The organism is Neisseria sp. HMSC70E02, assembly GCF_001838645.1.
GTDB lineage: Bacteria > Pseudomonadota > Gammaproteobacteria > Burkholderiales > Neisseriaceae > Neisseria > Neisseria macacae.
Window position 1 is genome coordinate 32,337 of the sequence record NZ_KV838082.1, and the last position, 52,754, is coordinate 85,090.

Genomic DNA, 52,754 nt, shown 5'->3' on the forward strand with positions numbered 1-52,754 from the left:
CGGCAAGGCGAGGCAACGCCGTACTGGTTTAAAGCTAATCCACTATAACTGTAAGGGCCATCATGACCGACAAAATCCATCTCTACCACCCGCTCCATACCCTTAAACCTTTTTCAGACGACATCTGGATTGCCGACGGAAAAGTCATCCGCATGAGTTTCCCGCTGGGCGTCAAAGTACCGTTCAGCACCCGCATGACCGTCGTGCGCCTGAGCGACGGCGGGTTGTGGTGCCATTCTCCGGTCGAACCCGTGCCCGAACTGCTGCGGCAAATCGACGCGCTCGGCGAAGTCCGCCATCTGGTTTCACCCAACAAAATCCACTACGCCCACATCGCCGCGTGGAAACGGCATTACCCGCAGGCGCTTGCGTGGGCAAGTTCGGGCGTGCGCGAACGGGCAGCGTCGCAGCATATTGCCGTTTGTTTTGATGCCGACCTCGGTGCCGCCGCGCCGCCGCAATGGGCGGACGATTTGACGCAAATGCCGTTTGCGGGCAGCGCAGCGATGGAGGAAACCGTGTTTTTCCACCGCGCGAGCCGAACCCTAATACTGGCCGATTTGATTGAAAACTTCGAAACCGCCAAATTTCCCAGCTGCTTTTGGGCGGGCGTGATGAAACTGACGGGTATCGCCGACCCCGACGGCAAAGCCCCTGCCGACTGGCGCGCCACCTTCAAAGACAAAACCGCCGCCCGCGCCTGCCTGAAGCAGATGCTGGACTGGCAGCCGGAAAAAATCATACTGGCGCACGGCCGCTGCTACGAAACCGGCGGCACGGACGAACTGCGCCGCGCGTTCAGATGGCTGGATTAGCCAAGCTGCGGCTGTTTTGTTGAAAAATATAGTGGATTAACTTTAAAAAGCCACAGCGGCGCGCAAAACCACTATGGCTTCTCATACAACCAAAGGTCGTCTGAAAACATATAGTGGATTAAATTTAAACCAGTACGGCGTTACCTCGCCTTGCCGTACTACCTGTACTGTCTGCGGCTTCGTCGCCTTGTCCTGATTTATGTTAATTCCACTATAATTCCGATAAGACGGAACGTTTTCAGACGACCTTTTCTGCTGCCAGCAACATTTCCACATTCCGCTCGGTCGCTTCGGCTATCTCTTCAACGGCAACGCCGCGAATTTCAGCGGCGATGGCGGCGATTTGGCGGATGTTGGCGGGCGTGTTGATTTCGTTTTTCAGCATAAACGGGCTGTCGGTTTCCAAGACGAAGTCGGTGTCATTTAAGGTTTTGAGGGTTTCGCGTATTTTTCGTGCGTTCGGGTTAAGCAACAGCGAACCGATGCCGATTTTGAAACCCAGTGTCGTCAACACGTGCGCTTCTTCCGCGCTGCCGGAGAAGGCGTGAACGATGCCGCCTTGGGCAAAGCCTGTCTGCTTGACGGCGGCGGCGATGTCGGCGGTGGCTTTAAGATTATGGATAATCACGCGGCGGCGCAGGGTTTGCGCGATTTCAAGCTGGCGGCTGAAGACTTGGATTTGCCGTTCGCGCTGCGGCGGCGTTTGGGTTTTGTCGTAAAAATCCAAGCCGATTTCGCCGACCCATGCCGTCGGACGCGCTTGCAATGTTTGTTCCAAATGCTGGAAATCCGGTTCGGAAACGTCGTCTGAAAACCAAGGATGGATGCCGAGCGCGATATGAATGTTGCCCCAAAGCGGGTTTTCAGACGACCTTTGCACCAAATCCGCCACGTCCTGCCAATCCTGCGGCCGGGTCGCGGGAACGATAAACCGCCCTACCCCCGCCTCCCACGCGGCGGTCAGGATGTGCGGCAGGTTTTCGCGCAAGGCGGGATCGGCGAGGTGGCAATGGGTGTCGGTAAGGCTCATCGATTTCACACTAATTTTAGTCTTACCAATTCTTTGTGAACATCTTCCACCCCCCAGCCTTGCGATACGGCGAGGGTCATGAGCGCGGTGGCGGTTTCGAGGTTGCATTTGCCGCCGTTGATAATGCCTGAGTTGCGGAACGCGTTGCCTTGCGCGTAAACGGCGGCGGTTCTGCCTTGTCGGACTTGGCTGATGTTGAGCAGCAGTTTTCCTTGCTGCGTAAAGTCTCGGATGGCGCGGATGAAGCCTTCGTCTGCGGGGGTGTTGCCGTGTCCGTAGCTTTGCAGGATAAGAGCGTGGGCGGGAAGCTGTGCGAGTCCGTCCGCGAGCTCTTGGACGGCAAAGCCGGGGATAAGCGTGCGGACGGTGATTTTTGCCTGCGGGTCGGGATAGCGGATTTTGAGGTCGTCTGAAACATCCGCCGCATCTTGGGACGGGATGTGGATATGGTGCCAGCCTTGGGTTTCGTCCCATTCGGCGATGGCGCCGAAATGCGGATTGTCGAAGCCTGCGGCGGTTTCGGTACTGACTTTGCTGCTGCCGACGGCGGGATAAAGTTTTCCGTCAAAGGCGATGACGGTTTGTTTGAGCTTGAGGCTGAAGGCGGCGACGGCGGTGGAGAGGTTGCGCGGGGCATCACTGTTTTCGGCAGCGTAAGGCCATTGGGAGCCGGTCAGGACAATCGGTTTGCCCAAACCTTGCAGGGCGAGTGCGAGGAGGTTGGCGGTGTACGCCATGCTGTCCGTGCCGTGCAGTATCAGGATGCCGTCGCAGGAAGGCAGTTTGGCGGCGATGATGTCCAGCCAGTCGCGCCAGTGTTGCAGGGTGACGGAGGAGGAATCAATCAACGGATTGCAGACGTGCCACTCGAAGTCGAGGTCGTCTGAAAAGGGGGAAAGGGCTTGGCTGACAAGCGCGGTATCGGGGCGCAGGCCTTCGCTGCTTTGGGTCATGCCTATGGTGCCGCCTGTGTAGAGGACGAAGATTTTTTGTTTCATGGACATCATCGGGTCGTCTGAAAATAATGATGCGGCTTATTTAACTATATTTCGGACAGGCTGGCAATTTGGCGGCGCAGACGGTTTTCAGACGACCTTGAAATGAAAAAGCACCCCGAGGCTGCCGATATTTGATTTTCCGAGTGGATTTTTATTCACGAAACAGGAAATTCAAAGCGGACGCCGCAACAAACTTGGACAATTTGTGAGGATTGCCAACGCAGAAGATACCACTTTGGGGATAAAAAGACACGGAAACTATTGAATATCGGCAACCTTGTCAGGATGCTTGATTTTATTGTTCGCTTTGCGCGGCTTTTTTGGCTGCCTTGGCGGCTTTGCGCTGCGCCCGCTTTTCGCTCAATTTGGTACGGTAGAACTGGAGGCGCTGGCGTTTTTTCCACCAAAACCAAGCCAGCACCACTGCCAATATACCCAAAACAGTAAAGATGCCGGATTGCAGGCTGTGCATTTTTGCCATCAGCCAATCGATGTTGTGCGCGCCGTATTCGCCCAAATAAATCCAAACCGGCACGGAAATCAACGCGGCAAGCCCGTCCATCAGAATGAAGCGGGTATAGGAAACTTTGCGGCTGATGCCTGCGGTCACGAAAACGGCGGTACGCAAACCGGGCAGGAAGCGGGCGACGAACAATACCCAGTTGCCGTATTTGTCGAATTTTTCCTGCACCTGCGCGTAACGCTTGGGCGTCATCACGCGGGCAATCGGTTTGAACTTAAGGATTTTCTGCCCCCACAAGCGTCCGGCGACAAACATAAATCCGTCGCCCGCCAACACGCCGAGCATACCGACGACAACCATCCAATGCGAATTGGTGTACCCCAAGCCGGAAATCACACCGCCTGTCACCAGCGTCAAATCTTCGGGAATCGGTACGCCAAAGCCGCAGATGACCAAAACGAAAAACACGGCTGCGTAGCCGTATTGGACAAAAAAGGCTTCTAAAAAGGCAAACATGGCGTATCCGTCGGTTGTAATGTGGAGGGGAAATTCATTTGAACTGAATGTTGTATTTTACCAAAGATAGGGTCGTCTGAAAGAAATAACAAGGCAGGTTATGAAAATAGGCGTGAACAATATGAATTAATGTGTTTCAGACGACCTTGAATCCTAAAAAACACAGTGGATTAACCTTAAACCGGCATGGCGTTCCCCGCCTTGCCCTGGTTCAAAATCAATCCACTGTACCGCCGTTCCCGCTTGCACGGAAATGACGGTAATTTCAAGGTTTGTTAAAAACCCGATTTATTGTCTGACAGCATTACTGCTTGCCGGTGATGGCTGCTGCGATGCGTTCCGCACCTTTTTTCGCCCAGTCCGCCTGACGCGCTTCGACCATGACGCGCACGACCGGCTCGGTACCCGATGCGCGCAACACGACGCGGCCTTTGCCTTCGAGTTCTTTTTCCACTTCAGCCAACACGTCTTTCGAGGCTTCCTGCCATTTCTGACCTTTTTGGATGCGCACGTTAATCATGGTTTGCGGATACGGCTGCCAGTCGGCGCAAACGGTGGCAAGATCTTGGTTCAGGATTTGCAGCGCCGCCAAAACTTGCAACGCGGAGATGATGCCGTCGCCAGTGTTGTGTTTGTCCATACACAAAATATGGCCGCTGGCTTCGCCGCCGATGAGCCAACCGCGTTGGTTCAGTTGTTCCAACACATAGCGGTCGCCGACTTTGGCGCGGCAGAAATCGACGCCCTGCTCTTTCAGGGCAATTTCCATCGCCATATTGGTCATGACCGTACCGACCACGCCGCCGATGTTGATGCCTTCGCGGGCGCGGGCTTTGGCAATGACGTAAATCAGGCTGTCGCCGTCGTACACTTTACCGTTGCGGTCGACCATCATCAGGCGGTCGCCGTCGCCGTCCAACGCGATGCCGTAGTCGGCTTCGTTTTGCAATACGGCGGCCTGCAAGGCTTTGGGATGGGTTGCGCCGCATTTTTCGTTGATGTTGTAGCCGTTCGGTTCGTCGCCGATGCTGACGACTTGCGCGCCGAGTTCGTGGAACACTTTGGGCGCAACGTCATAGCCTGCGCCATGCGCGGTATCGACCACCAATTTCAGACCGCGCAAATCCAAATGGCTGGGGAAGGTGGATTTGCAGAATTCGATGTAACGGTCGTCCGCACCGTTGATACGGCGGGCGCGTCCGAGGCGGGCGGACGGCTGGGTTTTCATTTCCTCATCAATTTTGGCTTCGATTTCCAACTCGATTTCATCGCTCAGTTTCACGCCGCCTTCGGCAAAGAATTTGATGCCGTTGTCGGAATACACATTGTGCGACGCAGAAATCATCACGCCGGCAGACAAACGCAGCGCACGGGTCAGATAAGCCACGCCCGGCGTAGGCAGCGGGCCGGTTTGGATGACGTTGACACCCGCGGCGGTAAAACCCGCCACCAGCGCGGCTTCAAGCATGTAGCCGGAAATACGCGTGTCTTTGCCGATAAGGACGGTCGGCTTCTGCCCGCCGTCATGCTGCACCAACACCTGCCCCGCCGCATAACCGAGTTTCAATACGAAATCGGGAGTAATCGGGAACTGACCGACTTCGCCGCGTACGCCGTCCGTGCCGAAATATTTTTTTGCCATGAGTTTGCTCCGTGAGGATGTTTTTAGAATGGGGTTACCCGTAAATGTCATAACGGGCAGTATAGGGGATTTTATGCAAAACTGTTGGGATTTATGTTTAGCGTCATTAGATTGCGCCTGAGCGGTATAGTTTCTTATTTTATCAAAATACGGAACAAGTTAACCGGATTAAACAAACAGGTCGTCTGAAACCGTCCAACTTGTTTTCAGACGACCTCTTTATCACCACTTCAGGGGCTGCCGACATTTCATTTTCCAAGTGGTTTTTTGCTTCCAAAACGAAAACTATCGGACGCCGGCAGGTCCTAAGGCATCCCACACCTTCAACGCATCCGCTGTCGCCTTCACATCATGCACGCGCACGATTTGCGCGCCGCGCGCCACGGAAGCCAGCGCCGCCGCCACGCTGCCGTGTACGCGTTCCGCCGCATCTGCCTCGCCGGTCAGCTCGCCTATCATGCGTTTGCGCGACACGCCGATCAGCAGCGGGAAACCTGTTTCCGCCATCAATTCGGGCAAGTGCCGCATCAGCGCGATATTGTGTTGCAGGTTTTTGCCGAAGCCGAACCCCGGATCAAGCGTGATGCGTTGCGGGGCGATGCCTGCCGCGATACATTCCGCCGCCCTCTCTTTCAAATACCGCGCCACTTCGCCGACAACATCTTGATATTTCGGATTAATCTGCATGTTTTCGGGCAAACCCTGCATGTGCATCAGGCAAATGCCCGTGTCCGCCTGACGCGCCAGCAATTCGACCGCGCCCTCGTCGGTCAACGCCGCTATATCATTAATAATATCGACGCTGCCGAGCGCCAACGCTTTTTCCATAATCACTGTGCGGCGCGTGTCCAAACTGACGGGAACGCCCCACCCCGCCACTTCCGCCAATACAGGCGCAACCCGCGCCCATTCTTCTTCAGACGAAACATAATCCGCACCCGGCCGCGTCGATTCGCCGCCGATGTCGAGAATGTCCGCGCCCTCCTTTAGAAGCCGTTCGGCGTGCGCCAAGGCTGTTTGGGCGTTTTGCGAATACACGCCGCCGTCGGAAAACGAATCGGGCGTCAAGTTGACGATACCCATGATTTTCGGCTTGTCCAAACCGATTTCAAACCTGCCTGCCTGCCAGATGCGCGTGGTCATGATGGTGTTCCGTAAAATAATGAAGACGAAATTATAGGTCGTCTGAAAACATCATGCAGCTTTCAGACGACCCCGTTTTACAAATCCTGCCGTTTAATGCAAAAATCAGGTTTTCCGCCACCATCCGTCTGACAAAGGAACCATCATGTACCGACACGTCGAATACTACCCCGGCGATCCGATTTTGAGTTTGGTCGAAACCTTCAAAAACGACCCGCGCCCTGAAAAAGTCAATTTGAGCATAGGCATTTATTTCGACGACGAAGGCAAAATGCCCGTGTTGGAATCCGTGAACCGTGCCGAAACCGCCCGCGCCGCCACGCCTGCGCCGTCGCCCTACCTGCCGATGGAAGGTTTGGATACTTACCGCGGCGCGGTGCAGCATTTGTTGTTCGGCAAAGACAACCTCGCGCTCGCGCAAGGACGCATCGTTACCGTACAAACCTTGGGCGGCTCGGGCGCGCTCAAAGTCGGGGCGGATTTCCTGCACCGCTGGTTCCCCGCAGCGCGCGCCTACATCAGCGACCCAACTTGGGACAACCACCGCGGTATTTTTGAAGGCGCAGGTTTCGAGGTCGGCACTTATCCTTATTACGACCCCGCCACCGTCGGCGTCAAATTCGATGAAATGACCGCGTTTTTCAACACCCTGCCCGAACACAGCGTCTTAATCCTGCACCCCTGCTGCCACAATCCGACCGGTGTGGATATGTCGGAACAGCAATGGGACGAAGTGTTGCAAATCATCAAAACGCGCAAACTGATTCCGTTTATGGACATCGCCTACCAAGGCTTCGGCGGCGATTTGGACAGCGATGCCTACGCCATCCGCAAAGCGGTGGAAATGGAATTGCCGTTGTTCGTCAGCAATTCATTCTCGAAAAACCTGTCGCTCTACGGCGAGCGCGTCGGCGGCCTGAGCGTGGTTTGCCCGAATAAAGAAGAAGCGGAATTGGTGTTCGGACAGCTCAAATTCACCGTCCGCCGCATCTACTCCAGCCCGCCCGCACACGGCGCCTATATCGCCGCCGATGTGATGAACAACCCCGAACTTTACGCCTTGTGGCAAAACGAAGTCTATGTCATGCGCGACCGCATCCGCGCCATGCGGCAGAAACTTTACGACGTATTGACCGTCCAAATCCCCAACCGCGATTTCACTTATTTCATCAAACAGCGCGGCATGTTCAGCTACACGGGATTGAGCGTGGAACAAGTCCATAGGTTGCGCGACGAATTTGCCGTTTACCTGCTGGATTCGGGCAGGATGTGCGTCGCCGGGCTGAACGCATCGAATATCGCCTATGTTGCCGATGCGTTTGCCGAAGTGTTGAAATAAAGCGCAAAAAGTAAAAGGTCGTCTGAAACCCGATGTAGTTTTATTTGAAGTAAGTCAAAAGGCCGCCCGAAAAATTTTCATCTTTCAGACGGCCTCTCTATAATTGGCGCACCCAACAGGGATCGAACCTGTGACCTCCAGCTTCGGAAACTGACACTCTTCCAACTGAGCTATGGGTGCGGGGAAGGCGTAAGATTAACGCAAATCCCGCCTGTTGGCAAAGCCTATTATGCAGGATGGCGCAAACAAGACAAATTTGAAGAAAAATCCCATAAAATAATCAACAACATACACAACCCACCCCTTAACAGGCGGCAAAAAACCGCCGCCTTTGCGTATATTTTCCACAAGAGCGATTGGAAAGCCCTTGTGAATTCAGTATAATCCAGCAAAATATTGTTAACTGCGTTTAACACACCAAACTATAACTCAAAGCACAACCTAACCTAACGGCGAGGCCTACCAAATGAAACAACTCCGCGACTCCAAAGCCCAAGGCTCTGCATTGTTTACCCTTGTGAGTGGTATCGTTATTGCCATTGCAGTCATTTACTTCCTCATCAAATTGGCGGGCAGCGGCTCGTATGCAGACGTTGCCCAATCTTCCGAAACTGCTACCCAAACCCGCATCCAGCCCGTAGGACAGCTTACCTTGGGAGACGGCATTCCGGTAGGCGAACGCAAAGGCGATCAGATTTTCAACAAAATCTGTATCCAGTGTCACGGCGCAGACAAATCCGTCCCCAACGCGCCGAAAATCGAAAACAACGGCGAATGGGCTCCCCGTATCGCGCAAGGTTTCGACACCCTTTTCCAACACGCTTTGAACGGCTTTAACGCCATGCCTGCAAAAGGCGGCGCAGCCGACTTGACCGACCAAGAACTCAAACGCGTCATCACTTACATGGCGAACAAGAGCGGCGGTACCTTCCCTGATCCGGATGCCGCAGCACCTGCCGATCAAGCCGCTTCAGGCAATGCAGCCGCCTCCGCACCGGCCGCCGCCGGCTCTGCCCCCGCAGCAGATGCACCTAAAGCCGAAGACAAAGGCGCAGCCGCTCCTGCAGCCTCCGGCGCAGACGGTAAAAAAGTTTTCGAAACAACCTGTCAGGCATGTCACGGCGGCGCAGTCCCCGGCATTCCAGGCATAGGCAAAAAAGACGAATGGGCTTCGCGTATCAAACAAGGTAAAGAAACCCTGCACAAACACGCTCTCGAAGGCTTCAACGCCATGCCTGCAAAAGGCGGCAACGCCGGCCTGAGCGACGATGAAGTCAAAGCAGCGGTCGACTACATGGCAAACCAATCAGGCGCTAAATTCTGATTTGTTCAAAAAACGCCATATATCCCATCAAAAACGCACCTTTAAACAAGGTGCGTTTTTTTGCAGCCGTTCGCCATCCTAAAAGATATAGTGGATTAAATTTAAATCAGGACAAGGCGCCGAAGCCGCAGACAGGACAGATAGTACGGAACCGATTCACTTGGTGCTTCAGCACCTTAGAGAATCGTTTTCTTTGAGCTAAGGCGAGGTAACGCCGTACCGGTTTAAAGTTAATCCACTATACAAATCGACCAGACCCATCGATTGATTTTGCCTTCTCCTTTCCCTCTTGATATTCAAAGCATTCTAAACAACAAAAATATTTTCAGACGACCTCCTACCCGCTTTGGTAAAATGCACCACACCATAACCCACCCCTTCCACACTCCCGACCAACTGCCCATGACCAACCAGCGCATCAACCACGAACCCGTCTTCCTGCTTGCCTCCTCCCCTTGGCGCGAGAGCAGTTTGTGGGTGGAGGTGTTCAGCCGCCGTTACGGGCGCGTGGCTTTGCTAGCGAGAAGTGCGCGCAAGCGGCAGAGCGAGTTGCGTGGCGTGTTGGTTCCGTTTGTACCGGTCAGCGCCTCTTGGTACGGTTCGCAAGAATTGAAAACGCTGCATCGTGCAGAGTGGATAGGCGGCTGGCCGCAGCCGCAAGGCAGGGCTTTATTCAGCGGCTTATATATCAACGAACTGATGCTCAAGCTGACTGCTCGCGAAGACCCGATACCCGAGCTTTACGACGCGCTGGAAGCGGTGATGCGGGCGGTGTGCGGCGAAAGCGGCCATACCGCCGCGCTGCGACGCTTTGAATGGACTTTACTCAACCGTTTGGGATTCGCGCCCGATTTGTTCCATGATGGCAACGGCGAAGCAATCCGCGCCGAAGAAACCTACTGGCTGACGCCTGAAAACGCGGTCGTCCCCATCGAAGAAGCCGAACGCTTCAATCCGCGCAACCATGGCGTGGCAGTCGGCGGCGACATCTTGATCCAGCTGCGCGAAGGCGATTTCACCCATCCCGAAAGCCTCGGACAATCTTTAAAAATCACGCGCCTGCTGATTGACAACCTCCTGCCCGAAGGCATTAAATCCAGACAGGTTTTGCAACAGCTCCAGCAATTCAGTTTCGGCGTTTAACTTTTTCAGACGACCTTTTCCATCGGCAGGTCGTCTGAAAATCCAAAGAAAGGACACATCATGCTCTTAGGTGTAAACATCGACCACATCGCCACCGTCCGCAACGCCCGCGGCACGACCTATCCCAGCCCCGTGGAAGCGGCATTGGTCGCGGAAACGCACGGTGCGGATTTGATTACCATGCACCTGCGCGAAGACCGCCGCCACATCAAAGACGCGGACGTATTCGCCGTCAAAAACGCCATCCGCACACGCCTGAACCTTGAAATGGCACTGACCGAAGAAATGCTGGAAAACGCGCTCAAAGTCATGCCGGAAGACGTGTGCATCGTTCCTGAAAAACGTCAGGAAATCACGACAGAAGGCGGTTTGGACGTATTGGCGCAACAGGAAAAAATCGCCGAGTTCACCAAAATCCTGACCAACGCGGGCATCCGCGTCTCGCTCTTTATCGATGCCGACAACGAGCAAATCCAAGCCGCCCATGATGTCGGCGCGCCCGTTATCGAGCTGCACACCGGCGCATACGCCGATGCACACAGCCACGCCGAACAAATCAAGCAATTCGAGCGTCTGCAAAACGGCGCGCATTTTGCCAGCGATTTGGGCTTGATCGTCAACGCCGGACACGGCCTGACCATACACAACGTTACCCCCATCGCCCAAATCCTCGCCATCCGCGAGCTGAACATCGGGCATTCGCTGATTGCCCAAGCCCTCTTCCTCGGCCTGCCCGAAGCCGTCCGCCAGATGAAGGAAACCATGTTCAGGGCAAGAATGCTGCCTTGATAGGCGACACCCACCTTTTCAGACGACCTTCTCTCAACAAGGAGACCACCGCATGATTTACGGCATAGGTACAGACATCGTTTCCCTCAAACGCATCATCCGCCTGAGCAAAAAATTCGGACAAGCGTTTGCCGAGCGCATCCTTACGCCCGAAGAGCTGCTCGAATTTCCGCAAGCGGGCAAGCCCGTCAACTACCTTGCCAAACGCTTTGCCGCCAAAGAAGCCTTTGCCAAAGCCGTCGGCACAGGCATACGCGGCGCGGTTTCCTTCCGCAACATCGGTGTCGGGCATGACGCATTGGGCAAACCCGAATTTTTCTACGCCCCCGCCCTGTCCAAATGGCTGGAAGAACAAGGCATCAGCCACGTCAGCCTCAGCATGAGCGACGAAGAAGACACCGTGCTGGCATTTGTCGTTGCCGAAAAATAAGACAGCACCCATTGGCAGGTCGGATTCGCAAATCCGACCTTTCCGAATTTTCAGACGACCCTTCTCCCTATCCCCATGACCCAAGACACCCGCCCCCTTATCCGCGTCGTTGCCGGCATCCTGCTCAACCAAGACGGCGACTACCTGCTCAGTTCCCGCCCCGAAGGCAAGCCCTATGCCGGATATTGGGAATTTGCCGGCGGCAAAGTCGAAGCGGGCGAAACCGACTTCCAAGCCCTGCAACGTGAGTTTGAAGAAGAACTCGGCATCCGCATCCTCGCCGCCACGCCTTGGCTGACCAAAATCCATTCCTACGAACACGCCCGCGTCTGCCTGAAATTCCTATGGGTGAACCCCGACCAATGGACGGGCGAACCCCAATCCCGCGAAGGACAGGCATGGTCGTGGCAAAAAGCGGGCGATTTCAACGTCGCCCCCATGCTGCCCGCCAACGGTCCGCTGCTGCGCGCCCTTTCCGTCCCACGCCGGCTTCAAGGTCGTCTGAAAACCGGTTTGTACGGACAAAACAGCACCGGCGAATACCGCGTCGTCCCCTACTCCCTAGCCGAACCGCACCACGCCAACATCCTCATCTCAGAAACCGAGCTGCGCAAACTCGGCAGGCTGCCCCAAGCCCAAAGCGTTTGGGTGTCGGTACACACCCGCGAACAATGGCAGCGCGTACAAGATGCCGATGTCGTCGTTTGGCAAGTCAACCACGAAGCAAGCGCACGGCAAGTGCTTGAAATATTGGAACAAGGCGTATCCGTTCCGCTGGTTGTCGCCGCACCCGAAACACTGGTTTCAAGCTACCGCGACCGCTGGCTCTCGGCAGGCGCACACGCCGTCCTGTCTGACAATGACACCGAGGTCGTCTGAAATGGACAAAAACCGCAAACTCCTCCTCGCAGGCGTCCTCCTCATCCTCTTCGCCGCCGCCAAACTCCTGCTGCTGGACTGGTGGCAGAAACAACAGCCCCAAGCCCGCGCCGCCGAGTGCGACCTCATCAAAGGCTGCATCCTGCCCGACGGCTCGCACGTCCGCTCCACTCCTATCAGCCACCGCTCCGCCTTCGACATCACCGTCGAAAACACCCCGGCCGAAACACAACAAGTCAGCATCAGCTTCAGCATGAAAGACATGGACATGGGTTTCAACCGCTATATGCTCCAACAACAATCCCCGCGCACCTGGCAAGCGCACCAAATCCACCTGCCCGTCTGCGTCGAAGGCAGACGCGACTACATCGCCGACATCACCATAGGCGGACAGACTTTTCAGACGACCTTTACTGCCCAATAGGCTTTCTACGCGTATTCAAACAAGAAAACTTTTCGTCGAATGGCTCATCACGGATTCAATTTCAATCAGAAACCTGAAAAGAGTGCTTATAACATGAAAGCGATTGTTTAGATGTTTTTCACACTAAACAATCGCTTTCTTCAGGTTTAAACAACATAAAACCATGCCGGTTTATATTTAATTCCCCATCAAGCCGATAAGCTAAAAATCCCATTAAAATCAACATATCAATTCCATATTCAATATATTGGGATTCCGCCATCAAGCCGTTTCCAATCCGCCTCCTTTATTCTTTATCCCCAATCCATCCCCCGCGCCGACAAACGTAAAAAAAACAGATTCGGCACATTATCCAACCATGCCCCAGTCCCTTAAAAACAAATGAAAATATTAAAAAACCACCCACATCGCAATCTAATGCTTCCCAATCTGAAGCCGCCCGCGAAAAAATAAACCATTTTTTGAGAAAATTTATTTTGTTTTTTGTTTCACTATTTGTAACTCTTTTTCACTTTTTAAAAAGCGACGTCACTGTCGCTTTTTATTTTACCAATTACATATGACCAGCTCGCCGCTTGTTTTACCGGTTTTGTCTCTGCCAACCGTATAGGCAAGCTCAAGCTGTGTGATACGGAAGTCTTTGAACAACTCCCTTATATCAGGATGGTCATTGATAGATAGCATGAATTTGCCCTTGCTCTCCGCCATCGCTTTGGCCAGCAGCTCATACTGCGGCCAATCGAATGCGTGGTCGTAACCTGCGGTTTGCCAGTACGGCGGATCTGCGTAGAAGAAGGTATGCTCTCGGTCATACCGCTTGAAGCATCGATCCCACGTCTCGTTTTCGACGAACACACCTCTCAGCCGGGCTTGGGCTGCTGTCAGTTTTGCTCTAATCTGCGATGCATCCCACGCTTTTGACGTGGTGGCCGTACCAAAATGTTGATGAACGGTCTTACCGCCGAAGGCGTTGTGTTGAAGGTAGAAGAACCGAGCGGCACGTTGTATATCGGTCATGCAATCAGGCGGCGTGCTTTGCAGGCGGGCAAATACTTCACGACTGGTCAACGTCCATTCGAATTGGCGGACGAACTCGTCAAAGTGGTGCTGTACCACACGGTAGAGATTGATGAGCTGTCCGTTGATGTCGTTAAGTACCTCTACTTTAGCAGGCGTTTGGCGCATAAAGAACAACGCTGCGCCACCTGAAAAAAGCTCAACATAACACGAATGCTCGGGGAACATGGGCAACAGGTGTTTTGCCAATCGGCGTTTACCGCCCATCCAAGGGATAATCGGTAGAGTTTGTTGTGTTTTTTGCATCATATATATACTCCTAATTTACGGCATTCTGGACGCTCGAAACAGATTTAATATGATGCTCGACGGCACTCTGCTGATTTTTTAGTTACTGAATGAATTGATGTTTTTACAGCGTGCGCATTTGATTTGCACGTATCCGCTGCCTTTAGCAAGCAGTTTGCCGCAGTATTTGCAGCGCATTTCGCGGTAGATTTGCATTTGCACTCACTCCCATATCACGGATAGAATGCCTCGGTCTCTAGAGAATAAGGCGGCCTAGAAGTCAATGCAGGCACCATCTGCTTGGCTGGCGTAGCGGTGTTCCCGCACCGCTACGTCGCCGTCCCACTGATTTTTTCAATCTCCTCTCTAAGGTCGTCTGAAATTTCAGACGACCTTTTCTCTTAACTGATACCGTACTCACTCATCAGTGCAGTGACTCTCTCCTCCACCTTACTGATGTCACCTTGAATAAATTCAATGCCTGCGCCGACTATGACGTTTCGTCCCACATTGCCTGCATGATTCATGCCTATTCTGATTTTATCGAAGGCTTTATCAGTACCTGCTAATACAGGAATTACTGCAACATGCCATTTATCATATGGATAAACTGTTGTTGTAGAAATAGGTTTACCGTTAATTGTTGTACCTTCGAAATAACGCAATTTGAAGCCAGTTTCTTCGTTGGTAGAAATTAGACCATTACTTACAACACTACGTCCTTTCAAAACGATTGCTGTAAATCCTGAACCAGCCGTTCCACCAGCGGATTGTTTAAACGGAATGATGATTGCTGAATCAGTCGAACCATCAGAGGTCAGTCCATCCGATTCAATGAATCTAATACCTTTACCTTCGCCGGCCACTAAAGAACGCATGATTTTATGGCCAGAATCCTCACCGAATGCCCCCGCCCAACCTTCAGGCTCACCTGCTCTTTCGGAATTATTAACTGATTTCAATTTCGCCACATTGTTACTACCAATTGCCTCGGCTGCTGTGGCTTCAAGCCCATCAAAAGTAAACGTGATGGATGTTGCGGATTTTGCGGCAGGCTCTTCAGTTGCACTTTCAGACGGTGTAGTAGGTTGCGGCGTAGCTGGTTGGCCACCTTCCTCCGTTTTAGGGGATTCGGCGGGTGTTGTTGCCGATGATTGTTCACCACCCTCTGCTTTAGGCGGTGAGGCAGTCTGTGATGTCGTTGCAGAAGTAGTTTTTAACTGCTCTTTCAGTTTATCAACAGCTGCTTCCAATGCTTTAACCTTCTCATCCATAACCACCTCAGCATAGCTGGTCGGCTCGTATTTTTTATGTACGTTGCTGTTTATAGTTTTACCAGTCCAAACATGGACAGTATCAATCAACTGATTATGGATAAAGTTATCGCCCACTGAGCATGTGTCAAAATCGCCGTTATAGAAAGCCGAACTCAACAACCCGTCACGATAAACGATAGAATCGCTGACGAATGGATTACCCACAGGCAATTTTGCTTTCTCAGGACTGCGGAAAGGTGTTACATCGCAGTGATTCCCTTCAATTGTTGATGCACGCATACGACCAAATACAATTTGTCGGGCATAGTTACCGTCAGGCGAGTTTTGAACATAGTTCTCACGTACCTGAGTTGCCAACATCGTGCCATATTTCGACTCAGCACCAATCAACATACCGTATGTTTGCGTATTGATTGTAGCCGTAGCCGTTGCACCTGAACCGCCACCGCCAGTAATGGTTACGGTCGGAATCTCCGTATAACGACTACCATCACGACGTACGATAATCTCAACCACCTTGCCGTCTTTAATTTTTGCTTGTGCCGTTGCACCAAACGCACCTTCACCACCACCAGTAATTTTGACTTCTGGTTCTGAGGTATAGCCACTGCCACCATCTGTTACTTTAATGCCAGATACTTGGTGCATGCCGAAGAACTGACCAAACGGCAAGGCAAAAGTGAACTGATTTCGTTCGATAATAAAGTGGTTATGGCCGTAATTGCTTATTAAGCCGCGAGGTGCATAAACTGTATTATCTGCAATCAACTGGCGACATCTTAGCCACCACATGTTTTTACTGCGACGGAATAAGACACCAGGCGCACCATTGATAGGATGAATGCCTATGTGACCGCTCATGATAGTATTTCCGACAATTTCGATGTTGCTGTCCTGAAAATAGAAAGACTGAGGGTCTGCTATCTTGCCTACTCGACCATCTTTAGAGGCGAAAATCTCCTCTATTACTGTCGATATTCCGTAATACATAGCTTTGCCAGAATTGTTATAAATTTTGACATTATTGCCAGTATGGATATCAATTACCTTCCGTTTACCCAAGCCAAATGTATTGGCATGAATATAGATGTTATCCATAGGCAAATATCTACTGGTGCAGCTTTGGTAACCCGGATCCAAGCTGATTATTGAGTTATTCCAACCTCGTACATGCTCCAAATTGGCATCGGGATGTCCTATTACTGAGTCGGGGGCAAAAATCCCGGTTAACTCATAACCGATAACTCGGATGGCTTCAACCCCACAAGTATAGTTGTGGTTATAGTAACCCCCAGTGATACGAGTATTGATAGCTACACAGCCTTTAGCCAATGCACCTTCTACATCGCCGGGCTGGATGTCTTCGCCAGCAGGAGAACCGTGCAACCCTGCGGCAATTGCGCCGCCGGTAAAGCCTGTTACATGGAAATTCTTAATTTCGGTATTTCGGCAATCATAAATGCGCCAACCATACCCACGACTCCACCATTGTCCACCGCGCCACAATCCCCATGTTGACGCAGTTGTCCCATCCGCTTGTGGAAATGCAGATTCGCCGTTTTTATTAAAGTATCCACCAGCACTATTAACGATCTGCTTGGATTCCAAGAAAAATAATTCTTTAATTTTTTCAAGATTATAGCCATCAGGTTGACGAACGCCTGAGGAATCACATGAATTCTCCATATAACGCGCAAAATCGTGCGCATATGAAGCAGTATTTGCGCCGGCAACCGGATATCCTTTTAAAGACATTCCAGTGCCGACGTTTGGTGCTTCTTTTGTCCAACCGTCAATATGAGGAATCCAACGTTTATCGGCATCTGCCTCACCTGATTTGTATCCGAAAAGCTCATAGGCTCTGGTTGTGATTTTGCCACCATGCAAAATCACATTACCTTCCGATTTCCCGCATAAGTGGAATGCAGACAAGCCCATTTCCTGTACGGAAAACTCAGCCTGTGAAAAATCGAATACGTTAAAAATCGAATGATGAAAAGCAATACACGGCTGCTGTCCGTTGACCGGAAGCGTCACACCACCAACAGCAAGATTTCGCCCATCTTTCCCGAAGTATTCGGGCTTATAGCCAATGTTCTTGGTAATAGGGAAGTACCCGCCACGAGAGGTAATAAAGACATTCGATGGCAACTCATCATATAGCTTCTGAATAGCACGGGTGATTTCGAGCTTAACTGAAGCCACCTCGTTTTGCACTTTAGTTGAGGTATCACGATAATAGCCTGACATTACTTTATCGCGAATCTTCTCAGGCAAGGCATCCTCGATATAGACCTTCCCCTTTTCCAACGCGATTTTCACAGCAGATGCAACTTGAGCACTCTCAAATTGAGCCTGGGCGGCCAAAAGACGAGACGGCGTATCCGCACTGCCTAAAGCTTTCCCAACTTCTTCACTGACGGTTTTGGGAGTAATAAGATGAATTTCAGACTCTTTACCGTTAAGTGACAAAACCCCTTTCTCATCTACTGTGGCAGATACAGTGACATTCCCCGCAAGTTTTTTTGCCTCTGCGGCATCAACTTTCGCCGTAGCAACAGCTTTGGCTATACTGATCGTTGCCCGGTCTAGTTTTGTTTTTTCCATTAGTTATTTCCTAAGATTTTATTAATTTCATCAAAAGCGTCATCTGACAAATCGATCGCGCCATTTGGTGTCTCTACTGATGGTTGCGTCGGCGTGGGTTGTGTTGGTGCCGGTTGTGTTGGTGCCGGCTGTGTTGGTGCAGGTTGCGTTGGTGCAGGTTGCGTTGGTGCAGGGTTACTTGGTCGATTTGCTTCGAGTTTGGCAATAGCAGCAGCAACTGCAGCCGCGACAGCCTTATCTACCGCCGTATCCACGGCGGTATTGACCGCAGTTTCCAAGTTAGCATCAACAGCAACCTTGACTGCTTTGTCTAACTGCTTTTCTACTGCATCTTTAACTGCCTGACTAAGCTCCGAAGGCTTGACTGCCAAACGCTCCAAGAATTCCTCATAAGAGGTATCCCTTGAGATGGTGCCTTTCTCAATTGCCTCTTCATAAAGGCTTTGCCTACCATCCAAGATGACGGGCATCGTATCGACACTGTCGCCGGTGACGGTAATACCGCCTTTGATTTCGGCCATTCTTAAGCTCCTAAATTATTCTCAAGGGTTAAATTCCCCTCATAAACCACAGAGCGGATGCCCTTAACTTCAACCTGAACTTCATATCGCGCCCAACGCCATGTCCAAGCCGCCGTCTGCTCGGCTGTTAAAACTGTGCCGACGCCGCCGTCTGAATTGATTGTGTTGGGCTTGATAGTCAATGGAACTTTGACTGCATCCCCGCTGGTTGGTGTAATGACCAATGTCGCCGAATCCAAATGTTTAAGAGATGGATGTACATAACCTTTCCGATCCACAATAACGAAGGTTATCGGCATAGTTGTGCCGCGCTTCACTGCAAAATCAACGCGGGCAGTCATTTCAACCCATCCGGCAAATGCGCGCGTTGTTTTTCACGCAGGTAGGCCGCACGGCAATGGTCTTCCTGCCAAAAAAACAGTGCATTAACAGCGCGATACGCCATTCGGGCGACGCGGGTCGGCTGTGCCGCCAACACCGCACCTCGATAGACACGGCTGCTGACGGTTTCGTCCGGACTGCCTGCAATCATGGCGTTTGCGAGCTGGTCGGCGGCGATGGCGATATTTCTCATATAGTTTTTGATGCTTTGTTTCATACTCAGACGACCTTACAAGCTGATTTCGGTATTGATGGTGTTCAATTCGTCTAAGGTTTTGGCGGCTTCGATTTGTTTCTCGATTGCCTGCCTTTTGCCTGCGACGGTGGCACAAAGGGATTCATAGGCCAGGGTTTTTTTGAGGGCAGCCGCTTTGAGTTTGTCAGGATTGATGCCTCGTGCTTGGGCAATTTGGTCAAGGACAGGAGTTTGAGTGGAATTGTCCGCCTGCCATGCGCGGGCCTCGGATGCTTGTACTGGCCAGCTTTGCACTTCAAAAGTGGGAAGGTCATCCATGCCGCTTTGTTCGTTGACGATGGCTTGGGCACGTTGATTGAGGCGGGACAGGGCGATGACTTTTGCGGTGGCGAGTTTAGTCTCTTCTGCTTTTGTTTTTTTGATTTGATTTTCCGTCCATTTTTTTCCGTCCCATTCGCAATATTCTGACGGCGGGGCAATCATGGTCAAATCGTCTGAAAGGCTGCCGATTTGGTCGATAGTAACGGCTGTACCATCAGTTTTTCGGTAAGCGACTTTCCCGCGATGGTCTTCGAAGAAATCCCAACCTTCACCGTTCCATTGGGCGGCGCGGTCTTCGGTAATTTCGGGCGGGTTGGTATCGATGCAGCCGGCGGGAATCAGATAGCTGCCGTCGCGTGCCATGATGTCTAGATCGGCTGTGGTTTGGCCGATGTAGAGATGGTCGGCATCAAGTTGGCAAACGGGTTTTGTCCATTGGATGTTTTGGGTCATTTTTTTTACCTTTCTAAACGGTTTAAGGCGGCTTATGCCTTGATGCATGCCAGCAGGGCGATATTTCTAGGGCGGGTTTCAATGCCGCCAGCCGGGTCGGTTTGGCCGACAGTGTCAATCGATACGGTTGACGTATTGCTACCCCTGTCGGTGTCGGACATGCTTTTGACACCGATGCCGTGGCTGTGACTTCGGAATTCATCTGCCTGCCATGAGCCTATGACACGTCCGTTGTCGACAGTTCGCCCGTCATCCCAACTCCTGATAAATTCACCGCGCAAATCCGGGAGATTAAAGGTAGTTCGTCCGTCGCCTGCGCCATAAGTGGTGCCGATGAGGGCGAATAAGTTGGCATAGACGGTGCGCGACACTGCCGCGCCGTTTGCTTTTAGCCAGCCAAAGGGGACGGTGGTATGGGCAAAATAGGCGATTGCACCTGTCGGGACGCCGACGTTAAAGGTTTGGGTGTCTACTTTGGCGACCAGTCCGGGCGTGTCCCAGCCGATAGCAATCTGATGCGCCGCTCCGCCCAGCCCGATTGCGCCTCCGCGCTTGATTGAGTTGTCAAACGCCTTATTGAGCGCAAACGATGACGGGACGGTTGCAACCGTGTAGTCATCAGGGTTGTGGCTTACTTTGCGGGCGGTAATAATGTCTGACCCGTCGTACTGGAGCGTGCCATCATTCTTAAGCTGTATGCCCTTGTTTGTCTTTTTATTGCGGATGTAGCCGCCAGCGGCATCAGCGCCGATGTGAAGATAATTACCGGCATCAAACAATGCCTTGCTGTCGGATACGGTGATGCTTTTGTAAAAATTGGGGTCGTCCATGCGGGCTTTTACCCTGCCCAGCTCGTCATAAAGCCAGCGTGTACGGTTTGCCAGCTCCCGTGTCGGGCGGTTGTCGATACCGTTAGGGCCGCCCTGCACAGGGTCGGAGGTCTCCCATTGGTAAATGCCCGCCTCCCAGCGGCTTATCTCGCTTAAATTTGCCATCTATGCTGTCCCTCGATTAAACGTGCCGTCCCTTAATGCTTGTCCGTTGTGCCTCAAGGAGACGTGTTGGTAATCCAATGCCGCCAAAACACATCGGGCAGGTGCAAACGCCCGCAATGTGCGCCTCAGCAAGGCTGCCTGATCGTTGGTAATGGTATTGGTCATAATGATGCGGTAATGCGCCCAACGGTCTGTATGACCGTGTGTATAACTACCGTCACGGTGGATTTCGCCGTTGTGCAGCTTATTGCTTAAGCCCTCGACGATCTCGACCTCGCCGAACCCGAGACGGCGCACAATCTCGCGTATTGCCCAGGGTGTGCCTTTGTACCTGTGGAGCTGGTAGGCACCCTTGATGAGTTTGCGGCGGGTTTCATCGCTCTCGGCAAGCCAATAGCCGTCCTCGCCCAATATGCTTCGACTCTCCGCCAACAGTTCCAAATGTTCGGGCGCGACCAGCTCAGTCAAACGCGGCATCAGCTTGACCGCGTCAATGTCGCTCATCCTCAAGCCCAAATCGGCCAACATCCGATAACGTTGGTCGCGCTCGATAACGGAGGCATAACTCAGTGTTGCCATTGTTGCTACCCCTCTGCCGTTTCGGACGATGCCCGGATATTGACGGACGTACATCTTGCCCATTGGTCGGGCTTGACGACGGTTAGGGTCGGTTTTTTAAGGACTACGTTATAAACGCCAGCGACTTTTAAAACTGTTTGGATGTCTAAAGGCACAATATCCATGCCCAATTTTTCGCTTCGCGTTACTTCATACTCCGCCCATGCTTGTTTTGCTGCCGCCAAAACCTCGGCAGCATTAACCCCGGTATACAAAACCAGCTCTGCGTCCAGCGTATAGTCGATTGCTGTCGGAGCAGTTACGGTTACCGTGTCGCAAAGCGGACGGACGCGTTCTCCGGACAAAAACCTTTGCACCTCGCTCACCAACTCCGAAGACGGCAACCCGTTTTTGGTTAATAGCGTTACCCTTACTTGCCCCCCTATCGGGAGGCCGTCCGACCCCGTTAAATTGCCCACATGTACGTCGCAAATAGCAGGGCTGACACGGCGGGCAAAATACTCATAAGCCCCGACAGGGCCTGCAACGCTAAAGCTTTCGGGGGCAAGCAGGATGCGTTGGCGGTATGCCTCATCAGATTCTTCCGCCGCGCCGCCCGTCGGCACAGTAGTGTTGACGGCTGTAACGCCGTCAATCGGATTGATAAGCGTATTAACCTGCCCTGCGGCAAAACCATTACCGGACACGCCGGTTTGGAGGCAGATAGCCTCCAAATCCAAAGTACGGCTCGACGGCGAGAGCGTGCCGGATACAACCGTCCGAAACACGGTCGCCCCGGCGGCCACTTGAGTGCCTTGTACAATCAAAACAGGCTCCGCTTTGGCGGCAACCAACGTAAAACGGATGGTGCATCGGGCGGCAGAGGCCTCAAGCCGCGGGGTGTTGACGTCATCGCCGCACAAATCCAGCATCAACCCCGTTGCAAAACGCGGGTGCTGTTGGCGATAAGCTTCATTGAATGCTTTTCTCGCCAAAGTCTCGCGATAAGCGTAGGTATTGATGAGCAGCCGCTCGATGTGGGCGGGTTGCAGAGTTTTACCACTGCGGTTCTCATAGTCGGCAATGGTTTGTGCCAGCACTTCAGCGAGATCGTCTGGAACCACCTTAACCTCTTCCCGCTTAAGTTTGCTCAAATCCATACTGCCTGCTCCAAGATAATGTCTGTCGTATAAATCTCGCCCGCAACCTCATCTGAGACGCGCCAGTAAACCGTCATCGTCAGATGCGGCGCAGCGCCGCCGAAAATAATGTCTTCGACCACCACCCGCTTCTCCCACGTCTGTATTGCCAACATGGTCGAACGCACGATATTGGGGACAAACACATCTTCGGGGGTGTCCAGCCATTTGTAATGGTCGGAGCCGAAATCAGGACGGGTAACGTCCGCGCCTTTGCGGGTGGACAGGATATTGCGGATACATTGGTCGATGTCGTCCGCACCCTGAACCACGCCCGAACCTTCAGGTGCGAGCTGCCAGTGTTTTGAGATGGGCGCGGCGTAAAACATCAAAAAATCCCTGTATCGCTTATAGATACAGGGATTGTAGAGAAGGCCGTCTGAAACGCCTTTTAATGCGGTTTAATGATTTTTCGGCTCGCCGGTTTGTCCGCCTGAATCGCCGTCATGGATGTGCTTGCCGATATTGATGCCGTTGACGATAAGTTCGCCTTCAATGATGACTTTACCCTTAATATTCGCCGCCTCACCTCCGCCGGCATTACTGGCCGTCAAACCTGCGGTATAAGTCAACAGCCCTTTTACCGTCGCATTGCCCGTGATTTCTGTCTCCGGTGATTGGATATCTACTTTTTTCGCCGCTTTTATTCGGACTTTACCCGGCGTCTCAACGACTACTTCGCCGCTACTGCGGTCATGTGAGATGACCGTGCCATTGGTAAACCGTTTGACCCATTTGTTTTGGTCGGATACCGGTGGCTTATCTGAGGCATTGTAAATCGCGCCGATAACGCAGCCGGTCTCACCCCGCACATCCAGCAGGCAGACAACCAGTTCGCCCACATCGGGGAGGCTGTAAAACCGGTTACCGCCCGCCGCAGGGGTCGCCATAGGTAGCCAGTCGGTTACCATGTCGTCGAGTACGGGAATTTTTACCCGCAAGCTGTGCGCCGCCGCATCAATCGCCGATACAATGCCAAATTGCATCGTTGCCGTAAAATCATGAGTGTTCATTGTTTTCCTCCTCGTCTGCGACATACTCCGTCATTTTGATCTCCAATTCGGTCGTCCATCCGCCGTGGCGCGTGAAATCATGTCTTGATTGCTTGACCAGATATTTACCTGAGAACTTGCCAAATCCTTTAAGCCGTACCATTTGACCTGCCACCAACAGCGCATTGCCGACCAGTGTAACGGTACCCGCACATTGGTCGTCCTGCGCATCTGCCAATTTGGCATCTGCCCTGGCATTTAATTGGGCGGTACTCTCCCCCTTATTAGGCACGATACGTAATGTATCGCCCGTACTGCCGTGTTTGGCTTTGCCGCGTCTTGATTTGCTGCTGCGGCTCGCCGACACGGTCTGTTTGGATTTAGGGTCGTAGCCTTTGACATCTACTTTAGACGGAACCCCCTTAATCAAATCGCGCAGGCGGATACGGATGATGTCCTCGGGCAGCAATACGGCAACGGCAGGACGCTGTTTTAGTTCGGTATTATCGGCAAATACCAGTTTGTTGCCGACGATTTTAAAGCTGTGGCCGTACTCCTGCGCCAAACGTGCCAAAAACTCGATGTCGCGCTCTTGGTACTGCGTAACACGTTTGATGGGGATGTTTTTGACCGTACCCGTTACCTCCAGCTTCAAACGGCCTGCCACCTGACGGACAATGGCGGCCAGAGTCGTGTTTTCATACGCCTTACCGCGCAAAGTGCGGCTAGACTTGGTAATCCCGGTCGATAGGGCCTTCAGGCTGACCGTCGACGGCGGATGGTTGTACTCAATCTCGGCAATCTCAAATTTGCCAAAAGACAACAGCCCGGTAAATTGGTCGCCCAGGCTCAAAGACAAAGCATCACCCTGTTCGGGATACCAATGACGCAGCCAGCGTCCGTCCGCATCCTCAAACTCAACCTGCAATTCGTCCGACTGCCCCTCAAGATAATCGGTATAGCTAAACGAAATCAGATAAGGCGCGACATCTGCCGTTATATCCTTGTCTTCGTAAGACAGGACAAAATCGGGCATGGTAACCGGATGAGTGCTGCCTCCGCCGTCAAGGCCTTTTGATTTTAAAAACGCACCTAACGCATCCACCACGGTAGCTCCTCTTGGTTGTTTTTCGGCTTAGTTTCGAGGACAGGGACAAAGACCGTTAGGCCGCCCGTAAACTCCTCCGCCAACGGCAAGTGAGGATTGGCCGCAATCAGGCCGTCAATCAACAGCGCATTGCCGTAATGCTTGTGCGCAATCAAATCCCAGCGGTCGCCGTCTTGGGTGGTGTAGCGTATTACCGCACTCATCATTTATCCTTTCTTGCCGCCAACCAGCCGGTCAAAGCCTGGGCAGCGGCAGAGCCGTTTGCCATCGCATCAGATGCCTCGGCAACACCTTCCCCGACAGCAGTCAGCCAGCCGCCGATGGAGCCGCTCTCATACCCGGCACGCAATGCACCGACGGCACCGCCCAGCCTGTTGGCCGCTTGCCCGGCCTGCAATGCAAATTCAGCCGCGCCTTTTATGTCGCCGAAAACCGCTGTTACCTCCGGCAAGGCATTGAGCCGTCCTAAAGTGCTGCCGCCAATATTGAGTGCGTCCCCTAACAGGTTTAATGCCCCTGACGGGTCGTTTTTCAGATTTTTGGCAGCCTGTATCAGATTCTGCATATCGCTGATGCCCGCTTCGGCGGCGCGGTAAATTTTCACACCTTTTTCCACCGCCGAAATCAATTTGCCCGCTTTTGCCTGCACGCTCTCCGGCAATAAGGACAGGAGCGGATTTTGACCACCCGACTTGACTGCCGGGGTCGGGAGCGGATTATTCGGGTCGCCGACAAACTGGGTCAGCTCCACATCCAACTCACGCGCCGCCGTCCGGCCTTGCGCGTCCTGAATCAACGTGCGCTCCGTCAGCCGCTCAAGCACAAACCATCCGACAAACCGGCCGCTGCCGTAAACCAAAGACACCGCCTGCTGCGCTTCCAAAGCCGACAGCAGCCCCTTATAAGCCGTATCGGGATTACCCAGCCGCCAATGCAGCTTGAGCGAAAAACGCAGCGTCGTCAGTTCGTTTTGCAAGGCCTGCAGGCGCGGACGGCCTTTCAAGACCTCATGCTTGGCAAAGTTTGCCGAATGTTCCGCCTCAAGCGATGTAAAGCTGTTTAAAAGCTCAAAGCGTACCTCGCCCAACATCGCATACATCAATAAGCCCTCCGTGCTTTGTCGTCCATCATGCGGCGAAACATTGCCTCAAATTCGCGCAAACCGATTTGCAGCGCAGCCTCAATCTGCTGAGGATTACCGCCCGGCGCATTGATGGTTGGGTTGTAATTGATGGTCATCCCACCCGTTGACTGGGAGCTGCGTGCATCCGCAAATGCAGTGCGGCCAGATGATACCCGCGCTGCCATTTGTCCCATATGCTCTGCAAAACCGCTTTTCAGACGACCAGCCGTATTGGCCACAGAAGCGATTGGACGTGACGCACCTTTGTCTAAACCTATTTGCAGCCCCTCCATCATCCATCCGCCGAAACGTCGGAAAACACGGCTGGGCGAATGAATGCCCATTACACCGGCAAAAGTTTGCTTGAGAGATGCGGCCTGTTGTGCAAACCAAGTTTTGACCGATTCAATTTTTGATTTGAGACCGTTCCACAGCCCCTGGATGATATTGGCACCAAACTGGGTAAAGCTGGACGGCAACTGTACGCCGAACCAAGACATAACAGAGGCAAACGACTGATAAAACAACCCTAACGGCGACCAGTTGATAATCTGCGCTGAGATATTGCCTATGCCGCTATTGAAAAATGCCTTGATGCGTTCCCAACACGTACCGAAAAAAGAGGCTATGGAATTAACTACGCCGCTGATGAAATTACTTAAATCTTGCCACAATGCTTTTGCACCACCGACTACACCATCCCAGTTTTTATAAAGCAGATAAGCAGCAACACCAAGGAGTGCTAAAGCAATGCCAATAGGCGACATTAATAAAAACCTACCCAGACTCATCAGACCACTACCCAACAGTGTTGCCGCCGTTTTTACTACACCGAAAATACGGGCCAGCGCACCAATGCCTGATTTAAACCTGATAACAGTGGCAAGCCAGTCAACGCCGAGTAAGGCTTTTGCAAGCCTGAACGACACCATCAACCCGGACAACTCATTCCCGACAAAACGGAACATTAGCCCACCGACCTTCAACGCCGCAAACCCTGCCGCAAGATGCACGAGTGCGGATACAACTTCGGGATTTTTTGATGCCCAATCTGCAAAACTGTTTATAATCGGGCGGATGGTCGTCATCAGCTGATTGAGCGCGGGCAACAATACACTGCCCGCTGTGATACCGATTTCCGTCAAACTATTTTTAAAGATTTGCCAGTTGTTTGCTGTCGTGGCAGACCTGGCGGCAAACTCTTTATCCATACTGCCGATAAACGCAGGTTTACCGTCTTTTGAGGTTTTTTTGAGTTCATTGATTGATTTCTTATAGGTCTCCAACCCGCTAACCAATACCGCGACATCATCGGCATATTCCAAGCCGAACAAATCAACCAGTGCGCCCATTTGGTTTTCTTTAGGCAGTTTTCCGACCTGTTTCAAAAAGTCCATCAACGCCTGCTCGCCGTTTTCCTTGATGGCTTTCTTCAAATCTTTTGATTCCATCCCCATATTTTTCAGGGCTTTTTGGAATTTCGCTCCTTGCTTATCCGCAGTCATCAATTTGGTCAACATACCGTTAATTGCCGTACCGGCGATTTCAGGCGTTTTGCCTAGGCTGATAAACGCATTGGATAAAGAGGTCGTCTGAATTTCAGTCAACCCAAACTGTTTGGCAACGCCCCCCACTCGACCGAGCGTATTGATAATATCGCCCGCCTTGGCAGGGCTTGAGTTGGACAAATGATTGACTGCATCGCCCAGTTTGCCGATTTGGTCGATTGGTATCTGATAGACATTGGCAAGTTTTGCCATGCTGTCACCTGCCTGATCGGCAGCCATGTCGAACGCTACCGACATCTTGGCGATGGTCTCTGTGAATTTAGGCAAGTCTTTGCGCGCCACGCCCAGCTGACCGCCTGATGCAGTGATTTTTGCCAGCTCTGTCCCTGCCATAGGGATAGTGCGTGTCAGGCGCAAAATGTCCTGTTCCATTTCCTTAAACTGCTTGGGCGTATCAAAATCAACGACCTTTTTGACATCTGCCATTGCCGATTCAAATTCGACGGCCAGTTTCACCGGGAATGCCACCCCCGCCACAGCTCCGGCTGCTCCCCAAAATTCGTCTTTGATCGCGCGGCGGCGGTCGTAATGAGCCTGTTTCTGCTGCTGCAAATCAGCAACGAGGCTGCGTTTGCGGTTAATTTTGGCGATAGTTTGACCAAGCTGGTCATATTCTCGTCTAAGTTCGCCAACACGTTTGCGGCTCATCCGTAGAGGATTTTGCAACGTTTCGCCAAGCAGGCTTTGCCGTGCCGCCAGACCTTTGACTGTTTTATCCAAAACGTCCAAAGACGACTTGACTGATTTGATACCGGCAACTGCACCACCGACCGATGCGCCGATGGTAATACCTAAAGAAAAACCGCTTGCCATATGACTGCCTGCAATTTAGAATTTATTCAAGAAAAGAAAGGGATGTCCATGTATATCAACAGCAAATATGAAACTGTGTTTGACCGCGTCAGCGACCTGGCGGCAAAAGGTCTGTTTGCCGTTTATATGCTGGGCATTGCTTGGGCTGTTATAACTAATACGCCTGCCGACCTTGCCGTCATGTTGCCCGTTCTGCTGCTGGCATGTTTTTTAGGGGCAATAGCTTGGTTGCTTGTCGGATTCATTCCGACATTTATTGTCGGAGTGCTGGTTGGCGGTTTATCGGCTGCAACAATATTTATTAAAGACAAAATCAAAAGCCGCACCGCGAACGGCACGGCTCTGAAATTCTAAATCCCGCCTCTTCGATAACCCGCCTTCATTTGGCGGGTTGCTTCTTTCTGCCAGTCTTCAAATTCATCCAGCGGCAGCGTATAAACCTCATCCACGCTCCAACCGAACCACCATGCCAAATCAGCAGCGGCAGACAGCAACTGCCGCTGCGCTTCAGACTTTGAAAGAGGTGGACTATTTGTCTTGGTCGGCTTCCGTGAATCGGCGAAACGTTTCCTGCAACTGTTTCCAGTCCACCAAATCCAAACAATCCAAGTCTTCGGGAATCATTCCCGTCATGCGGGCAAACAGGGCCAGCTCCTGCTCCGCCTCATTCGTCAGATGCGAGACGGCGCGCAAATCACCCACACACAGACGGCGGACGGTTACCTGCTCCAACATCTGACCCGTCGCCAGTCTGACCGGATATTTCAGTTTCACAACGGTATTTACACCCAAATCTTCTTGCAACTGCTTGGCTTCATTCATTTTTCATCTCCAAAACGTTTATAAAAATAAAAAATCACCGTATCGGTAAAGATACGGTGATTGTGTCAAAGGTCGTCTGAAACGGCTTTTAATCCGATTTAAAGATTAAGCGCCAATGTTTTTACGCATTTGGCTCAAAACGTCCTGACCGTCCACGCGGTAGATGTTTTTGAGCGCGTTGTAATACAGCACTTCGCGACCGCCGACGACTTGACGGACTACTGTCGCCTGGTAGGTTGAGCTGAATTCCGCCTTTTCCTTCGGCTTGTAGCCGCCTAAAGCGTTTTTTGAAAACATCGCCGTTACCGTAGTTACGATGGGAACTTCTTCCGCCAAACCTGCCGCATTGAAGGTTTGCAGGTTACCGCGCACCATCAGTTGCACGGCCTTGAATGGGTTGGATGCCTTCTTCGCCACCTCGGGATAAAAGCTGTTCCAAGTAACTTCGCCTTCCAGGGCTTCGACGCCGTTTGGCAGCTTAATCGTGCCAACCATACCCAGACCGGTAAAGTCGTCCTGGCCAAACTCAAACTCAGGCAATTTAAATTCGGATGCATTACCCAAAAGGCTGTTGCCGTCGATATAGATGTTGGCATTGTAGATTGCATTGATTGCAGACATATTTCTTCCTTTTCAGACGACCTTAGTTAGCCGATACCAAATTGATAAGATACTTGCGAGTCATCACGCTGGTATTGGTAATACGCTCGGCCGGCAGTTTCGGCGTGTAGTCGTAAACGATGGGGACCTGACCTTTGCTAAACGCATCAACCAAATCGTATTCATAGTCCAAATCCACCGAGAAGCCCACAATAGATTTAAGCGTAGACATATAGGTGCGGACGCTCTCAAGCAGGCTGTCAATCAAGGCATTCGGATCGTCTGCATCAATCGGTTTGTCAACATACTGCAACTCTAAACGACGGATAGACTCGTCAATAATGTCGCCGGTGCGTTGCGCCACCTCAAAATTTTTAATATGCGATGTAGTCGGGAAGCAGGCAAGGCGGTTACCCCACATACGATAGCCTGTACCGTAGGAATTAAATACAGTCGTAATGCCTTTTTCATTCAGACGGTTGGTTTCGGACTGTGGGTCGTCCGCACGGGCGGTCAGACCGATTTCCACGCCCGTTACGCCCAAGAGCTCGCGGTTGGAGATGCTGAACCAGTAGCCCTGTTCCACATCGGTTTTCATTCGCAGGCCTGCGGCGTGGGTGGCAAGGTTTTCAAGACCGAGCAAACCGACGACATATGGATAAAAGAGCTGGCAGCGGTCGGACGATGTCTGAAAATTAATCGTACCTAACGGACCACGACCTTCGAGAGCTTTGCTCAGGCTCGTACCTTGCGGAGCAGCCACATAAGCAATGGCCTTCAGCTTGCCCGCAATGACTTCCATCGCCGCGCGCACATTGGCATGGCGATCAAAATCAGGCGCAATAATGATTTTGGCGTCCGCGCCTTGGCGGTTGAACCCTTCCGTCAACAGCTCTAATCCAGTCCGTTTGCCTGTAGCGGCAACGTAAGCACCAATGATGTCGGCAGCCTGAACCTTGGTCGGGTCGGTATAGGTATAACTGATTTTGGGCGAGTTAGGTTTGGTTTTGTAGGTAATCTCACCTGTCAGGGTGTTGATGGTGTAGTGCGTGTTTTCGGTCAGCGTATTGCCGCCGTCCGTCAGTGTGTAGCCGCTTTGCAGAGCAGGCTTGGCAGTTTTGGCTGTCAAGGTGTCAGGATCAACCGTCAATACTTCGTTGCTGACGGTTGTCTTATGTTTGGCGGGGTCGCAAACATTGACAACATAGGCGACACCGCTGCCGTAGCGCGTCCAAATGTGTGCGGCATCCGGCAGGGTAAAGCCTTGAGCGGTCAGCTCGCCGCCGAATTGGCCAAAGTCTTTCTTCGTTTGACATACAGTCAGCTCGTTGACCGCACCGACCGGCGCAGTGCCGACGATAGCGGTAATTGCGCCGTCAACGGTATAGACGGGATTGGAGCCGCCGTCGATGCGGATGGTCTCCGTGCCGTGATGGTAGGCTGCTGCCATGATGGATACTCCTATTTTTTAGGTTTTAAATCGGGGTTGAGGTCTTGGTCGGGGCGGCGGTAGTGGGCAGCGATGAAAAGCGGGCGTTTTTCTTTGCGGCAGACTTCGACCTGCTGGGTTTCGGTCTGCAAAACCAGCTGATACTGCCATGCACCCGCATCCTCGGCCAAAAACTCCTCGCTGATAAGGTGGCAGGGCTGGCAGTTCGGCGGTGCGAAACCAACCATAGCAAGACGTGTCTCATCCAAGATGGCCAAAGTGCCGTCATCCGCATTAAGGCTGCTGCCAAAGATGGTCAGCATCAGCCTGACATCGCGCTGCTGCGCAATACGACCGAGCTGCTCAATATCGCCAAATTTACTGCCGCCGTAGCCGACCAAGATTGCCCCGACGGGATGGATAAATTGGTATTCGGACGGACGCTCGGGGAAAGCCTCAACGCTGACCCACGGGATAGCTGCCTGCAAATGCTCTACTACCGCATCAATAATCGGACGTGTCGCGCTCATTAGTAGCCTCCCAAATCCATTTTGTCGCGCACTCGGACGTGATATGCGCCCGGCTCAGGTTGCGACGGCTTGTCCAATGTGGCGATACCGATATGGATTTTGCCGTCGCGGATAGACTCAAGTGTTTTAATCGTCGTGTTGTAGGCGGTTTCCAGCGGTTTCGGAAAGTCGGCGCGGTTGATTCGGCGGCTGTGCAAAAAATGGCGGGCAATGTTGATGCATAAAGGCTGCAACACCGTCGGCGTTTCCGCCAAAGGCAGCACATATCTGCCACGCAGGTATCCGTCCACCAAATCGCAGGCATAACGCACTGCCGCATCAATGACCTGAGCGTCGGGTTCCGTCCCGCGCGCATTGTCGTTGGTCAGTTGTACCAACTCCATTTTGCCCATCGCAGCCGTCAAATCATCCGCACCAATATACATGGCTTACTCCGCCTCTTCGGCTGCTGCCGGTTTTTTACCGCGTTTCGGTTTTTCAACTTCGCCCGCAGCGGCATTGCCTGTATCATCTGACGGCGTATCCTCGGACGGCGGAGTGCCATTTTGTTGCGCATCCGGCTCTTCGCCGGTTGTCAGTGTCGGGGTAACGTGTGCCGCAACTGATTCGTACTGCTCCGCTGTCAATTCGACCGCTTCGCCGGCTTCGACGCGGAATTGGCCGCCTTGGGCGTTTTCCAAAATTAACGGGGTGTTTGCGATATAAACTTTAGCCATGATCAGCCTTTCAGAAATACTTGGATGATTTCGCCCGCCGCCGTTGCCGCAGAGCGCGCCGTACCGGCAATCTTGGCATTACCTGCCGCCTTGACTGCCGCGCCTTGCGCATCGGCTGCCACCTCATCGCCAACGGCAATCGTGCCGCCTGCCTCGACCAAGGCGATACCCAATACATCAACGGCCAACATTTCGCCCGCATCCGCATCCAAAGTAGCAGTACCCAGCACTTTCACACCGGCGGCGGCCTGTTTGCCTGCAAAATCCACAAAGCGGTTTTTGACCACCTTGCCTGATGTTTTGACCGTGGTTACCAAGACCACTTGTTTCGTTTGTGCCATTTTTCTCTCCACAGGTCGTCTGAAGCCTTTCAGACGACCTTTTACTTATCAAGCAACCGCGTTTTCAAACAAGAACCCGCATGCACCGCCGACCACCGCCGCTTTGCGGATGTCGGTATAGCGCGCGTATTCCACCTTGCCGCCGACCTCTTCGTAGCGGTCGACTACCGGCATACCGCGACGGCGGAAGGTATAGCCAAAGCTCGGCTCACCCTCGTCATTGCCACCGGAAGCTATATTCGGACGCACAATCAGGCTGGCGAATTTGCCCCAAATATCTTGGGTGGCCTTATTGGCGGCAGGTGTAGATACCGCCTCGCCGACGATAATTTCGTCCAGCTCCAGCAGGTTTTTCAGCTGCTCGACCGTGAGCAGGGACTTGCGTTCATTCGCACCCAGCGCGCCGATGAGCTTCTCGTGGCGTTTCAGTGCCGCCAACACGCTTGCACCAACCACCAGCACCGACGGGCGTACACCGCAGCCTGCGCGAACCGTTTCGCGGGCGGTTTCAATGTCTGCCAACGGATCAGAGTTTTTATCGCTCCATTTTTGGGTGGAGGCCAAATCTTTGCTGAAACCTGACTGATAAACCGATTTGTTTTGCAGGAGGGCGGCAGTTTCGATTTCCTGCCGCAGCTGCACGCCCTTGACCACGCGGCGTGTTGCCTTGGCGCGCTCGTCGTACATGGATTCCGCTTGTTCGCGGTAATCCACACCGGCGGCCAAATCATGTTCTTCCAGCACGACCGGCATAAAGTTTGGCGAGTCCAGCGTAATCACATTCGATGCCGCGCCGACCGCACGTTCGGTCTGATATTCGACAAACGAACCCTTGCCGAACACAGGCACACGCAAGCCTTCTTTGTCAGCAAAAACCTCCGGGAAGATTTTCTCGGCAATAAAATCCGCCTGCTTGTAGCCCAGTGCGAGCTTGGTCAAAACCGGATCAAGCTGGCCGCGCAGACCGCGCAAATGAGATGCACTCATGTTTTATCCTTTTTTAGGTCAAATGCGACGACGTCGTCGCATTTGATGGGTTGATGATTTAAGCAATAGTACGGCGGGCAGCCTCTTCGTAAGGGATACCTTCCTTCGCCGCCAATGCCAATGCACGTTGGTGATGGCTCAAGGCTTCCGGGTCCGACGCTTCGGCAAAGTCTGCCGCCAATCCTGACGGCGTTTCGCCTTTAGCCATCTCGCCGCCCTGAATCTGCTTAGGCAGGACAGCGGTAAAAAACGCACGCAGCGCATCAGACAAAGGCTGCTTCTTACTGCCTTCACCGAAGTCGGCGGTTACGTCGGCGGGGTATTCAGCAAAATCCAAAACCTTGACGACCAAATCCTTGTCGGCAGGTTTCAGACGGCCTGTCTTGACCAAGCCTTCGGCATATTCGACATTCTGCTCATGCGCACCATCGCGCAGGGCGGTATGCTGCTCGTCTTGCAGCTTTTTCAATTTCGCCTTCGATTCGGCGGCCTCCTTCTCGGCAGCTTCGCGGGCGGCCTTTTCGGCTGCAAGCTCTTGTTCCAACGACATAGGGGTCTCCTTGTTTTCATGGTTTTCTGGGGGTGGGGGTGATTCGGTAAATTCGGCAGGCGCATGGGTTTGAGGCACGGCAGCCAATTCTTTAATTGCCTCAATTTGCCAGTCAGGCAGCACTTTATCGGCTTCTTCCAGACCGAAACGGCCGATAAACCAGTCTCTGAAACGGCTTAATAACGAGGCTGTCTGAAGGTGTGCGTCTTCGGCAAACTCGACATAAACTTCGCCCTCGGCAAAACTGATGGCGGACAAACCCTTGACTGCGGGCGGTTGCGCGCCCAAAAAGCCGACATGGCGTAGCGTCCAAACACCCGGTTTAGGATTGTTCGGGCTGGTTGGCGGGTAAAAACTTGCCGACACTTTTTTATATCGTCCGGCTTTAACCAAATCCGCAAAGCCTTCATCAACTTGGGCAAAGTCCGCCGTCAGCACGCCGTTTTGCACACCAAGCGACTTGACCCAGCCGTAGGCGGGCGCATCTGCCTTGGGATGCCCGACCACAATAGGAGCCTCATGCACCTTCGGGTCATATGCTTGGGCAGCGGCGGCAAGGTCGGCCTCGGTAATCGTTACCGTATTGCCGTTTGCATCGGTGCGCGTTCCTGCACGGAAAATTTCGTAAGACATAAAAAAGCCTCATCGGATGGATGAGGCTATTGTGGCAAAGACCGTCTGAAACCGCTTTTAATGCGGCTTAAAGAATGATTGTTCAAAAAGGCGTTAAAATCGCGTTTTTAGAGCGTTTTACCATTGGGATAGGCAAACCCTTATCCGAGCCGACAAATGCGCTAAAAAAGCGGTCAGGACGAATCCTGACCGCTATCTTGAATAAATCGGGTAATCACACAAACAAATCTCCCTGATTTTTTGCCCGCTCCGCCAACCCGACCTCCTTGACGATGCGGTAGATGTGCTGGACGGTCAAATCATATTTGCGGGCAAGCTCCACATGATTCTTGCCGTTAAACTCCTTATAAATCTTCAGGTCGCGCTCGGATACCCTGCCCAAAAGGTTTTTGGGGAAATAAATCAACTGCCCGCCCCAGTTGCTGGTCAGATGATGAGACAGCTTTTTAGATACCTCGACCGCCTGCTGCCGCTCCATCGGCAATACCGACATCAAGCAGGCGACCGCCTGGTCTTCCAAGTCCGCCACCAGCTCAGGCACTCTGTTGTCCGCCATTTTCCACCCTCACTTTCCACTTCTTCAAATGCTCGATGACCCGTATCGCGTCATCAGTCCCTAACCATCCATGATAATCTATGCCCGTCATGCGTTTGACAAATCGAGCCAGGCTCAATTCAGACGGGCTTCGCACTGCGCCCAAATGGTGCAGCTCCAACCAAAGCGCGCGTATCTTTTTGACCTGCGCCTCCATCATGCGGTTTGGCATATGCACCGGCAAATCAGGCTTGCTTGATGTCGCCTGCGCTTTTGTGGTAACCACAAAACCCCGCATCTTCATCGCCCGTACGGCAAGCTCCAACTCCTCGACCGATAACTTGGTACTGCTCGTCTTGCCGCATGACAGGTTGGCGAGCAGCGCGCGGTATTCGCCATCGTCCATCATCAACTGGGTTTTGGCCACATGGATGAGCCGTATCAACCGCTGTTTTTTCTGAGCACGGGTTTCCATTTCCAGCCCCCTAAGAACCTCAAAAAAGTGAAACAACGTTTCACTTTTTTCAAGAAAATCAATAAATAATGATATTCTATTCGGGATTTTTGCGCAGTGCAACTAAAACGAAAGGACGCAAAAAAGGTCGCCTGAATCTCTTCAGACGACCTTTTAAACATCAGCGGCTTTAACGGTTCACCGCTTCTTTCAACGCCTTGCCTGCACGGAATTTAGGCGTTTTTCGTGCCGCGATGGTCAGCGGTTCGCCCGTTTTCGGGTTGCGGCCTTTGCGCTCGGCAGATTGGGCGGTGTGGAACGAGCCGAAGCCGACCAACGTAACGTCTTTGCCGTCCTTCAGCGTCTGCGTTACCACGCTGATAAACGCATCGACAAATTCTGCTGCATCGCGTTTGTTCAATTCCGCCTCATCGGCGATGGCTTGGATTAATTCGGATTTATTCACTTTTTGACTCCTATTTAGATTTAAATACGGCAGACCGTGCCGCGCGGTTTATTGGATATTGACTAACTCCAGCTCTTTGCCGGTTACCTGTCGAATTTCTCGGTTAAGGATGGCCAGACACAAAAGGCCTGCACTTTGGGCGATGCTGCCACCGTCTTCGTCATCCTTCGGCATCGGTTCGTCCGAAGTCAGCTTGACAAACAGGCCGCCCGACTGATCGCTGATGAGGATATTTACCGTCGCCATGTTCACACCTTCGCAAAATCCAAATTAATCAGTTCATACTCGTCCGTTTCGTCGTTGCGTTCGTAAAAGCGGATATATTCGCGGCTGGTTTGGACGTGCAGGCTGTCGGAAAGAGCTTGCATGGCGTGCTGCCATTTTTCGTCTTCGATTTTGAGGGTACGCAACTCCAATACGCGTTTGACATTGATTTTGCCTTCGGCATTGACGTTAAACGCCTTCTGTACAATCGCTTTCAGATTCACGTTCGCGTCTTTGGTGTAGTCGTCGAGACACTCGTCAATCAAAGCTTTAGCGGCTTGGATGCGCTCGTCGAACTGCAGCACGTCATGATTGGCAATTAGAATTCTGTATTTGCCGTCAAAGCTGTGCAGAGTAGTATTGCCTTTGACACTGCGCTTCACACCATACTGTTCCACACTCATATCGATAAAGGCGTTAGCTTCAGCCATTGCTTCACGTTTGAGTGTTGCCAGCTCTGTCTTCACAGGCAGCACTTTGGCAACCAACTCACGCACCAAATCGTCGCGTAAAAGGTCGATTTCCTTGATGGCGGATACTGGCACCAGCGCACCGCGCGCGTCCTTGCGGTATTGACTCATGTCCAAATCGTTCATAGCCTTTCCTTTCTCATTCATCCCATTACTCATAATGCTTCCTACGTCCTTCCAATTCCATTGATATTTGCTTTAATAAATCGTCATCAAATCCGTTGTTGGCGGCAAATTTTTCAAACTCTTCCCAGTATTCCGTCAGAAATTCGTTTATTAAGTCGGATTCCTGATTGTCAAAAAACGTACTCATTTGGCTATTTATTTCCCTTCTGCCTTGCGGCATTAATCCTTTTACACTCATCCACCGACCGGTGGCGTGGCCCGTGTATCCAATCCCTGTTCATGCAAGGAGAGCTTTCCAGCAGGCTGAGTGTCTGTTTGAGTTTGGCGGCCTGCGCCTTGCCGTATTCGGTCGGACGGTGCTTCTTTTCCAATTTCGGCACCATCCTGATTTCGGGCGGCGGCAGGTGTTTGATAAGGTCGGCAGGGTTTGGCCACTCTGACGAGGATGCCGCGATAGCCCTAAAGGCTGCCTGTATCCTGATTCCGTCCTGTTCCGGTTGCCACGACCGGCCGCTCAGTATGCCCAACCAAAGTTCGGCGACTGCCGTCAAATCCGCCGAGGCAGGGCGGCCTTTGAGGTTTAGGGCGGCGAGCATCATAAAACCCTGCGCGATTACTTTTTTGAGCCAGTTATTCTTCGCCTCCATTTGACCACTCCATCAAACCGCCCAACCCGCTCCTCAATTTGGTGCTTGCCACCTCTCCCGCGGGAGAGGGTTGGGGAGAGGGCAAAACCGCCGTTCCCGCCGTCTTTTCAGGCGACCAAAACGTAATGTTTTCCAATAAATAACCGTGGCTGGTCAGCGGCGGTGTCAGCTTTCCCGCATCCCGTGCTTCAAGGCATCGTGTTGCCGCCCAAATCCAAGCCTCGCGCGGGGCCGGGTACGTTTTTCGGTTACGGACAATCTTGCCGTCCCGTATCATCGGCGCAATCTCGCCGACAAGCTTTGAAACCCGGTTAAAACTTAAATCCTTTTCTGCGGGGCGAAAAAGCGTCAGATACCGCAATACCGCCTTAAAAAGGTCGTCTGAAATGCCGGTCAGGGCAATCAGGGCTTCGCGGGCATCGTCATGGGCGATTAATACATCCAAGCTCATCACCGCACCGCAGGTAGGGCAGCGTACTTTCATGTTCTCGCCTCCATCAGACTTTTAAGGCTGCAGTAAACCAAGTCGGAAAAATCAATAGCTGCATCACATGCCCGATCACCATCTTCTACATCCACCGGAGGGTAATAAAACAACCCGTTTTTCCAAGATGTATTTGCGGCGACAACCGCATAAACTTCTTCAAGCGTACAGCCCTCATTCAGCTCTTTACTCAGGTAATCTGTATCGCCTTCTTGGTTACCCAAAGCAGCATCCTGAGTAATCTTGATAATGCCGTCGCGGGCGATATTTAGATAAATTGTCATCGCGCCGCCTCCAAATCCTTACGGCTCAAGCACCGCAATGCCGTCTGAACCACATCCTCAACTTCATCCGATAGTTGAGACGACACATACATCATCACAAACTGACCCGATACCGTTGTCAGCTCGGCGGCAAGATGACCGCCTTTCTCCCGCCAAACTGATACTTTTATTTTGCTGTAATCCCTGTTCATTTTTCTGCTCCCGCGGGTTCCAAAACCACGCCTGTTATTTTGTCTGTCTCGCTCATTCCGCCATAAACTGCTTCCCAGTTTTTATCAGCTTCCAGAGCATCCCTTTGTTCTGCCGTTGCCGCGACCGGCTGGCAGGAGGCCAACATGACGGTTAATATCCATAAACCCCTCATTTGTACTGCCCCCTGTCATAGACGTTGATCTGCATAGGCTGTTTTTGGCGGCAAGGTTCGGTCAGCATTGCCTGTATGGCCACGACGATGGACAGCAGCACAATTACAATGGCAAATTCGATTTCATCTTTTTTCATGATTTCCCCTTTATTTTTCAGACTCTTCCGATTCGTTGATTCCGGCCAGAACGGCTAACTCCACTATGTCCTGCCAAGTCAATACAAACCGCTTCCCAGTAGCTTTACTGACGACCATCGGCTCACATCCCACAGAGATTTCCATCGTGTATTCCATGCTGCCGACTTTCCCGGTAGCTACCTGTTTTCTAAGTGGGAGCAGCAAGTGATTGGGGTCAATAAATTTTCCGAATTTGTTATCCATCTCACACCCCCCGTACCACATCGCCGTCAACCATCTCAAAACCAAGCTCCGCCGCCTGATTCATCGCTGCCGCCACCAAGTTGTTGACCGCCAGCGGATAGAGTAGGCTGTTGGTTTCTAATCCCTTGCTCGTGCGGCTTTTGACTGTCAGACGCTCGGCAACTGCATCAATCGCACTCTGGTCTAAAATCTTTGCCATATCCGCATTGACGCGGTCAAATTTGTGCTTGAGATAGCCTTCGAGCTTGCCGTCGGTCAGCGGCAAGAGCGTAACCACTTCGCAGCGTTGCACCACCTCGCGCACCGCAGGATTGTTTTCGCTAAGTTTTTGTGCCAACTCCGTCTGACCGATTAAGACAATCCCGAGCAGGCGTTCAAACCCGTTTTTTAGCTCAAAAAAGCGTTTCAGGTGTTTCAGGGTTGGCAGCGGCAGGCCGTGCGCCTCTTCGATCAAGAGCAAGTGTTTGTTGCCTGCTTTCGCGCTTTCCGACAAAGCGCGGTGGATTTGGCGGAAACGTGCTTCCGGACTGCGTTTAGGGCTGGTTCCCGGCGATACTGCCTCCAAAATGGCCTCGGCAATATGTACTGCCTTAAGCGTTTTGCCTTTTTGGTCGTTGTCCTCCATTGCCAAGACATAAGGCTCGATCAGGATGATTTGTCGGCCTTCGCGGTTGATACGGTCTTGCAGGTCTTCTCGCAGTGTGGATTTACCCGCGCCGCTTTCACCGACCACCGCCACAAAACCGCCGTGGCAGGCCGTCTGAAACATTGCCTCGCGCACATAGCGCACATCCGGCGTCATATACACATCGTCCGCAGACTGGATTTCGTCGTTAAACGGATCGCGGAATAGGCTAAAATGTTGTTTTGCCGCTTGGTTTAAAGTTGCTTTTCGTAGTAACATCTCATTGTCCTTGTCTTCGTAAGTTGCTTGGGCAGGTGCGGCTTCCGGCTCGTTTCTCAGGCTCGCTGGGATTTCCGCACCATTCGTTTCAAAAAATTGTTTCAATTTCCTTCGCAGCTCGGCTGCGTTTTTTTTCGGCCATTGCCCGTGATTGACTACCGCCACCAGCATCGGCTTGCTGCATCCGATTTCGGCTGCCGCGGCGGCATAGGATTTGCCGATTTGCTTAAAGGTCTGTTTCATGCTTTCCCTTTTTTTCAAATGCGACGACGTCGTCGCATTTGCCTAACCGGTTTTATGCAGTTTCAGACGACCCATCGTCTTGAGCCTGTCGTAAACCTCGTCCAATTTGCTCTCGACCACGCCTTCCGGGTAGTGTTTGAGGATGACCGCCATCGCCTGTTTCCAGTCGCCGCCGTCTGCCTCGACGCGGGGTTTTAAGCGTTTGGCGATTTCGACCTTGCTCAATACCTGCTCAGAGACTTCCATCCGGTTGTACGCCATCTGCTGTCCCTGTTTGGGCATAAAGAGCGTATTTCGCGCGGCGAGCGTATCTTCCTGATGTTTGTACGGGTCGATTTCGCCGCCGAATGGGACTGCTTTGTCTTTGCGTTTGGCGGCTGCCGCCTCCAGCGTTTCCGCACCCATCGCCAGCTTGTCCAGCTCTTTTCGATGATGCTGCGCGTCCGTATCGGCAGGGGCTTTGTATTCCGCCCCGATGACCGCGGCGTCAGCCCTGAAGCCCATCTCGTCAAAAACTACTTCGGGTACGGATACCCAAACCTCGTTACCCTCCGCGTCATAAGTGGCGACCCGCGCCCCGTTTACCTCCCAAGGGTTCTTACCGACCAAAACCTTCTGACCGACCAAAATCCCCTTGATGCCTTTCACGCTATATACCCGTCCGCCGAAGCGGATTTCCAAATCCGCCGAGACTTTCGCCTCTTTCGGCGCGCTGATGGCAAGCTCTCGGCAATAATCTGCAGGCGGCGGCAGGATGAGCTGCTCGGGTTTGATTTTGTTCCACGCCTGATAGCGGGTCATGCCGTGGCGGCTGTGCTTTTGCGTACCGTTGTAGTAACGCATCCACCGTTCCGATAAAGCATTGAGCTGGTCGATGTCGTGCACCTCGGTAAAGCGCAACCCGCTCTCAAATGCCGTTTCGACAATATCGTTAGCTTTTTCTACTTGCCCTTTGGCACGCGGATTGCCCGGCTTGTTGATTTGCACATGCACATCCAACGACTTGCACAAATTTTTAAACGCTGCCGAAGTATTCGCGCTGCCCGGGTCAAGCATGACCATGCGCGGTACGCCGCGAAACGGGTCTTTTAACGGGTCTGCCTTTTGCTGCATCATGTAGATGAAAAAGTCGCAGAGGTTCGCGCTGGTCTCGCCGCCGAAGTAATAACGCACCGCAATCGTGCCGGAGGCATGGTCTGTCCCCGTGTACCGCCAGACGCGGTCGTTTTCGATTTTGACGACGTTTTTCGGCTTGTTTTTATAAAACTCCTCTTCCTTCATCACCCGCAGCCCCGTATCCTTACCCTGACGTGGTAGGTAATACAAAACGCACAAACTCGGGTCGATTTGCCAACAATGGTTCGGATGTTCTGATTTCATCCGACTGACCGGGTCGGGTTGGAGCAGTTGGTCGGGATGCAGCTTGTACTCTCGTAAAGCTCGGGTAATAGTGTTTTCAGAAAGGGGGATGACTTCCCCGGTTTCCTCATCAATCCGCGCCGCCTCGATTTTTCCGTTGGCGCGCAGCATTTCCACCGCCTGCCGCACTGACATCAACCGCTTGCCGTTGCGCCTCATCGCCTCCACCAAAACCGCCGAAATCAATTTGGCTTCTTCTGGTTTCAGTTCCGTCTTGCCCGCATCGCTGCGCCGTTTGCGCGTCGGCTTGACGCTGACCGCCTCCAGCTTGCGGTATAGCGTGGCAAGGCTGATGCCCAATTCCTGCGCCTGCTGCTTAAGATATGCAGAGCGTGCGCCGCGTCCCATTGCTTCCGCCTGATTCTCGACTGCCTTAAGACGCTCAATCATTGCCGGATTCATCGCCTTCTCCCGTTTCACCGCCCAACCATTCCGGCACATTGTCTGTCGGTGCTTCGGTCGGAAGGGCATAGCTTTCGCGCAGTTGCTCGCAGTCCAAAATAATTTGATTGAGCGTACCGACCATCTTCGCGCGGTGGTCAAATCCATGCGCCTCGCCGTGAGCCGCCATCTGTTCAAACATCTCGCGCAATCGGCTGATTTGCGAGCGGATACCGACTTCCAAGCTGCCAAGCTGCATCGTCAGCTCGATGCCCACATCCGCAGGTTTAGGCTCTTTGACACCCGTCTGCTTTTTCGACAGCTTTTCTGCCAGCTCATCGACCTTTTTATTTTTATCGGCAATTACCTTATCTTTCGCTTCCGCCGTTTCGCGGCTTTCGCGCAGGGCGACGCGCAGCTCCTTGACCGTCATACGGTCAACATCGTCAAAAGTGTTGCCGTTGACCTCACCGCCTTCGGCAAGCTCCAACAAAGTGTCGTCGTCTTCGACCAACAGCTCGAGCAGTTTGGATTTGCCCAACGTCATCAGCTTAGGCTGCACTTGTTTCATTTTCGGGTCGATAAATCGGAGGGTGGCATTCATCAATCTTTGAGATTCCCGCCGTCCGAGGCCGAATTCTTTTTCAGCGATTTCGGCAAAACGCCCATGCGGCGTATGCTCTTTGATGATGATCAGCGCGCGCCCCAGCTCAAACATCCCTTCCATTGTTTGGCGTACCGCGAATCGTCCTCGCTCAATCCATACCGTCTCGTTGTAGGCCTCGCCGTTCGAAAACTTGTCCATAACCTCCATGCTGTGGATAGCCAGTTCGTTTGCCGTTGCGCCGACCGTATGTCCTAAAATTTCTGTTGCCATTTCTTTTGCTCCTCAAATGCGACGACGTCGTCGCATTTAGTAAATTCGGTTTTCCAATTCTTGCAAGCGCGCATTTAACCGCTCTTGCTGTTTTCTAAATCGCTCTGCAATTTGCAGGGTTTTGATGCCGTAGGCGTAGTTTCCGTTATCCAACTTGACCACCAACCCAGAAGCAATCAAATCATCGAGATCCCTACTGATTTGTGTTGGTGTCATCCCCAGCCCAACCGATAAATCTTTATTACTCAGACCGATAATCGGATGCTCGTCAAGCGCGATAAAGACCCTCAATAGTCGCTGTACCCTTTTACTTTCTGCCATCCGCATCCTCCTTATTTCAGTCCCAGTTTCTTGGCAATTTCGTGCCCCTTGCCGTAGTTGCCTTTACGCTGTCCGCCGACCACCAGATACACATCGCGCGGCTTAAAGCCGTTCTCTCTTGCCCACTGCGCCAGCGTTTGGCCGTTTTGGGCAAAATTTTCTTTTAATTTTTCGATAGTTATAGCCATAGATAGCCCTTTCTCATTGTGATAAAATAGTGAACTGTTTATGTACTAGAAATTAACTAGTGCATTACTGATGCGTGAATTATGAGAAAATTTTTTCTCTTTTTCAAGGATTAAATGTGGAAAATTATTATCTTTTTGGTAACCGATTGAAAGAAGAAAGAAAAAAATTGGGACTAAACCAAGCTGAAATAGCTAAAAAATGTGGTGTTTCTCGTGAAATGTGGGGAAAGTGGGAGCGAGGTGAGAATAAACCTTCAAGTGAAAAACTTTTCTCTTTTGAGCAGATTGGCATAGACGTTCAATACGTCATGCACGGCAGGCGCGGCGAAACAGTCGCCTTGCCGCCTGACTCCTTGAGTCCCGAAGAAAAAGAACTGCTTGCCCTGTTCCGCGAAACGGCAGCAGCCGACCGCGAAATGATTCTGATGGTTGCGCGCAGGGCAGAGAAAAAAGCCGCATTTTCGGCTGAAAAGCCGAGAGTAAAAAACAATACTCATATTGGGAAAGTTGGTCAAATAGTACAGGCAGACAACATAGAAACTGTTAAAGGCGGGAATTTCAAATTTTAAGGAGATAATATGAAAATCGGGAAAGTCGGTCAGTTGATACAGACAGAAAATATCGGGACGATAATATACGGGCAGCATGGCGTTCATACCGAGCAAGAGCTTCGGTTGCGCTTGAAGGAGTGTGCCGAGGATTATAAAAGCCTTCGATACCGGCAATTTTTCAATATTCCCAATATTGCTTCTATCTTATTTATTTTGTTGCTGTCTTTTTTAGTATTTGAATGGTATCGGGAATGGGAGATGCAACCTTTTGGGAGCGGTAATGTAAAAGAGCATTGGACGAATTTTGTGGTTTTGATGATGGCGAATATGGCCTGTTTGTATTGGAAACAGCAAAAAGCTCAAAAAATCAAAAGGCAAAAACAAGAAATTTTAGAAGACTGGCATTACTATAATGACTTGTTGAGAAGAGGCATCTATAGGGACTGACAGACGATGGAACAGATTCTTTCCTTACTTCAACCTAACCAACGCTATACCCCATCCGTCAAAATCCATGGTGAAGATATTGCCGAGTTGAACCGTCAGGCAACCACATACAAAGACAAAAAAAATTGGGATTCCGCACTCTCCTGCCTGTATCGGGCGCGTGAAGTCGCCTTACGACAGTCCGAAGCACAAACCGTTGCTCAACTCCTACGTCTGCCTTTATTTCTCCAGCAGGCAGGCTATTTTGAGGGGCCAAATATGAGTTGGTATATCTGATTGAAAATATGACAGCTTTTATCAAACTCGAAACCAAAGGGTTTGACTGTATGAAATTTCAGACGGCCTTTTATAAAGAAATTTATCTTGAAGCCATCTGCAATAAAGCCGCATTGATTTTCAAAAGGGAAAAAAACAAAGAGACTTCCGCCTTATTTAAGAAAATGGCAGCGGGGCATACGGAAAAAAGGATTGCGGCATTTGACGCACTCAAAGCCGCACAAAAAGAGGCGTTGAGAAAACGCTGTTTTTAAAACTTCAATAAAAGGAAACATGATGGCTGAATTAACGCCCCTGCTTGCTTGGACTTTTACCGAAGAATGTCCGATTCCTGCCGATGTCGGCGAGCTGTTGGTCGCAGGAGAACAGCCCATTGCGGCGTATAAAACCATGCGCGATAGTGCCGTTTTTACCGACAAACGGTTGATTGTTCGTGATGCACAAGGCCTGCGCGGGAAAAAAGTGGAAATCTATTCGTTGCCTTATGCCAATATCAACATGTGGTCTAGTGAAAATGCTGCGGGCTTTTTGGATTTTTCAGCCGAATTGGAACTTTGGACCCGCGCCGGACACATCAAAATCAATCTGCTTAAAGGTATTGATGTCCGAAAATTGGACAAACTTATTGCCGATTGTGTTTTGAGGTAAACAATTCGATTAAAGACGGGTTTTAACCCCCTTTAAAAGCCCATTCAGACGACCTTTTCTAAAATCCCTGTATTGATTTCAACCTCAATACAGGGATTTTTCCATGTCAGACAAATTCAACCAATTCATCAACCGCGTCCTCTCTCACGAGGGCGGTTACGTCAACCATCCCAAAGACCCCGGCGGCGAAACCAACTGGGGCATCACCAAGCGTACCGCAATGGCAAACGGCTTTAACGGTTCCATGCGCGCCATGACCCGCGAACAGGCTATCGGCATTTATCAAAAGGCGTTTTGGGAGCGTTACCACGCAGACCAAATGCCCGAAGCGGTCGCTTTCCAATTTTTTGATGCCTGCGTCAACCACGGTTACGGCAATGCCGCCCGTATGCTCCAACGCGCCGCAGGCGTGCCGGACGACGGCATCATCGGCGAAATCAGTCTCAAAGCCATCAATTCCCTCCCCGAAAACGACCTTTTATTGCGGTTCAACGCCGAGCGTCTGGTCTTTTATACCAAGCTCGGTACGTTCACGTCTTTCGGTAAAGGTTGGGTCCGCCGCGTCGCGCAAAACCTGATCCACGCATCAGCGGACAACATTGATTAAAAAAGGAGCAATCATGTCAAAAAAGTCTTTACTCGCCCTAATGGCCGCCGTGATGTCTCCCAGTTTCAGCGTCGATCTGGGCATTCGTTCAGCTATACCTTCTCAGGGATGTCGGACGATGCCTCACCGTCCAAGCGGGGTAGCGGCAGCGAAACGCGCCGCGAAGAAAAACCGTCAAAAATGACCGGCTTTTTCCGATGGCTGGGCGGTTTAGTCTCCAATCCCGCAACCGGAAAAATCAGCCATACCAAATTATGGGCAAACGTTGCCGCCGCAGCGATGACCTATAAATTCTCGCTCTCGCCCGATGCCCCCGAATGGCTTTGGTGGGCATACGGAGCAATGGTCGGCGGCTACGCCTTAATCAAACGCGGCATTGCCACCGTACCGCAGTTGGCGGAAATCAAAAAATCCGAGAATCCGGAAGAATGGAGCGGCAATGATTGATTTTTTGTACAAAAACAAATCGGCATTGGCATGGCGTGCATTGATTGTTTTGGGCATCTGGCTAAGCGGTTATCACTATGCCGCCGACAAAGCCGATGCCAAGCAAACCGCCCTGATTACCGCCTACCAAAACTCATCAATGGCGGCAGCCAAACAATACGCCGACGAGCTTAAAAAAGCGCAGGCGGAAACGAAGCGTTGGCATGACTTCGCGCAGCATCAAAGCATCGAGCTGGCATCCGCCCTGAGCGAACTGGATAAAAATAAAAACACTTTACAGGAGCAAACGCATGACGCGATTAAAAAAGACGGCAATGGTTTTAACGGTATCGGCTCTAACAGCCTGCACCTATACAACCGTGCCTTCGGATACCCCGATTAAAACCGTACCGACAGTGGATTTGCCGCCTGTATCTACCGGGCTGCTGGTCAAATACGAACGCCCTGAGCGTCCGACCGGCGGCTCACCCGAACAACTCTTAAACCATGCCGTACGTTACGGCGAATACTGCCAAAAATTGGAAGTCCAAGTCTCCGGGTGGCAGGACTGGTACACGAAAGGCCGTCTGAAAAATGACTGATTTTGCCGACCGCGCATCAGAGCGTGAAGCCATATTTTTGGAAGAGTCCCTGGCGAAACATCAAAACACACCGGAACGTGCCGACAGCCTGAGCCATTGCGAAGATTGCGGCAGCCCGATACCGGACGCAAGGCGAAAAGCAGTCAAAGGCTGCACCCGCTGCATCGTTTGCCAAGAATATTTCGAACACGGATGGCCTTAAAAATGGAAAAAACCTTTATACACATCGAATTTTGGCAGTTGGTCGGATTTCTTCTCTCCTTCCTCGGCATCTGTTTTACCTTCGGCAAAATGCTGCTGGCGCAATTCCGCGAGCAGCAGGACGAACGCCAAAAACAGCAAGAGCGCCTGCAAGGCAAAGTCGAAATCATGGAAAACAAACTGGCGGAATTCAACGCCGGACTGCCCCTGACCTATGTTTTGCGGGAAGACTACATCCGCAATCAGGTCGTCCTCGAAGCCAAGCTCGACAACGTCGCCGAAAAACTCACCGAAATATACAAAATGGAAAGCGTAAAGAAATGATTAGCCAAGAATTGATTGCCAAACAACGCCGCGAGGGGATGCGTTGGAACATCATCAACACCCTTAATAAAGCCCGCCCTCATACCACCAGCGAGGCCTTTCTGCTGGACATCATGAACGCGATTTACCCGCAGACCACCGCCACCGAACTGCGCCAGCAGCTCGACTACCTTGCCGACCGCAAAATGGTCGAGCTGAATAAAGCACCGCACGGCTTGTGGTTTGCCGACCTGACCAGTTTGGGTGTCGATATTGCCGAATACACAGTCGAGTGTCGCGCCGGTATCGCCCGCCCCGAAAAAGTGTGGAGCTGATATGGCAAAACGCAGCGTCATCGACCAACTCCCCGAAGCTGTACGCCACGAGTTCGAACGGAAACTCGTCGAAAACGGCTTCGCCGACTATCAGGCATTATCCGAATGGTTGCAGCAACAGGGATACGAAATCAGCCGCTCCGCCGCCCATCGGTACGGCCAAAAAGTACAGCGTCGGTTTGCCGCCATCAAAAACAGCACCGAAGCGGCACGCCTGATTGCCGAAGGTGCGGCAGACGAGGGGGATACCCGCTCCGAAGCCTTGATGGCGATGTTGCAGACAGAGTTGTTTGAGGCATTGGTGCAGATTGGTGAGATGCCCGAAGACGAGTTAAACGCGCTTGACCGCTTCGGTATTATGAGCGAGGGCGCGCGCAAAATCAGCGGGCTGATTACCGCCGGTACGCGCCTGAAGGAATATCAGGCAAAAGTTAAAGCCAAAGTCGAAGCCGCCGCCGAAAACGTGGCCAAGCAGGCAAAAAAAGGCGGGCTGTCCGACGCGGCTGCCGAAGCCATCCGCAAACAGATTTTAGGTATCGCATCATGACGACCAAAACCGAAGACCGAACGCCATCGGCATTGCTGCCTTACCAGCAGCGTTGGTGCGCCGATAACTCTCCCGTCAAACTCTGCGAAAAATCCCGACGCATCGGTCTGAGCTGGGGCGAGGCTGCCGATACCGCCTTACTTGCCGCCTCATCGGGCGGCATGGACGCATGGTACATAGGCTACAACAAAGACATGGCTTTGGAGTTTATCCGCGATTGTGCTAACTGGGCGAAATTCTACGGCTTGGCGGCTGGCGAAATCGAAGAAACCGAAGAAGTGTTTGTTGAAGGAGACGACAAAAAATCCGTCCTCGCCTTCGTCATCCGTTTCGCGTCCGGCTGGCGCGTTACCGCCTTATCCAGCCGCCCCTCAAACCTTCGCGGTAAGCAGGGGCGCGTCATCATTGACGAGGCGGCGTTCCACGAGCAGCTCGGCGAGCTGCTCAAAGCGGCAATGGCATTGCTGATGTGGGGCGGTCAGGTACACATCATCTCTACCCATGACGGTGTGGACAATCCGTTCAACGAGCTGATTACCGACATCCGTGCGGGCAAAAAGCCGTACTCCATCCACCGCATTACTTTCGACGAGGCCGTTTCAGACGGCCTCTACCGCCGCATCTGCCTGCGTTTGGGTAAAGAGTGGATGAAAGAGGGAGAGGAGGCATGGTGCAAAGAGATTCGTGATTTCTACGGCGACGATGCATCCGAAGAGTTGGACTGCATCCCTAAAAACGGCGGCGGCAAATGGCTCAACCGAGCCTTGATTGAGAGCCGTATGAGTCCTTATACGCCGGTTATCAGATACGACCAAAGCGATGAGTTCGGCCTCTTGCCCGAGCCGCGCCGCGCTGCCGAAGTGGCGGACTGGATAGCCGACACCCTGCAACCGCTGCTCGATGGTTTGGATAAAACCCGGATTTCCTTTGTGGGTGAAGACTTTGCCCGCAGCGGAGACCGTACCGTCATCGTCCCTTTGTTGCAGCAGACTAATTTAAGCCTTAAGTCGCCGTTCGTGTTGGAGTTGGGCAATATGCCGTTTGCCCAACAAGAGCAAATCATGAAACACCTGTTGCACGGCTTACCCAATCTGCGCGGAGCGGCATTGGACGCGCGCGGCAACGGTCAATCAATCGCCGAAGCCATGCGCGACGAATTTGGCGCGGAGGTATGCGAGTCGGTCATGCTCTCGGAAAACTGGTACCGCACCCATACAGCTCCGTTCAAAGCCGCACTCGAAGACGGCACGTTGGACGCAATCCCCAAAGACGAAGACATCCTGACCGACCTGCGCGCCTTCGAGCTGGTCAGAGGCGTGCCGCGCATCCCCGATGTACGCACCAAAGGTCAAGACGGCAAAAAACGCCACGGCGACGCGGCGATTGCCTTTGTTCTTGCCCATTACGCCAGCCGCGAGCTGAATACCGGACCGATACGCGTAGCCAGCCGCCGAATCCGCCGAAAAAGCGCATTAACCAAAGGTTATTAAGGTATTTAAAGAGTACATATCATGCCCAAACCCCACCTCAAACTCAAAACCAGTCAAGGCATCATGACCTTCAAGCCGCAGGATTTATCTGCACATCTCGCCGTTTCCCGCCCGTTTTTCAGCGGTTTTGACGGCTGGCTGCCTAATCCCGACCCTGTTTTGCGCAAAATGGGCAGGCAAATCTCCGTTTACCGCGAGCTGATGCGCGACCCATTAGTCGGCTCGCTGGTGCGCCGCCGAAAAGCAGCTGTTGCCCGCCTAGAATGGCGGCTTGAGGGCGACGACACCCCTAAAAATGTCCGGGATTTTATTGATAGCTGGCTGGCTGAAACCGATGTTTACCGCCTGATTAAAGACGTTTTAAACGCCGTTTTTTACGGCTACCAGCCCATCGAGCTGATTTGGCGTACCGATTCTGCATGGCTGCCTGACAAAATCATCGCCAAGCCGCAAGAGTGGTTCGCCTTCAACGACGACGGCGAGTTGCGTTACATCCAAAACGGGTTGACCGATACCGTTCCTCCGCCTTATAAGTTTCTTTGCCCGACACATGAGGCAGATTATCTAAACCCATACGGCTTAGGCGATTTGGGCTTGGTTTTTTGGCTGGTCACCTTCAAACGCGGCGGCCTTAAATTTTGGATGCAGTTCACCGAGAAATACGGTGCGCCTTGGCTGATTGGTAAAGAGCCGCGTTCCAATACCCCGCAGGATACCGACAAGCTGCTAGACGCGCTCGAAGCTCTAATCGGCAACAGCGTCGGCACCATCCCCAACGATTCCAGTGTCGAAATCCACGAGGCAAGCGGCAAGGCATCATCTATTGATGCCTACGACAAGCTCATCCGTTATTGCCGCTCCGAAATCAGCATTGCGCTGCTCGGACAAGACCAAACCACCGAAAAAGACAGTACCCACGCCAGCGCGACCGCTGGTTTGGAGGTAACGGACGACATCCGTGACGGCGATACCCGTATTGTTGAGACGGCATTAAATCAGTTGATAAAGTGGGTGGTGGAGATTAATTTCGGAGACGTATCTGCGCCGAAATTCGTGCTGTTTGAAAACGAGGAGAGCGGCACAAAAGAGCGGGCCGAAAGAGATAAGATGATGGTGGATGCCGGTGCCAAGTTCACCAACCAATACTGGCAGCGCACATACGGCCTTGAGGACGGCGACTTGGCGGACGAAGTCCAACCAACCCAAGAGGGTAGATCTGCTGATTTTGCCGAGTTCGATTTGACGGATGCAGGTTTGGTCATCGACGGACTTGCACCCGATACAGGCATCCTGAATAAACAAGGCGAACGGCTGACTGCCGTTCTAGTGGCTGAATTAAGGCAGGGAGAAACCGCCGAGAACCTGCTTGACCGTCTGTCCGCCGCCTATCCGAATATGGACGATACGGCCTTACAAGACGAGTTGGCACGCCTGATTTTCCTTTCCGACTTGGTCGGCAGGATTGAAGTGGTACAGGAGCTTAAATCATGAACCCCCAAGATATTAAAGCCGTCTTCGGCATGACGCCGGAAGCCGCCGTCGCCTATCTAAAGCAAAAAGGCATTGCCGTATCTTGGGATTGGCAGGATATGTTGGACGACGCGCACGCCACTGCCTTTACGGTGGCCAAAACCGCCAAAATGGATGTACTCTCCGACATCTATTCCGCCGTCGTCGATGCCGCTGAACAAGGGCGGACACTGGAAGAATTCAGCCGCGAACTCGCCCCCGTCTTGCAACGCAAAGGCTGGTGGGGCAGGCAGGAAGTTAAAAATCCCGAAGGCGAAACCCAAAGCGTACAGCTCGGCAGCCCCCACCGCCTGAAAACCATTTATCTGACCAATATGCAGTCAGCCTACATGGCGGGTCGCTACGCCGAAATGATGGACTCCATCGATACGCACCCTTATTGGCAGTACGTCGCCATCAACGACAGCCGCACCCGCGAAACCCACCGTATGATGCACAACCGTGTCTATGCCGCAGACGACCCTGTTTGGGATACCTTATATCCACCGCTTGATTTCCGCTGTCGGTGCCGCGTCAAACCCCTGTCGCGCAGTGCGGGAGAAGGGCGCGTCCAACCCCGTCCGACGCTTGAAACCATTACCGTCGATATAGGTTCAAATCCCTATACCGGCGAGGAGCGTTACGCACAACGTACCGGCATCCGTATCAATAACAAATTTATCGCACCAAATGCAGGCTTCAATGCCAACCAAGGCAAATCCATGCTGTCCCGCATGGCGCAAATCGCCATAGACAAAGCGCAGGCAACCCATCCGGACATCGCCCGTATCGCCATCAAGACCATGATGGCTAACCGAAAATTCAAAAACGCCCTAACCCCCGAATCATTGGCATGGGTGCGTGAATTATTGAGGGGCTGACCATGCTTGAGATTAAATTAGATGCAGAGAGGCTCGACCACGGTTTAAGTACACTGCTCAAAAACGCCACCGATACCCGCACCATGATGCGGGGCATCGCCACCGAGCTGCTGTCCATGACCGAAGAAAACTTCGAATCCGAAGGTTGGGGCGGACAGCGGTG

The 52,754-nt window shown here is 52.3% G+C and carries 73 protein-coding genes, 1 tRNA gene and 1 pseudogene (1 of these 75 only partly in view); 26 read left to right on the top strand and 49 right to left on the bottom strand.

Features of this window, described 5'->3' with window-relative positions:
• Positions 1 to 62: 62 nt before the first annotated feature.
• Entirely contained in the window at positions 63 to 815 is a 753-nt protein-coding gene (locus HMPREF3277_RS05055) for a DUF4336 domain-containing protein (protein WP_070870227.1), read from the top strand.
• Between the two features lie 82 nt (positions 816 to 897).
• Here HMPREF3277_RS05055 and HMPREF3277_RS15235 read toward each other — a convergent pair.
• From HMPREF3277_RS15235 to folP, 6 genes and pseudogenes are all read right to left on the bottom strand, one after another.
• Positions 898 to 1,031, bottom strand: a pseudogene (locus HMPREF3277_RS15235) (IS5/IS1182 family transposase); the annotation flags it as partial.
• 22 nt (positions 1,032 to 1,053) lie between these two features.
• Positions 1,054 to 1,845, bottom strand: coding sequence for a TatD family hydrolase (locus tag HMPREF3277_RS05060; RefSeq protein ID WP_070870228.1), 792 nt, complete (start codon positions 1,843 to 1,845; stop codon positions 1,054 to 1,056).
• A gap of 5 nt (positions 1,846 to 1,850) precedes the next feature.
• Positions 1,851 to 2,843, bottom strand: coding sequence for an asparaginase (locus tag HMPREF3277_RS05065; protein ID WP_070870341.1), 993 nt, complete (start codon positions 2,841 to 2,843; stop codon positions 1,851 to 1,853).
• A 295-nt stretch (positions 2,844 to 3,138) separates the two neighbouring features.
• Positions 3,139 to 3,822, bottom strand: coding sequence for a DedA family protein (locus tag HMPREF3277_RS05070; protein ID WP_070870229.1), 684 nt, complete (start codon positions 3,820 to 3,822; stop codon positions 3,139 to 3,141).
• A gap of 304 nt (positions 3,823 to 4,126) precedes the next feature.
• Positions 4,127 to 5,464, bottom strand: a complete 1,338-nt coding sequence (gene glmM / locus HMPREF3277_RS05075) for a phosphoglucosamine mutase (protein ID WP_003743468.1) — start codon at positions 5,462 to 5,464, stop codon at positions 4,127 to 4,129.
• Between the two features lie 285 nt (positions 5,465 to 5,749).
• The gene (gene folP / locus HMPREF3277_RS05080) at positions 5,750 to 6,607 is read right to left on the bottom strand and encodes a dihydropteroate synthase (RefSeq protein WP_070870230.1); all 858 of its coding nucleotides are present in this window, start codon (positions 6,605 to 6,607) and stop codon (positions 5,750 to 5,752) included.
• A gap of 145 nt (positions 6,608 to 6,752) precedes the next feature.
• Between folP and HMPREF3277_RS05085 the strand changes: the two genes are divergently transcribed.
• Complete coding sequence (locus HMPREF3277_RS05085) at positions 6,753 to 7,946, top strand: amino acid aminotransferase (protein ID WP_070870231.1); 1,194 nt, start codon at positions 6,753 to 6,755, stop codon at positions 7,944 to 7,946.
• A 104-nt stretch (positions 7,947 to 8,050) separates the two neighbouring features.
• On the opposite strand, the gene HMPREF3277_RS05090 is transcribed toward HMPREF3277_RS05085, so the two are convergent.
• Positions 8,051 to 8,126: transfer RNA gene (locus HMPREF3277_RS05090), tRNA-Arg, on the bottom strand.
• 286 nt (positions 8,127 to 8,412) lie between these two features.
• On the opposite strand from HMPREF3277_RS05090, the gene HMPREF3277_RS05095 reads away from it, so the two are divergent.
• The 6 genes from HMPREF3277_RS05095 to HMPREF3277_RS05120 all read left to right on the top strand — a co-directional run bounded on the left by HMPREF3277_RS05095 (position 8,413) and on the right by HMPREF3277_RS05120 (position 12,935).
• On the top strand, positions 8,413 to 9,270 hold the full coding sequence (locus HMPREF3277_RS05095) for a c-type cytochrome (protein WP_070870232.1): 858 nt from the start codon (positions 8,413 to 8,415) through the stop codon (positions 9,268 to 9,270).
• A gap of 402 nt (positions 9,271 to 9,672) precedes the next feature.
• Positions 9,673 to 10,413 (top strand): DNA repair protein RecO, encoded by a 741-nt coding sequence (recO, locus tag HMPREF3277_RS05100; RefSeq protein ID WP_210401156.1) that lies wholly within the window; start codon positions 9,673 to 9,675, stop codon positions 10,411 to 10,413.
• A 60-nt stretch (positions 10,414 to 10,473) separates the two neighbouring features.
• A complete protein-coding gene (gene pdxJ, locus HMPREF3277_RS05105) occupies positions 10,474 to 11,202 on the top strand; it encodes a pyridoxine 5'-phosphate synthase (protein WP_070870234.1) in 729 nt (242 codons plus the stop codon).
• Between the two features lie 52 nt (positions 11,203 to 11,254).
• On the top strand, positions 11,255 to 11,632 hold the full coding sequence (gene acpS / locus HMPREF3277_RS05110) for a holo-ACP synthase (RefSeq protein ID WP_070870235.1): 378 nt from the start codon (positions 11,255 to 11,257) through the stop codon (positions 11,630 to 11,632).
• Positions 11,633 to 11,707: 75 nt separating this feature from the next.
• Positions 11,708 to 12,511: an NUDIX domain-containing protein gene (locus HMPREF3277_RS05115; protein ID WP_070870236.1), complete on the top strand. Its 804-nt coding sequence runs from the start codon at positions 11,708 to 11,710 to the stop codon at positions 12,509 to 12,511.
• Between the two features lies 1 nt (position 12,512).
• A complete protein-coding gene (locus HMPREF3277_RS05120) occupies positions 12,513 to 12,935 on the top strand; it encodes a hypothetical protein (RefSeq protein ID WP_070870237.1) in 423 nt (140 codons plus the stop codon).
• Between the two features lie 118 nt (positions 12,936 to 13,053).
• Here HMPREF3277_RS05120 and HMPREF3277_RS14880 read toward each other — a convergent pair whose 3' ends face one another.
• From HMPREF3277_RS14880 to HMPREF3277_RS05195, 16 genes are all read right to left on the bottom strand, one after another.
• Positions 13,054 to 13,197, bottom strand: coding sequence for a hypothetical protein (locus HMPREF3277_RS14880; RefSeq protein ID WP_168168249.1), 144 nt, complete (start codon positions 13,195 to 13,197; stop codon positions 13,054 to 13,056).
• A 284-nt stretch (positions 13,198 to 13,481) separates the two neighbouring features.
• The gene (locus tag HMPREF3277_RS05125) at positions 13,482 to 14,261 is read right to left on the bottom strand and encodes a DNA adenine methylase (protein ID WP_094113472.1); all 780 of its coding nucleotides are present in this window, start codon (positions 14,259 to 14,261) and stop codon (positions 13,482 to 13,484) included.
• A 380-nt stretch (positions 14,262 to 14,641) separates the two neighbouring features.
• On the bottom strand, positions 14,642 to 18,124 hold the full coding sequence (locus HMPREF3277_RS05130; RefSeq protein ID WP_070870238.1) for a hypothetical protein: 3,483 nt from the start codon (positions 18,122 to 18,124) through the stop codon (positions 14,642 to 14,644).
• Complete coding sequence (locus tag HMPREF3277_RS05135) at positions 18,124 to 18,645, bottom strand: hypothetical protein (RefSeq protein ID WP_070870239.1); 522 nt, start codon at positions 18,643 to 18,645, stop codon at positions 18,124 to 18,126. Before HMPREF3277_RS05135 ends, HMPREF3277_RS05130 begins: the two co-directional genes overlap by 1 nt.
• A 2-nt stretch (positions 18,646 to 18,647) precedes the next feature.
• The gene (locus tag HMPREF3277_RS05140) at positions 18,648 to 18,986 is read right to left on the bottom strand and encodes a hypothetical protein (RefSeq protein WP_070870240.1); all 339 of its coding nucleotides are present in this window, start codon (positions 18,984 to 18,986) and stop codon (positions 18,648 to 18,650) included.
• On the bottom strand, positions 18,983 to 19,243 hold the full coding sequence (locus HMPREF3277_RS05145; protein ID WP_070870241.1) for a DNA helicase UvrD: 261 nt from the start codon (positions 19,241 to 19,243) through the stop codon (positions 18,983 to 18,985). Before HMPREF3277_RS05145 ends, HMPREF3277_RS05140 begins: the two co-directional genes overlap by 4 nt.
• Before the next feature lie 12 nt (positions 19,244 to 19,255).
• Entirely contained in the window at positions 19,256 to 19,996 is a 741-nt protein-coding gene (locus HMPREF3277_RS05150) for a hypothetical protein (RefSeq protein ID WP_070870242.1), read from the bottom strand.
• A gap of 32 nt (positions 19,997 to 20,028) precedes the next feature.
• The gene (locus HMPREF3277_RS05155) at positions 20,029 to 20,991 is read right to left on the bottom strand and encodes a phage tail protein (RefSeq protein WP_070870243.1); all 963 of its coding nucleotides are present in this window, start codon (positions 20,989 to 20,991) and stop codon (positions 20,029 to 20,031) included.
• Positions 20,992 to 21,570: a phage tail protein gene (locus tag HMPREF3277_RS05160; RefSeq protein WP_039405073.1), complete on the bottom strand. Its 579-nt coding sequence runs from the start codon at positions 21,568 to 21,570 to the stop codon at positions 20,992 to 20,994. It lies immediately after the preceding gene.
• A gap of 5 nt (positions 21,571 to 21,575) precedes the next feature.
• Positions 21,576 to 22,709, bottom strand: a complete 1,134-nt coding sequence (locus HMPREF3277_RS05165) for a baseplate assembly protein (RefSeq protein ID WP_070870244.1) — start codon at positions 22,707 to 22,709, stop codon at positions 21,576 to 21,578.
• The gene (locus tag HMPREF3277_RS05170; protein WP_070870245.1) at positions 22,700 to 23,077 is read right to left on the bottom strand and encodes a GPW/gp25 family protein; all 378 of its coding nucleotides are present in this window, start codon (positions 23,075 to 23,077) and stop codon (positions 22,700 to 22,702) included. Before HMPREF3277_RS05170 ends, HMPREF3277_RS05165 begins: the two co-directional genes overlap by 10 nt.
• Before the next feature lie 72 nt (positions 23,078 to 23,149).
• Positions 23,150 to 23,761, bottom strand: coding sequence for a phage baseplate assembly protein V (locus HMPREF3277_RS05175; RefSeq protein WP_070870246.1), 612 nt, complete (start codon positions 23,759 to 23,761; stop codon positions 23,150 to 23,152).
• Positions 23,748 to 24,845, bottom strand: a complete 1,098-nt coding sequence (locus HMPREF3277_RS05180; RefSeq protein ID WP_070870343.1) for a phage late control D family protein — start codon at positions 24,843 to 24,845, stop codon at positions 23,748 to 23,750. Before HMPREF3277_RS05180 ends, HMPREF3277_RS05175 begins: the two co-directional genes overlap by 14 nt.
• A complete protein-coding gene (locus HMPREF3277_RS05185; RefSeq protein WP_070870247.1) occupies positions 24,833 to 25,054 on the bottom strand; it encodes a tail protein X in 222 nt (73 codons plus the stop codon). The genes HMPREF3277_RS05180 and HMPREF3277_RS05185 overlap by 13 nt, the downstream gene beginning before the upstream one ends.
• Positions 25,051 to 25,947 carry a phage tail protein gene (locus HMPREF3277_RS05190; protein ID WP_070870248.1) on the bottom strand — a complete coding sequence of 299 codons (897 nt, stop codon included), beginning with the start codon at positions 25,945 to 25,947 and terminating at the stop codon, positions 25,051 to 25,053. The genes HMPREF3277_RS05185 and HMPREF3277_RS05190 overlap by 4 nt, the downstream gene beginning before the upstream one ends.
• Complete coding sequence (locus HMPREF3277_RS05195) at positions 25,947 to 28,352, bottom strand: phage tail tape measure protein (RefSeq protein ID WP_070870249.1); 2,406 nt, start codon at positions 28,350 to 28,352, stop codon at positions 25,947 to 25,949. The genes HMPREF3277_RS05190 and HMPREF3277_RS05195 overlap by 1 nt, the downstream gene beginning before the upstream one ends.
• Positions 28,353 to 28,400: 48 nt before the next feature.
• Between HMPREF3277_RS05195 and HMPREF3277_RS05200 the strand changes: the two genes are divergently transcribed.
• A complete protein-coding gene (locus HMPREF3277_RS05200; protein WP_157058137.1) occupies positions 28,401 to 28,706 on the top strand; it encodes a trehalose-6-phosphate synthase in 306 nt (101 codons plus the stop codon).
• Here HMPREF3277_RS05200 and HMPREF3277_RS13605 read toward each other — a convergent pair.
• From HMPREF3277_RS13605 to HMPREF3277_RS13610, 26 genes are all read right to left on the bottom strand, one after another.
• A complete protein-coding gene (locus HMPREF3277_RS13605; RefSeq protein WP_042508297.1) occupies positions 28,703 to 28,846 on the bottom strand; it encodes a GpE family phage tail protein in 144 nt (47 codons plus the stop codon). The two genes, HMPREF3277_RS05200 and HMPREF3277_RS13605, sit on opposite strands and share 4 nt — an antisense overlap.
• Positions 28,847 to 28,880: 34 nt before the next feature.
• Positions 28,881 to 29,174, bottom strand: coding sequence for a phage tail assembly protein (locus HMPREF3277_RS05205; RefSeq protein WP_070870251.1), 294 nt, complete (start codon positions 29,172 to 29,174; stop codon positions 28,881 to 28,883).
• 105 nt (positions 29,175 to 29,279) lie between these two features.
• Complete coding sequence (locus HMPREF3277_RS05210) at positions 29,280 to 29,795, bottom strand: phage major tail tube protein (RefSeq protein WP_070870252.1); 516 nt, start codon at positions 29,793 to 29,795, stop codon at positions 29,280 to 29,282.
• Positions 29,796 to 29,817: 22 nt separating this feature from the next.
• Complete coding sequence (locus HMPREF3277_RS05215) at positions 29,818 to 31,224, bottom strand: phage tail sheath family protein (RefSeq protein ID WP_070870253.1); 1,407 nt, start codon at positions 31,222 to 31,224, stop codon at positions 29,818 to 29,820.
• 11 nt (positions 31,225 to 31,235) lie between these two features.
• Positions 31,236 to 31,733 (bottom strand): Gp37 family protein, encoded by a 498-nt coding sequence (locus HMPREF3277_RS05220; RefSeq protein WP_070870254.1) that lies wholly within the window; start codon positions 31,731 to 31,733, stop codon positions 31,236 to 31,238.
• Positions 31,733 to 32,158, bottom strand: a complete 426-nt coding sequence (locus HMPREF3277_RS05225) for a gp436 family protein (protein WP_039405099.1) — start codon at positions 32,156 to 32,158, stop codon at positions 31,733 to 31,735. Before HMPREF3277_RS05225 ends, HMPREF3277_RS05220 begins: the two co-directional genes overlap by 1 nt.
• Before the next feature lie 3 nt (positions 32,159 to 32,161).
• Positions 32,162 to 32,449 carry a hypothetical protein gene (locus HMPREF3277_RS05230; RefSeq protein WP_070870255.1) on the bottom strand — a complete coding sequence of 96 codons (288 nt, stop codon included), beginning with the start codon at positions 32,447 to 32,449 and terminating at the stop codon, positions 32,162 to 32,164.
• Between the two features lie 2 nt (positions 32,450 to 32,451).
• Entirely contained in the window at positions 32,452 to 32,790 is a 339-nt protein-coding gene (locus HMPREF3277_RS05235; protein ID WP_070870256.1) for a capsid cement protein, read from the bottom strand.
• Positions 32,791 to 32,838: 48 nt separating this feature from the next.
• Positions 32,839 to 33,777 carry a major capsid protein gene (locus HMPREF3277_RS05240; protein ID WP_070870257.1) on the bottom strand — a complete coding sequence of 313 codons (939 nt, stop codon included), beginning with the start codon at positions 33,775 to 33,777 and terminating at the stop codon, positions 32,839 to 32,841.
• Positions 33,778 to 33,835: 58 nt separating this feature from the next.
• Complete coding sequence (locus tag HMPREF3277_RS05245) at positions 33,836 to 34,960, bottom strand: 2-oxoacid:acceptor oxidoreductase (protein WP_070870258.1); 1,125 nt, start codon at positions 34,958 to 34,960, stop codon at positions 33,836 to 33,838.
• 214 nt (positions 34,961 to 35,174) lie between these two features.
• On the bottom strand, positions 35,175 to 35,516 hold the full coding sequence (locus HMPREF3277_RS05250) for a Mor transcription activator family protein (protein ID WP_210401155.1): 342 nt from the start codon (positions 35,514 to 35,516) through the stop codon (positions 35,175 to 35,177).
• Positions 35,494 to 35,970, bottom strand: coding sequence for a gp16 family protein (locus tag HMPREF3277_RS05255; RefSeq protein ID WP_070870345.1), 477 nt, complete (start codon positions 35,968 to 35,970; stop codon positions 35,494 to 35,496). The genes HMPREF3277_RS05250 and HMPREF3277_RS05255 overlap by 23 nt, the downstream gene beginning before the upstream one ends.
• Before the next feature lie 169 nt (positions 35,971 to 36,139).
• Complete coding sequence (locus tag HMPREF3277_RS05260; RefSeq protein ID WP_159070298.1) at positions 36,140 to 36,448, bottom strand: HU family DNA-binding protein; 309 nt, start codon at positions 36,446 to 36,448, stop codon at positions 36,140 to 36,142.
• Between the two features lie 15 nt (positions 36,449 to 36,463).
• Positions 36,464 to 36,661 carry a hypothetical protein gene (locus HMPREF3277_RS05265; protein WP_070870260.1) on the bottom strand — a complete coding sequence of 66 codons (198 nt, stop codon included), beginning with the start codon at positions 36,659 to 36,661 and terminating at the stop codon, positions 36,464 to 36,466.
• 2 nt (positions 36,662 to 36,663) lie between these two features.
• Complete coding sequence (locus tag HMPREF3277_RS05270; RefSeq protein WP_070870261.1) at positions 36,664 to 37,275, bottom strand: DUF3164 family protein; 612 nt, start codon at positions 37,273 to 37,275, stop codon at positions 36,664 to 36,666.
• A 191-nt stretch (positions 37,276 to 37,466) separates the two neighbouring features.
• Positions 37,467 to 37,922 (bottom strand): hypothetical protein, encoded by a 456-nt coding sequence (locus tag HMPREF3277_RS05280; protein WP_070870262.1) that lies wholly within the window; start codon positions 37,920 to 37,922, stop codon positions 37,467 to 37,469.
• Positions 37,906 to 38,406: a hypothetical protein gene (locus HMPREF3277_RS05285; protein WP_070870263.1), complete on the bottom strand. Its 501-nt coding sequence runs from the start codon at positions 38,404 to 38,406 to the stop codon at positions 37,906 to 37,908. The genes HMPREF3277_RS05280 and HMPREF3277_RS05285 overlap by 17 nt, the downstream gene beginning before the upstream one ends.
• Complete coding sequence (locus HMPREF3277_RS05290) at positions 38,403 to 38,690, bottom strand: hypothetical protein (protein ID WP_070870264.1); 288 nt, start codon at positions 38,688 to 38,690, stop codon at positions 38,403 to 38,405. The genes HMPREF3277_RS05285 and HMPREF3277_RS05290 overlap by 4 nt, the downstream gene beginning before the upstream one ends.
• A complete protein-coding gene (locus HMPREF3277_RS05295; RefSeq protein ID WP_070539340.1) occupies positions 38,687 to 38,881 on the bottom strand; it encodes a hypothetical protein in 195 nt (64 codons plus the stop codon). Before HMPREF3277_RS05295 ends, HMPREF3277_RS05290 begins: the two co-directional genes overlap by 4 nt.
• A 169-nt stretch (positions 38,882 to 39,050) precedes the next feature.
• Positions 39,051 to 39,191: a hypothetical protein gene (locus HMPREF3277_RS14885; protein WP_160311361.1), complete on the bottom strand. Its 141-nt coding sequence runs from the start codon at positions 39,189 to 39,191 to the stop codon at positions 39,051 to 39,053.
• Positions 39,192 to 39,201: 10 nt separating this feature from the next.
• A complete protein-coding gene (locus HMPREF3277_RS05300; protein ID WP_049351482.1) occupies positions 39,202 to 39,435 on the bottom strand; it encodes a hypothetical protein in 234 nt (77 codons plus the stop codon).
• Between the two features lies 1 nt (position 39,436).
• Positions 39,437 to 40,582: an ExeA family protein gene (locus tag HMPREF3277_RS05305; protein WP_049351481.1), complete on the bottom strand. Its 1,146-nt coding sequence runs from the start codon at positions 40,580 to 40,582 to the stop codon at positions 39,437 to 39,439.
• A 42-nt stretch (positions 40,583 to 40,624) separates the two neighbouring features.
• Positions 40,625 to 42,391: a DDE-type integrase/transposase/recombinase gene (locus HMPREF3277_RS05310; RefSeq protein WP_070870346.1), complete on the bottom strand. Its 1,767-nt coding sequence runs from the start codon at positions 42,389 to 42,391 to the stop codon at positions 40,625 to 40,627.
• A complete protein-coding gene (locus HMPREF3277_RS05315; protein ID WP_070870265.1) occupies positions 42,384 to 43,259 on the bottom strand; it encodes a hypothetical protein in 876 nt (291 codons plus the stop codon). Before HMPREF3277_RS05315 ends, HMPREF3277_RS05310 begins: the two co-directional genes overlap by 8 nt.
• Before the next feature lie 36 nt (positions 43,260 to 43,295).
• The gene (locus HMPREF3277_RS05320) at positions 43,296 to 43,580 is read right to left on the bottom strand and encodes an IclR family transcriptional regulator (protein WP_009426279.1); all 285 of its coding nucleotides are present in this window, start codon (positions 43,578 to 43,580) and stop codon (positions 43,296 to 43,298) included.
• 11 nt (positions 43,581 to 43,591) lie between these two features.
• Positions 43,592 to 43,768 (bottom strand): DNA-binding protein, encoded by a 177-nt coding sequence (locus HMPREF3277_RS13610; RefSeq protein ID WP_094113474.1) that lies wholly within the window; start codon positions 43,766 to 43,768, stop codon positions 43,592 to 43,594.
• A 116-nt stretch (positions 43,769 to 43,884) separates the two neighbouring features.
• On the opposite strand from HMPREF3277_RS13610, the gene HMPREF3277_RS05325 reads away from it, so the two are divergent.
• The 17 genes from HMPREF3277_RS05325 to HMPREF3277_RS05405 form a co-directional block, all read left to right on the top strand.
• Complete coding sequence (locus HMPREF3277_RS05325; RefSeq protein WP_070870266.1) at positions 43,885 to 44,337, top strand: helix-turn-helix domain-containing protein; 453 nt, start codon at positions 43,885 to 43,887, stop codon at positions 44,335 to 44,337.
• A 9-nt stretch (positions 44,338 to 44,346) separates the two neighbouring features.
• Complete coding sequence (locus HMPREF3277_RS05330) at positions 44,347 to 44,766, top strand: hypothetical protein (RefSeq protein WP_070870267.1); 420 nt, start codon at positions 44,347 to 44,349, stop codon at positions 44,764 to 44,766.
• A gap of 6 nt (positions 44,767 to 44,772) precedes the next feature.
• Entirely contained in the window at positions 44,773 to 45,042 is a 270-nt protein-coding gene (locus tag HMPREF3277_RS05335; RefSeq protein WP_070870268.1) for a hypothetical protein, read from the top strand.
• A gap of 50 nt (positions 45,043 to 45,092) precedes the next feature.
• Positions 45,093 to 45,296: a hypothetical protein gene (locus HMPREF3277_RS05340; protein WP_141765185.1), complete on the top strand. Its 204-nt coding sequence runs from the start codon at positions 45,093 to 45,095 to the stop codon at positions 45,294 to 45,296.
• Positions 45,297 to 45,318: 22 nt separating this feature from the next.
• Entirely contained in the window at positions 45,319 to 45,690 is a 372-nt protein-coding gene (locus tag HMPREF3277_RS05345; RefSeq protein ID WP_070870270.1) for a PH domain-containing protein, read from the top strand.
• Positions 45,691 to 45,793: 103 nt separating this feature from the next.
• The gene (locus HMPREF3277_RS05350) at positions 45,794 to 46,297 is read left to right on the top strand and encodes a glycoside hydrolase family 108 protein (protein ID WP_070870271.1); all 504 of its coding nucleotides are present in this window, start codon (positions 45,794 to 45,796) and stop codon (positions 46,295 to 46,297) included.
• A gap of 108 nt (positions 46,298 to 46,405) precedes the next feature.
• The gene (locus HMPREF3277_RS05355) at positions 46,406 to 46,744 is read left to right on the top strand and encodes a hypothetical protein (RefSeq protein ID WP_070870272.1); all 339 of its coding nucleotides are present in this window, start codon (positions 46,406 to 46,408) and stop codon (positions 46,742 to 46,744) included.
• Entirely contained in the window at positions 46,737 to 47,126 is a 390-nt protein-coding gene (locus HMPREF3277_RS05360; RefSeq protein WP_070870273.1) for a hypothetical protein, read from the top strand. Before HMPREF3277_RS05355 ends, HMPREF3277_RS05360 begins: the two co-directional genes overlap by 8 nt.
• Positions 47,104 to 47,325, top strand: a complete 222-nt coding sequence (locus HMPREF3277_RS05365) for a hypothetical protein (RefSeq protein WP_009426269.1) — start codon at positions 47,104 to 47,106, stop codon at positions 47,323 to 47,325. The genes HMPREF3277_RS05360 and HMPREF3277_RS05365 overlap by 23 nt, the downstream gene beginning before the upstream one ends.
• A complete protein-coding gene (locus HMPREF3277_RS05370; protein ID WP_070870274.1) occupies positions 47,318 to 47,527 on the top strand; it encodes a TraR/DksA family transcriptional regulator in 210 nt (69 codons plus the stop codon). Before HMPREF3277_RS05365 ends, HMPREF3277_RS05370 begins: the two co-directional genes overlap by 8 nt.
• A 2-nt stretch (positions 47,528 to 47,529) precedes the next feature.
• Complete coding sequence (locus tag HMPREF3277_RS05375; RefSeq protein WP_013448349.1) at positions 47,530 to 47,850, top strand: hypothetical protein; 321 nt, start codon at positions 47,530 to 47,532, stop codon at positions 47,848 to 47,850.
• A complete protein-coding gene (locus HMPREF3277_RS05380; RefSeq protein ID WP_070870275.1) occupies positions 47,847 to 48,164 on the top strand; it encodes a hypothetical protein in 318 nt (105 codons plus the stop codon). The genes HMPREF3277_RS05375 and HMPREF3277_RS05380 overlap by 4 nt, the downstream gene beginning before the upstream one ends.
• A gap of 1 nt (position 48,165) precedes the next feature.
• Positions 48,166 to 48,711, top strand: coding sequence for a DUF3486 family protein (locus HMPREF3277_RS05385; RefSeq protein WP_009426265.1), 546 nt, complete (start codon positions 48,166 to 48,168; stop codon positions 48,709 to 48,711).
• Entirely contained in the window at positions 48,708 to 50,201 is a 1,494-nt protein-coding gene (locus HMPREF3277_RS05390) for a terminase large subunit domain-containing protein (RefSeq protein ID WP_070870276.1), read from the top strand. The genes HMPREF3277_RS05385 and HMPREF3277_RS05390 overlap by 4 nt, the downstream gene beginning before the upstream one ends.
• Positions 50,202 to 50,222: 21 nt before the next feature.
• Positions 50,223 to 51,692: a DUF935 domain-containing protein gene (locus HMPREF3277_RS05395; protein WP_070870277.1), complete on the top strand. Its 1,470-nt coding sequence runs from the start codon at positions 50,223 to 50,225 to the stop codon at positions 51,690 to 51,692.
• On the top strand, positions 51,689 to 52,591 hold the full coding sequence (locus HMPREF3277_RS05400) for a phage head morphogenesis protein (protein WP_070870278.1): 903 nt from the start codon (positions 51,689 to 51,691) through the stop codon (positions 52,589 to 52,591). Before HMPREF3277_RS05395 ends, HMPREF3277_RS05400 begins: the two co-directional genes overlap by 4 nt.
• 2 nt (positions 52,592 to 52,593) lie before the next feature.
• Positions 52,594 to 52,754 carry the 5' end (the start) of a phage virion morphogenesis protein gene (locus HMPREF3277_RS05405; RefSeq protein WP_070870279.1) on the top strand. 283 nt of this gene lie beyond the right edge of the window, so 161 of the gene's 444 nt are visible here — the first part of the coding sequence; its start codon is at positions 52,594 to 52,596; the stop codon falls past the right edge of the window.

Coding starts and splice junctions, on each gene's coding strand:
- HMPREF3277_RS05340 (WP_141765185.1), top strand. CDS start 45,093: ATGAAATTTCAGACGGCCTTTTATAAAGAAATTTATCTTGAAGCCATC.
- HMPREF3277_RS05385 (WP_009426265.1), top strand. CDS start 48,166: ATGGCAAAACGCAGCGTCATCGACCAACTCCCCGAAGCTGTACGCCAC.
- HMPREF3277_RS05200 (WP_157058137.1), top strand. CDS start 28,401: ATGTATATCAACAGCAAATATGAAACTGTGTTTGACCGCGTCAGCGAC.
- HMPREF3277_RS05265 (WP_070870260.1), bottom strand. CDS start 36,661: ATGGCGACGGTAAATATCCTCATCAGCGATCAGTCGGGCGGCCTGTTT.
- HMPREF3277_RS05055 (WP_070870227.1), top strand. CDS start 63: ATGACCGACAAAATCCATCTCTACCACCCGCTCCATACCCTTAAACCT.
- HMPREF3277_RS05060 (WP_070870228.1), bottom strand. CDS start 1,845: ATGAGCCTTACCGACACCCATTGCCACCTCGCCGATCCCGCCTTGCGC.
- HMPREF3277_RS13610 (WP_094113474.1), bottom strand. CDS start 43,768: ATGGCTATAACTATCGAAAAATTAAAAGAAAATTTTGCCCAAAACGGC.
- HMPREF3277_RS05195 (WP_070870249.1), bottom strand. CDS start 28,352: ATGGCAAGCGGTTTTTCTTTAGGTATTACCATCGGCGCATCGGTCGGT.
- HMPREF3277_RS05270 (WP_070870261.1), bottom strand. CDS start 37,275: ATGAACGATTTGGACATGAGTCAATACCGCAAGGACGCGCGCGGTGCG.
- HMPREF3277_RS05355 (WP_070870272.1), top strand. CDS start 46,406: ATGTCGGACGATGCCTCACCGTCCAAGCGGGGTAGCGGCAGCGAAACG.
- HMPREF3277_RS05070 (WP_070870229.1), bottom strand. CDS start 3,822: ATGTTTGCCTTTTTAGAAGCCTTTTTTGTCCAATACGGCTACGCAGCC.
- HMPREF3277_RS05295 (WP_070539340.1), bottom strand. CDS start 38,881: ATGAACAGGGATTACAGCAAAATAAAAGTATCAGTTTGGCGGGAGAAA.
- HMPREF3277_RS05205 (WP_070870251.1), bottom strand. CDS start 29,174: ATGAATGAAGCCAAGCAGTTGCAAGAAGATTTGGGTGTAAATACCGTT.
- HMPREF3277_RS05095 (WP_070870232.1), top strand. CDS start 8,413: ATGAAACAACTCCGCGACTCCAAAGCCCAAGGCTCTGCATTGTTTACC.
- HMPREF3277_RS05155 (WP_070870243.1), bottom strand. CDS start 20,991: ATGGCAAATTTAAGCGAGATAAGCCGCTGGGAGGCGGGCATTTACCAA.
- HMPREF3277_RS05130 (WP_070870238.1), bottom strand. CDS start 18,124: ATGGAAAAAACAAAACTAGACCGGGCAACGATCAGTATAGCCAAAGCT.
- pdxJ (WP_070870234.1), top strand. CDS start 10,474: ATGCTCTTAGGTGTAAACATCGACCACATCGCCACCGTCCGCAACGCC.
- HMPREF3277_RS14880 (WP_168168249.1), bottom strand. CDS start 13,197: ATGGCGGAATCCCAATATATTGAATATGGAATTGATATGTTGATTTTA.
- HMPREF3277_RS05395 (WP_070870277.1), top strand. CDS start 50,223: ATGCCCAAACCCCACCTCAAACTCAAAACCAGTCAAGGCATCATGACC.
- HMPREF3277_RS05230 (WP_070870255.1), bottom strand. CDS start 32,449: ATGGCTAAAGTTTATATCGCAAACACCCCGTTAATTTTGGAAAACGCC.
- HMPREF3277_RS05310 (WP_070870346.1), bottom strand. CDS start 42,391: ATGATTGAGCGTCTTAAGGCAGTCGAGAATCAGGCGGAAGCAATGGGA.
- HMPREF3277_RS05245 (WP_070870258.1), bottom strand. CDS start 34,960: ATGTCTTACGAAATTTTCCGTGCAGGAACGCGCACCGATGCAAACGGC.
- HMPREF3277_RS05330 (WP_070870267.1), top strand. CDS start 44,347: ATGAAAATCGGGAAAGTCGGTCAGTTGATACAGACAGAAAATATCGGG.
- HMPREF3277_RS05220 (WP_070870254.1), bottom strand. CDS start 31,733: ATGAGCGCGACACGTCCGATTATTGATGCGGTAGTAGAGCATTTGCAG.
- glmM (WP_003743468.1), bottom strand. CDS start 5,464: ATGGCAAAAAAATATTTCGGCACGGACGGCGTACGCGGCGAAGTCGGT.
- folP (WP_070870230.1), bottom strand. CDS start 6,607: ATGACCACGCGCATCTGGCAGGCAGGCAGGTTTGAAATCGGTTTGGAC.
- HMPREF3277_RS05235 (WP_070870256.1), bottom strand. CDS start 32,790: ATGGCACAAACGAAACAAGTGGTCTTGGTAACCACGGTCAAAACATCA.
- HMPREF3277_RS05215 (WP_070870253.1), bottom strand. CDS start 31,224: ATGGCAGCAGCCTACCATCACGGCACGGAGACCATCCGCATCGACGGC.
- HMPREF3277_RS05380 (WP_070870275.1), top strand. CDS start 47,847: ATGATTAGCCAAGAATTGATTGCCAAACAACGCCGCGAGGGGATGCGT.
- HMPREF3277_RS05335 (WP_070870268.1), top strand. CDS start 44,773: ATGGAACAGATTCTTTCCTTACTTCAACCTAACCAACGCTATACCCCA.
- HMPREF3277_RS05255 (WP_070870345.1), bottom strand. CDS start 35,970: ATGGAAACCCGTGCTCAGAAAAAACAGCGGTTGATACGGCTCATCCAT.
- HMPREF3277_RS05400 (WP_070870278.1), top strand. CDS start 51,689: ATGAACCCCCAAGATATTAAAGCCGTCTTCGGCATGACGCCGGAAGCC.
- HMPREF3277_RS05145 (WP_070870241.1), bottom strand. CDS start 19,243: ATGAAACAAAGCATCAAAAACTATATGAGAAATATCGCCATCGCCGCC.
- HMPREF3277_RS05315 (WP_070870265.1), bottom strand. CDS start 43,259: ATGGCAACAGAAATTTTAGGACATACGGTCGGCGCAACGGCAAACGAA.
- HMPREF3277_RS05140 (WP_070870240.1), bottom strand. CDS start 18,986: ATGACTGCCCGCGTTGATTTTGCAGTGAAGCGCGGCACAACTATGCCG.
- HMPREF3277_RS05115 (WP_070870236.1), top strand. CDS start 11,708: ATGACCCAAGACACCCGCCCCCTTATCCGCGTCGTTGCCGGCATCCTG.
- HMPREF3277_RS05300 (WP_049351482.1), bottom strand. CDS start 39,435: ATGGATAACAAATTCGGAAAATTTATTGACCCCAATCACTTGCTGCTC.
- HMPREF3277_RS05065 (WP_070870341.1), bottom strand. CDS start 2,843: ATGAAACAAAAAATCTTCGTCCTCTACACAGGCGGCACCATAGGCATG.
- acpS (WP_070870235.1), top strand. CDS start 11,255: ATGATTTACGGCATAGGTACAGACATCGTTTCCCTCAAACGCATCATC.
- HMPREF3277_RS05125 (WP_094113472.1), bottom strand. CDS start 14,261: ATGATGCAAAAAACACAACAAACTCTACCGATTATCCCTTGGATGGGC.
- HMPREF3277_RS05185 (WP_070870247.1), bottom strand. CDS start 25,054: ATGATGAGTGCGGTAATACGCTACACCACCCAAGACGGCGACCGCTGG.
- HMPREF3277_RS05190 (WP_070870248.1), bottom strand. CDS start 25,947: ATGTATGCGATGTTGGGCGAGGTACGCTTTGAGCTTTTAAACAGCTTT.
- HMPREF3277_RS05390 (WP_070870276.1), top strand. CDS start 48,708: ATGACGACCAAAACCGAAGACCGAACGCCATCGGCATTGCTGCCTTAC.
- recO (WP_210401156.1), top strand. CDS start 9,673: ATGACCAACCAGCGCATCAACCACGAACCCGTCTTCCTGCTTGCCTCC.
- HMPREF3277_RS05305 (WP_049351481.1), bottom strand. CDS start 40,582: ATGAAACAGACCTTTAAGCAAATCGGCAAATCCTATGCCGCCGCGGCA.
- HMPREF3277_RS05280 (WP_070870262.1), bottom strand. CDS start 37,922: ATGGAGGCGAAGAATAACTGGCTCAAAAAAGTAATCGCGCAGGGTTTT.
- HMPREF3277_RS05210 (WP_070870252.1), bottom strand. CDS start 29,795: ATGTCTGCAATCAATGCAATCTACAATGCCAACATCTATATCGACGGC.
- HMPREF3277_RS05240 (WP_070870257.1), bottom strand. CDS start 33,777: ATGAGTGCATCTCATTTGCGCGGTCTGCGCGGCCAGCTTGATCCGGTT.
- HMPREF3277_RS05160 (WP_039405073.1), bottom strand. CDS start 21,570: ATGGCAACACTGAGTTATGCCTCCGTTATCGAGCGCGACCAACGTTAT.
- HMPREF3277_RS05135 (WP_070870239.1), bottom strand. CDS start 18,645: ATGGCCGAAATCAAAGGCGGTATTACCGTCACCGGCGACAGTGTCGAT.
- HMPREF3277_RS05285 (WP_070870263.1), bottom strand. CDS start 38,406: ATGAAAGTACGCTGCCCTACCTGCGGTGCGGTGATGAGCTTGGATGTA.
- HMPREF3277_RS05345 (WP_070870270.1), top strand. CDS start 45,319: ATGGCTGAATTAACGCCCCTGCTTGCTTGGACTTTTACCGAAGAATGT.
- HMPREF3277_RS05290 (WP_070870264.1), bottom strand. CDS start 38,690: ATGACAATTTATCTAAATATCGCCCGCGACGGCATTATCAAGATTACT.
- HMPREF3277_RS05165 (WP_070870244.1), bottom strand. CDS start 22,709: ATGGATTTGAGCAAACTTAAGCGGGAAGAGGTTAAGGTGGTTCCAGAC.
- HMPREF3277_RS05170 (WP_070870245.1), bottom strand. CDS start 23,077: ATGTTTTACGCCGCGCCCATCTCAAAACACTGGCAGCTCGCACCTGAA.
- HMPREF3277_RS05225 (WP_039405099.1), bottom strand. CDS start 32,158: ATGTATATTGGTGCGGATGATTTGACGGCTGCGATGGGCAAAATGGAG.
- HMPREF3277_RS05320 (WP_009426279.1), bottom strand. CDS start 43,580: ATGGCAGAAAGTAAAAGGGTACAGCGACTATTGAGGGTCTTTATCGCG.
- HMPREF3277_RS05370 (WP_070870274.1), top strand. CDS start 47,318: ATGACTGATTTTGCCGACCGCGCATCAGAGCGTGAAGCCATATTTTTG.
- HMPREF3277_RS05375 (WP_013448349.1), top strand. CDS start 47,530: ATGGAAAAAACCTTTATACACATCGAATTTTGGCAGTTGGTCGGATTT.
- HMPREF3277_RS05150 (WP_070870242.1), bottom strand. CDS start 19,996: ATGACCCAAAACATCCAATGGACAAAACCCGTTTGCCAACTTGATGCC.
- HMPREF3277_RS05350 (WP_070870271.1), top strand. CDS start 45,794: ATGTCAGACAAATTCAACCAATTCATCAACCGCGTCCTCTCTCACGAG.
- HMPREF3277_RS05250 (WP_210401155.1), bottom strand. CDS start 35,516: ATGGCGGACAACAGAGTGCCTGAGCTGGTGGCGGACTTGGAAGACCAG.
- HMPREF3277_RS05120 (WP_070870237.1), top strand. CDS start 12,513: ATGGACAAAAACCGCAAACTCCTCCTCGCAGGCGTCCTCCTCATCCTC.
- HMPREF3277_RS05360 (WP_070870273.1), top strand. CDS start 46,737: ATGATTGATTTTTTGTACAAAAACAAATCGGCATTGGCATGGCGTGCA.
- HMPREF3277_RS05175 (WP_070870246.1), bottom strand. CDS start 23,761: ATGAACACTCATGATTTTACGGCAACGATGCAATTTGGCATTGTATCG.
- HMPREF3277_RS14885 (WP_160311361.1), bottom strand. CDS start 39,191: ATGAAAAAAGATGAAATCGAATTTGCCATTGTAATTGTGCTGCTGTCC.
- HMPREF3277_RS05085 (WP_070870231.1), top strand. CDS start 6,753: ATGTACCGACACGTCGAATACTACCCCGGCGATCCGATTTTGAGTTTG.